The sequence below is a fragment of the Proteus sp. CA142267 genome, from assembly GCF_003336825.1.
Lineage (GTDB): Bacteria > Pseudomonadota > Gammaproteobacteria > Enterobacterales > Enterobacteriaceae > Proteus > Proteus terrae.
This window is the reverse complement of record NZ_QPMG01000001.1, coordinates 403,701-461,371: the sequence shown is the minus strand read 5'-3', so window position 1 is coordinate 461,371 and position 57,671 is coordinate 403,701. Positions and strand designations below refer to the sequence as shown.

Annotated in this window: 50 protein-coding genes and 6 tRNA genes (2 of these 56 cut by a window edge); 36 read left to right on the top strand and 20 right to left on the bottom strand. The window is 36.2% G+C overall.

Annotation, left to right across the window (positions count from 1 at the left end; all coding sequences use genetic code 11):
• Both C0T34_RS02160 and C0T34_RS02155 read right to left on the bottom strand, forming a co-directional pair.
• Window positions 1–482: the 5' portion of a helix-turn-helix transcriptional regulator gene (locus tag C0T34_RS02160; RefSeq protein ID WP_098942527.1), read on the bottom strand. It extends 211 nt beyond the left edge of the window; the window shows 482 of its 693 coding nt (coding positions 1–482); it begins with the start codon at window positions 480–482; its stop codon lies off the left edge, out of view.
• A gap of 110 nt (window positions 483–592) precedes the next feature.
• Complete coding sequence (locus C0T34_RS02155; protein ID WP_098942528.1) at window positions 593–850, bottom strand: hypothetical protein; 258 nt, start codon at window positions 848–850, stop codon at window positions 593–595.
• A gap of 565 nt (window positions 851–1,415) precedes the next feature.
• On the opposite strand from C0T34_RS02155, the gene C0T34_RS02150 reads away from it, so the two are divergent.
• From C0T34_RS02150 to C0T34_RS02140, 3 genes are all read left to right on the top strand, one after another.
• Window positions 1,416–1,724 (top strand): YiiX/YebB-like N1pC/P60 family cysteine hydrolase, encoded by a 309-nt coding sequence (locus C0T34_RS02150; RefSeq protein WP_109849638.1) that lies wholly within the window; start codon window positions 1,416–1,418, stop codon window positions 1,722–1,724.
• A 249-nt stretch (window positions 1,725–1,973) separates the two neighbouring features.
• Window positions 1,974–2,678, top strand: coding sequence for an RNA ligase family protein (locus C0T34_RS02145; protein WP_098942530.1), 705 nt, complete (start codon window positions 1,974–1,976; stop codon window positions 2,676–2,678).
• A complete protein-coding gene (locus C0T34_RS02140) occupies window positions 2,675–3,811 on the top strand; it encodes an AAA family ATPase (RefSeq protein WP_109849637.1) in 1,137 nt (378 codons plus the stop codon). Before C0T34_RS02145 ends, C0T34_RS02140 begins: the two co-directional genes overlap by 4 nt.
• Window positions 3,812–3,954: 143 nt before the next feature.
• Here C0T34_RS02140 and C0T34_RS02135 read toward each other — a convergent pair whose 3' ends face one another.
• Window positions 3,955–4,446 carry a DUF4822 domain-containing protein gene (locus C0T34_RS02135; RefSeq protein WP_109849636.1) on the bottom strand — a complete coding sequence of 164 codons (492 nt, stop codon included), beginning with the start codon at window positions 4,444–4,446 and terminating at the stop codon, window positions 3,955–3,957.
• A gap of 956 nt (window positions 4,447–5,402) precedes the next feature.
• Here C0T34_RS02135 and C0T34_RS02130 point away from each other — a divergent pair.
• The 4 genes from C0T34_RS02130 (at window position 5,403) to C0T34_RS02115 (ending at window position 9,517) form a co-directional block, all read left to right on the top strand.
• Window positions 5,403–6,623, top strand: coding sequence for a PfkB family carbohydrate kinase (locus tag C0T34_RS02130; RefSeq protein ID WP_098942533.1), 1,221 nt, complete (start codon window positions 5,403–5,405; stop codon window positions 6,621–6,623).
• Window positions 6,624–6,650: 27 nt separating this feature from the next.
• Window positions 6,651–7,388 (top strand): glutamine amidotransferase, encoded by a 738-nt coding sequence (locus tag C0T34_RS02125; RefSeq protein ID WP_098942534.1) that lies wholly within the window; start codon window positions 6,651–6,653, stop codon window positions 7,386–7,388.
• A gap of 130 nt (window positions 7,389–7,518) precedes the next feature.
• Window positions 7,519–8,475: a DMT family transporter gene (locus C0T34_RS02120; protein WP_098942535.1), complete on the top strand. Its 957-nt coding sequence runs from the start codon at window positions 7,519–7,521 to the stop codon at window positions 8,473–8,475.
• Window positions 8,476–8,485: 10 nt separating this feature from the next.
• Complete coding sequence (locus C0T34_RS02115) at window positions 8,486–9,517, top strand: methylphosphonate esterase (RefSeq protein ID WP_109849635.1); 1,032 nt, start codon at window positions 8,486–8,488, stop codon at window positions 9,515–9,517.
• 107 nt (window positions 9,518–9,624) lie between these two features.
• Here C0T34_RS02115 and glpX read toward each other — a convergent pair whose 3' ends face one another.
• Window positions 9,625–10,605: a class II fructose-bisphosphatase gene (gene glpX, locus C0T34_RS02110; RefSeq protein ID WP_109849634.1), complete on the bottom strand. Its 981-nt coding sequence runs from the start codon at window positions 10,603–10,605 to the stop codon at window positions 9,625–9,627.
• A 206-nt stretch (window positions 10,606–10,811) separates the two neighbouring features.
• Between glpX and C0T34_RS02105 the strand changes: the two genes are divergently transcribed.
• From C0T34_RS02105 to C0T34_RS02065, 9 genes are all read left to right on the top strand, one after another.
• On the top strand, window positions 10,812–13,886 hold the full coding sequence (locus C0T34_RS02105; protein WP_109849633.1) for a DUF2339 domain-containing protein: 3,075 nt from the start codon (window positions 10,812–10,814) through the stop codon (window positions 13,884–13,886).
• 354 nt (window positions 13,887–14,240) lie between these two features.
• Window positions 14,241–14,900, top strand: coding sequence for a LuxR C-terminal-related transcriptional regulator (locus C0T34_RS02100; RefSeq protein WP_098942539.1), 660 nt, complete (start codon window positions 14,241–14,243; stop codon window positions 14,898–14,900).
• Window positions 14,884–16,716, top strand: coding sequence for an excinuclease ABC subunit UvrC (gene uvrC / locus C0T34_RS02095; protein ID WP_109849632.1), 1,833 nt, complete (start codon window positions 14,884–14,886; stop codon window positions 16,714–16,716). Before C0T34_RS02100 ends, uvrC begins: the two co-directional genes overlap by 17 nt.
• A gap of 55 nt (window positions 16,717–16,771) precedes the next feature.
• The gene (pgsA, locus tag C0T34_RS02090) at window positions 16,772–17,320 is read left to right on the top strand and encodes a CDP-diacylglycerol--glycerol-3-phosphate 3-phosphatidyltransferase (RefSeq protein WP_075674025.1); all 549 of its coding nucleotides are present in this window, start codon (window positions 16,772–16,774) and stop codon (window positions 17,318–17,320) included.
• A gap of 141 nt (window positions 17,321–17,461) precedes the next feature.
• Window positions 17,462–17,537, top strand: a tRNA-Gly gene (locus tag C0T34_RS02085).
• Between the two features lie 25 nt (window positions 17,538–17,562).
• A tRNA-Cys gene (locus C0T34_RS02080) sits at window positions 17,563–17,636 on the top strand.
• A 5-nt stretch (window positions 17,637–17,641) separates the two neighbouring features.
• Window positions 17,642–17,728, top strand: a tRNA-Leu gene (locus C0T34_RS02075).
• 128 nt (window positions 17,729–17,856) lie between these two features.
• Window positions 17,857–17,943 (top strand) — tRNA-Leu (locus tag C0T34_RS02070).
• Between the two features lie 167 nt (window positions 17,944–18,110).
• Window positions 18,111–18,197 (top strand) — tRNA-Leu (locus C0T34_RS02065).
• Between the two features lie 48 nt (window positions 18,198–18,245).
• Here the strand turns inward: C0T34_RS02065 and C0T34_RS02060 are convergent.
• The 3 genes from C0T34_RS02060 to C0T34_RS02050 form a co-directional block, all read right to left on the bottom strand.
• On the bottom strand, window positions 18,246–19,415 hold the full coding sequence (locus C0T34_RS02060; RefSeq protein ID WP_109849631.1) for an iron-containing alcohol dehydrogenase: 1,170 nt from the start codon (window positions 19,413–19,415) through the stop codon (window positions 18,246–18,248).
• Between the two features lie 228 nt (window positions 19,416–19,643).
• On the bottom strand, window positions 19,644–20,555 hold the full coding sequence (locus tag C0T34_RS02055) for an AraC family transcriptional regulator (protein WP_109849630.1): 912 nt from the start codon (window positions 20,553–20,555) through the stop codon (window positions 19,644–19,646).
• A 166-nt stretch (window positions 20,556–20,721) separates the two neighbouring features.
• Window positions 20,722–21,093 (bottom strand): DUF305 domain-containing protein, encoded by a 372-nt coding sequence (locus C0T34_RS02050; RefSeq protein ID WP_098942543.1) that lies wholly within the window; start codon window positions 21,091–21,093, stop codon window positions 20,722–20,724.
• Between the two features lie 289 nt (window positions 21,094–21,382).
• Between C0T34_RS02050 and C0T34_RS02045 the strand changes: the two genes are divergently transcribed.
• The 5 genes from C0T34_RS02045 (at window position 21,383) to C0T34_RS02025 (ending at window position 25,298) form a co-directional block, all read left to right on the top strand.
• The gene (locus C0T34_RS02045) at window positions 21,383–22,168 is read left to right on the top strand and encodes a class I SAM-dependent methyltransferase (protein ID WP_226892287.1); all 786 of its coding nucleotides are present in this window, start codon (window positions 21,383–21,385) and stop codon (window positions 22,166–22,168) included.
• 211 nt (window positions 22,169–22,379) lie between these two features.
• Window positions 22,380–22,799: a hypothetical protein gene (locus tag C0T34_RS02040; protein WP_109849629.1), complete on the top strand. Its 420-nt coding sequence runs from the start codon at window positions 22,380–22,382 to the stop codon at window positions 22,797–22,799.
• 460 nt (window positions 22,800–23,259) lie between these two features.
• Window positions 23,260–24,489, top strand: a complete 1,230-nt coding sequence (locus C0T34_RS02035; RefSeq protein ID WP_098942545.1) for a sugar transporter — start codon at window positions 23,260–23,262, stop codon at window positions 24,487–24,489.
• 134 nt (window positions 24,490–24,623) lie between these two features.
• A complete protein-coding gene (locus C0T34_RS02030) occupies window positions 24,624–24,956 on the top strand; it encodes an SMR family transporter (protein ID WP_098942546.1) in 333 nt (110 codons plus the stop codon).
• Window positions 24,957–24,989: 33 nt separating this feature from the next.
• A complete protein-coding gene (locus C0T34_RS02025; RefSeq protein ID WP_098942547.1) occupies window positions 24,990–25,298 on the top strand; it encodes a DUF333 domain-containing protein in 309 nt (102 codons plus the stop codon).
• Window positions 25,299–25,383: 85 nt separating this feature from the next.
• Here the strand turns inward: C0T34_RS02025 and dsbB are convergent, their stop codons facing one another.
• Together dsbB and nhaB are read right to left on the bottom strand one after the other, a co-directional pair.
• Window positions 25,384–25,908: a disulfide bond formation protein DsbB gene (gene dsbB, locus C0T34_RS02020; RefSeq protein WP_088495347.1), complete on the bottom strand. Its 525-nt coding sequence runs from the start codon at window positions 25,906–25,908 to the stop codon at window positions 25,384–25,386.
• Between the two features lie 178 nt (window positions 25,909–26,086).
• Window positions 26,087–27,631, bottom strand: coding sequence for a sodium/proton antiporter NhaB (nhaB, locus tag C0T34_RS02015; RefSeq protein ID WP_098942548.1), 1,545 nt, complete (start codon window positions 27,629–27,631; stop codon window positions 26,087–26,089).
• Window positions 27,632–27,864: 233 nt separating this feature from the next.
• On the opposite strand from nhaB, the gene fadR reads away from it, so the two are divergent.
• The 5 genes from fadR to C0T34_RS01990 all read left to right on the top strand — a co-directional run bounded on the left by fadR (window position 27,865) and on the right by C0T34_RS01990 (window position 34,691).
• A complete protein-coding gene (gene fadR, locus C0T34_RS02010) occupies window positions 27,865–28,584 on the top strand; it encodes a fatty acid metabolism transcriptional regulator FadR (protein ID WP_098942549.1) in 720 nt (239 codons plus the stop codon).
• A 476-nt stretch (window positions 28,585–29,060) separates the two neighbouring features.
• Window positions 29,061–30,365 (top strand): D-amino acid dehydrogenase, encoded by a 1,305-nt coding sequence (locus tag C0T34_RS02005; RefSeq protein WP_098942550.1) that lies wholly within the window; start codon window positions 29,061–29,063, stop codon window positions 30,363–30,365.
• A gap of 13 nt (window positions 30,366–30,378) precedes the next feature.
• On the top strand, window positions 30,379–31,491 hold the full coding sequence (gene alr, locus C0T34_RS02000; RefSeq protein WP_109401755.1) for an alanine racemase: 1,113 nt from the start codon (window positions 30,379–30,381) through the stop codon (window positions 31,489–31,491).
• Window positions 31,492–31,540: 49 nt separating this feature from the next.
• Window positions 31,541–33,844 (top strand): carbamoyltransferase HypF, encoded by a 2,304-nt coding sequence (hypF, locus tag C0T34_RS01995; protein ID WP_109849628.1) that lies wholly within the window; start codon window positions 31,541–31,543, stop codon window positions 33,842–33,844.
• 94 nt (window positions 33,845–33,938) lie between these two features.
• Complete coding sequence (locus C0T34_RS01990) at window positions 33,939–34,691, top strand: MipA/OmpV family protein (RefSeq protein ID WP_109849627.1); 753 nt, start codon at window positions 33,939–33,941, stop codon at window positions 34,689–34,691.
• 99 nt (window positions 34,692–34,790) lie between these two features.
• On the opposite strand, the gene C0T34_RS01985 is transcribed toward C0T34_RS01990, so the two are convergent.
• Both C0T34_RS01985 and gapA read right to left on the bottom strand, forming a co-directional pair.
• Complete coding sequence (locus C0T34_RS01985; protein WP_098942554.1) at window positions 34,791–35,675, bottom strand: D-hexose-6-phosphate mutarotase; 885 nt, start codon at window positions 35,673–35,675, stop codon at window positions 34,791–34,793.
• A gap of 114 nt (window positions 35,676–35,789) precedes the next feature.
• Entirely contained in the window at window positions 35,790–36,785 is a 996-nt protein-coding gene (gene gapA, locus C0T34_RS01980) for a glyceraldehyde-3-phosphate dehydrogenase (RefSeq protein WP_023581959.1), read from the bottom strand.
• 343 nt (window positions 36,786–37,128) lie between these two features.
• Here gapA and msrB point away from each other — a divergent pair, with 343 nt between their 5' ends.
• Together msrB and C0T34_RS01965 are read left to right on the top strand one after the other, a co-directional pair.
• A complete protein-coding gene (gene msrB / locus C0T34_RS01970; RefSeq protein ID WP_109849626.1) occupies window positions 37,129–37,566 on the top strand; it encodes a peptide-methionine (R)-S-oxide reductase MsrB in 438 nt (145 codons plus the stop codon).
• An 81-nt stretch (window positions 37,567–37,647) separates the two neighbouring features.
• On the top strand, window positions 37,648–37,929 hold the full coding sequence (locus C0T34_RS01965; protein ID WP_036912841.1) for a DUF1315 family protein: 282 nt from the start codon (window positions 37,648–37,650) through the stop codon (window positions 37,927–37,929).
• Between the two features lie 105 nt (window positions 37,930–38,034).
• On the opposite strand, the gene pncA is transcribed toward C0T34_RS01965, so the two are convergent.
• From pncA to sppA, 3 genes are all read right to left on the bottom strand, one after another.
• Window positions 38,035–38,679 (bottom strand): bifunctional nicotinamidase/pyrazinamidase, encoded by a 645-nt coding sequence (gene pncA / locus C0T34_RS01960; protein WP_109849625.1) that lies wholly within the window; start codon window positions 38,677–38,679, stop codon window positions 38,035–38,037.
• Between the two features lie 22 nt (window positions 38,680–38,701).
• Window positions 38,702–39,724: an asparaginase gene (gene ansA, locus C0T34_RS01955; RefSeq protein WP_098942557.1), complete on the bottom strand. Its 1,023-nt coding sequence runs from the start codon at window positions 39,722–39,724 to the stop codon at window positions 38,702–38,704.
• Between the two features lie 244 nt (window positions 39,725–39,968).
• The gene (gene sppA / locus C0T34_RS01950; RefSeq protein ID WP_098942558.1) at window positions 39,969–41,825 is read right to left on the bottom strand and encodes a signal peptide peptidase SppA; all 1,857 of its coding nucleotides are present in this window, start codon (window positions 41,823–41,825) and stop codon (window positions 39,969–39,971) included.
• A gap of 544 nt (window positions 41,826–42,369) precedes the next feature.
• On the opposite strand from sppA, the gene C0T34_RS01945 reads away from it, so the two are divergent.
• The 3 genes from C0T34_RS01945 to C0T34_RS01935 are packed head-to-tail and all read left to right on the top strand — an operon-like array spanning window position 42,370 to window position 45,946.
• Window positions 42,370–42,921: an NAD(P)H nitroreductase gene (locus C0T34_RS01945; RefSeq protein WP_109849624.1), complete on the top strand. Its 552-nt coding sequence runs from the start codon at window positions 42,370–42,372 to the stop codon at window positions 42,919–42,921.
• Window positions 42,922–42,936: 15 nt separating this feature from the next.
• Window positions 42,937–43,980 (top strand): selenide, water dikinase SelD, encoded by a 1,044-nt coding sequence (gene selD / locus C0T34_RS01940; protein ID WP_088495360.1) that lies wholly within the window; start codon window positions 42,937–42,939, stop codon window positions 43,978–43,980.
• Window positions 43,981–43,984: 4 nt separating this feature from the next.
• Window positions 43,985–45,946: a DNA topoisomerase III gene (locus C0T34_RS01935; RefSeq protein WP_098942559.1), complete on the top strand. Its 1,962-nt coding sequence runs from the start codon at window positions 43,985–43,987 to the stop codon at window positions 45,944–45,946.
• A 63-nt stretch (window positions 45,947–46,009) separates the two neighbouring features.
• On the opposite strand, the gene xthA is transcribed toward C0T34_RS01935, so the two are convergent.
• Window positions 46,010–46,816 (bottom strand): exodeoxyribonuclease III, encoded by an 807-nt coding sequence (gene xthA, locus C0T34_RS01930; RefSeq protein WP_098942560.1) that lies wholly within the window; start codon window positions 46,814–46,816, stop codon window positions 46,010–46,012.
• 447 nt (window positions 46,817–47,263) lie between these two features.
• Here xthA and C0T34_RS01925 point away from each other — a divergent pair, with 447 nt between their 5' ends.
• Complete coding sequence (locus C0T34_RS01925; RefSeq protein WP_098942561.1) at window positions 47,264–48,127, top strand: LysR family transcriptional regulator; 864 nt, start codon at window positions 47,264–47,266, stop codon at window positions 48,125–48,127.
• Window positions 48,128–48,160: 33 nt separating this feature from the next.
• Here C0T34_RS01925 and C0T34_RS01920 read toward each other — a convergent pair.
• The 3 genes from C0T34_RS01920 to C0T34_RS01910 form a co-directional block, all read right to left on the bottom strand.
• A tRNA-Tyr gene (locus C0T34_RS01920) sits at window positions 48,161–48,245 on the bottom strand.
• Between the two features lie 256 nt (window positions 48,246–48,501).
• Window positions 48,502–49,350: a formyltetrahydrofolate deformylase gene (gene purU, locus C0T34_RS01915; RefSeq protein ID WP_069368973.1), complete on the bottom strand. Its 849-nt coding sequence runs from the start codon at window positions 49,348–49,350 to the stop codon at window positions 48,502–48,504.
• Between the two features lie 38 nt (window positions 49,351–49,388).
• Window positions 49,389–49,862 carry a YchJ family protein gene (locus C0T34_RS01910; RefSeq protein ID WP_098942562.1) on the bottom strand — a complete coding sequence of 158 codons (474 nt, stop codon included), beginning with the start codon at window positions 49,860–49,862 and terminating at the stop codon, window positions 49,389–49,391.
• A 149-nt stretch (window positions 49,863–50,011) separates the two neighbouring features.
• On the opposite strand from C0T34_RS01910, the gene rssB reads away from it, so the two are divergent.
• The 3 genes from rssB (at window position 50,012) to C0T34_RS01895 (ending at window position 53,384) form a co-directional block, all read left to right on the top strand.
• Window positions 50,012–51,031, top strand: coding sequence for a two-component system response regulator RssB (gene rssB / locus C0T34_RS01905; RefSeq protein WP_098942563.1), 1,020 nt, complete (start codon window positions 50,012–50,014; stop codon window positions 51,029–51,031).
• A gap of 180 nt (window positions 51,032–51,211) precedes the next feature.
• Window positions 51,212–52,120 carry a UTP--glucose-1-phosphate uridylyltransferase GalU gene (gene galU, locus C0T34_RS01900; protein WP_098942564.1) on the top strand — a complete coding sequence of 303 codons (909 nt, stop codon included), beginning with the start codon at window positions 51,212–51,214 and terminating at the stop codon, window positions 52,118–52,120.
• A 256-nt stretch (window positions 52,121–52,376) separates the two neighbouring features.
• Complete coding sequence (locus tag C0T34_RS01895; RefSeq protein WP_098944069.1) at window positions 52,377–53,384, top strand: NAD-dependent epimerase; 1,008 nt, start codon at window positions 52,377–52,379, stop codon at window positions 53,382–53,384.
• Window positions 53,385–53,614: 230 nt separating this feature from the next.
• Here C0T34_RS01895 and hns read toward each other — a convergent pair whose 3' ends face one another.
• Window positions 53,615–54,019: a histone-like nucleoid-structuring protein H-NS gene (gene hns, locus C0T34_RS01890; protein WP_088495367.1), complete on the bottom strand. Its 405-nt coding sequence runs from the start codon at window positions 54,017–54,019 to the stop codon at window positions 53,615–53,617.
• A gap of 509 nt (window positions 54,020–54,528) precedes the next feature.
• On the opposite strand from hns, the gene C0T34_RS01885 reads away from it, so the two are divergent.
• Window positions 54,529–55,125, top strand: coding sequence for a thymidine kinase (locus C0T34_RS01885; protein WP_023581977.1), 597 nt, complete (start codon window positions 54,529–54,531; stop codon window positions 55,123–55,125).
• Window positions 55,126–56,362: 1,237 nt separating this feature from the next.
• Here the strand turns inward: C0T34_RS01885 and adhE are convergent.
• A protein-coding gene (adhE, locus tag C0T34_RS01880; RefSeq protein ID WP_109849623.1) for a bifunctional acetaldehyde-CoA/alcohol dehydrogenase crosses the window boundary here: on the bottom strand, window positions 56,363–57,671 show its 3' end. 1,358 nt of this gene lie beyond the right edge of the window; the window shows 1,309 of its 2,667 coding nt (coding positions 1,359–2,667); its start codon lies beyond the right edge, outside the window; it ends in the stop codon at window positions 56,363–56,365.

Here is a 57,671-nt window from a genome sequence, read left to right as displayed (position 1 = left end):
GTGACTGTTGAGCCATTTGGAATAACAGGTGACATACTATCGCCATAAACAGAAAAGCAAATAACGTTTTGAGAAGATGCGCCATAACGGCGTAATGTGCTTTTTGAAAATCTCAATTTATATCCATTATGATCTTCGTTTGTACAACAACCGTCACCTGCTGCGAGTTCGATACTTTTAAAATAGGGAATTTCCACTTCATCGGCACCTAAAGGGGTATTACTATCCCATTCACTCACTGGTTGCCATTCATTCTCTGGTGGAATTTCAGAATTCACATTGGGTTGTTCTTCACCTTCAAGTAGCCAAGCTAAATCACAATTTAGTGCTTTTGCTAATTCAGGTAAAAAACGGGGACGTTTAGTTTTACCACTTTCTAGCTGTTCTATGGATTGCTGGGTTGTTCTTGCTAAAGTAGCAAGTTCTGATTGTGTTAAACCTAACGCAATGCGTTTATCTTTGGTACGTTTCGCAATAGACATTAGTGACTCCTAATACGTGTCCTTACATATTCAAGTACAAAGAGTATATCGTAAAAAGAAAACAAATTAAATTGTATTTTATCTTAATCATAAAATTAAGAATAAATTAATTACTTAATTTTGAAAACCTCGTCTGCACTATCTGGTGGGGTGAGATAAGGGTTTTCATCAGTAACTTCAGGATCTCTCAAGACTTCTCCACAGAAAATAATAAGGTCCGGTCTTTTTTGTTTTAAGTAGTTAAGTCGTGTTGTGCATTCATCTTTAGTATAAATTGTTTCTGTAACAGGAACTGCATCACAAGAATCATTTCCACAAGGACTTACCAACAACACATAACCGACCAGCATGAGCTGTGAAGTAAACATAAAATATCCTTTTAACTATTCATGTTTGGTCATCAAAATCAGACCGCTAGATTACCTATTTGTTGATAAAAAAGCAGTTTCTATTTGTCTTAAATAGCATTAATGATGCAAAAAGGTGTATGTGATCACAATTTTTCTAGTGTTTGTTTGTATTTCTTTGCAATGTGTTATAGGCAAAAGACCTAAATATTAGGCAATAGTACGCTATGACATATTATGAAAACAAATAGAATTGTTTTTTAATCTGTTTGGTTGTTGTAATATTGTTATTTGTAATATTAATTGATATTTTCTATGAAATATTAATTTAAATGATGTTTATTAATTAGATAAATTAAGGTGAAATACATTATATTTAGCAAAAATTAAAGTACTTACATCAATAAATAGAGAATAATTTTATTTTAAGATTGTTGCAAAATAATAAAATTTATTCTTATTAATACTTGCTCTTAATTATATTCATTAAAATGAAAATAAAAAGTCAAAGTAGAGATAAGTTTTTTCTTATTTATTGATTATAAAGGACAAAAAATAAATTAATTTCATTATGTAACTAGTTACTGTGGATAGTCTTGAATTTTTCATTAGTCGAGCAAAGCCTAATTCAGTTCGTTTTTACCAAGTGAAAGGAAGTGAAGAAGCAAGAGAGATTGCGGTACAAACTGCATTAGAACGAGTGGGTGAAAATTTTAGTATTCATTTTGGGCAAGGTGTTTATTGCACTGAGCTAGTTGCTACAGCATGGTTAAAAGCAGAGGTTTCTATTTCTACTGGTGCTCGAAAATTAGATATGCCATTTATTTCGGATAATCCACTTATTCTTCCTGAAAATCTGATTAATTCTGAAAATATTATCCAATATCCCCAGTAACACTTATTCTTGCTATCTCTTAATAACACTTAACCAAGAAAAATAAATAACATTAAATTTCTAGCTCTTTGGAAAACTTACAGGTAGTATCTGTCTAAATTTATTTTCCTCTCTCTTTTGATTATTTAGGTCGTTGTTATGTAATACGCATTAAGGCACTGAAGGATATAGTGCAAATACAGAAAAATAAACTTACCGAATTTTTCTCTTAATTTGGTAGACCTTCTGTTACTTAATGAGTATTAAATAATGAATAATCAATCACAAAAATATGATAGAACCTATCACTATCCTTTTTCACCAGGCACAACAAACGACGATCGTATAAATGCGCAATGGTGGCAGGATATTTGCCAAATAAAACAACTTATCCATACAGAAAAACTGGATGGAGAAAATAATTGCCTAAATAAAATGGGGGTTTTTGCTCGCTCGCATGCAACTCCGACTCAATCAGCGTGGACATCTCAATTGCGTCAACGTTGGCAAATGATGAAAAACGATTTAGGTGAGTTAGATATTTTCGGTGAAAATCTATATGCCATTCATTCTATTGAATATACACACTTAGAAGAATATTTTTATGTGTTTGCAGTTCGTTATAAAGATAAATGGCTAAGTTGGGAAGAAGTGCAGTTTTATGCTTCTCTTTTTGATCTGCCAACGGTGCCAGAAATTAAACTGCCTGAATGTCAGGATAAAACTGATTTTGAAAATATGATTGTTTCACAAGCCAAGCAGGCAAGTTTTTTTCAATCACAAGATGTTTTAACGCAAAAACCAAGCCCAATGGAAGGCATTGTTACACGAGATACCCAGTCGTTTTCTTTAGATGATTTTTCACATCGTGTTTTTAAATATGTTAGAAAAGACCATGTTAAAACAGATGTTCATTGGAAAAAAAATTGGCGACGAGCCTCTTTAATTTGGGAAAAAATACAGGAGTCTCAATGATGCTTCATAAGAAATTACACACTGAAATGTCATGGGAACACCTCTGTGAACTGTATGACGAAATTAGTGATATGGCAGGTGTTATGCAGGATCCTATTCATCATGCAGAAGGTGATGTGGCGATACATACACAAAGAGTAATTAATTCAGTTAAATCATTGCCAGAATATGAAACGTTAACTGAAAGAGAACAGCAAATTTTATGGATCTCGGCACTTCTTCATGATGTAGAAAAACGTTCTACAACACGAGAAGAAGAGGGGCGAATTGTTTCACCGGGTCATGCACGTAAAGGTGAATTGACAACGCGTCTTTTTCTATATGAAACAGTACCTTTAAATTTTGCAGATAGAGAGCAGATCGCAGCTTTAGTTCGTTTTCATGGATTACCGCTGTGGGTGATGGATAAACCTGATCCTAAAAAAGCACTGCTTGCCGCATCATTAAGAGTAGATTGTTATTTATTAGCATTATTGGCTAAAGCTGATGTTTTAGGGCGAGATTGTGAAGATAAGCAGGTCCTTTTTGATAAAATTGCGCTATTTACACTTTATTGCGAAGAGTTAAATTGTTGGCGTAGAGTCGCCCCATTTCCTTCAGATGATGCTCGTTTTCACTATTTTTATACAGAGAATAGTACGGATTGCAATTATGAGCCTTATCCTGAAAAAGGAAGTGAGGTCACGGTGTTATGTGGATTACCGGGTATGGGAAAAGATACCTTTATTCGCCAACATTGTGCAGATATTCCGATTGTGAGTTTAGATGATCTCCGTCGCCAGCATAATATTAAACCTGATAACAGAGATGCTAATGGTTGGATAGCACAGCAAGCAAAAGAACAAGCCCGTATTTATTTACGAGAGCATAAACCTTTTGTTTGGAATGCAACTAATATTACGCGAAAAATGCGAGATCAGCTTATCTCTTTATTTTATCGCTATAATGCCAAAGTCACCTTGGTTTATATTGAAGTTCCTTATGCGCAATGGCAGAGGCAAAATAATGCACGAAATGAAGCTGTGCCAGCTAAAGTAATGGAACGCATGTTGAGTAAATTGGAAGTACCCACACCAGAAGAAGCGCATAAAGTGATTTATTGGATTGAAGGGCAATCTCAGATCATACTTTAATAATTTGATTAATTTCAGTGAAATGACAAGTAGGTTATAAAAATAAAGTGAGGGTTACTTATAAAAATAAGTAACCCTTTTATTATTTATTAAGCTGGACTAATTTAGTAGGATTAATTTGCAGGTAAAACAACGCATTAAATTTATTTTTTAACGTGATGAATAATATCAAAATAGGTATTACGATCATCAGAATTTGGATAAATACGATAAGTATACTCGTCATTTTTAACCGTGATATTTTCTACATCTCGGGTGAAGAGCGTTTTACCTTCAGTATCTTTCGCAACCAAGGTACGTATTTTCCCATCATCTGAGATTGACCAGTCACCTTGCATTTTTTGTTTACCTTCAGGTGTAAACATAATAAACGTGCCATTAGGGTAGTATTCAGCAAGGCCAAAATAATTAGTTACTTGTGCATTATCTGCAGTTGTTTTATTACCTTTTTCATCGATAGCATCTGTCGTTACCCAAACTTTTTCTATCATGATTTTTTCATAATCATTAAGCTCTTTTTGAGCCTGAATAACACCTTGAGTTTGAATATTGGTAGATGATGTTGAACTCTCTGTAGCGAAAAGAGAAAAGCTAGCGCTTAATAATGAGATTGCGATAAGTGATTTTATTTTCATTGATATATCCTTATTTTATATTGTGCTTTTGTCAGGAATTTATGTTGTGTCTGACGGTATGAGTAAATTTAAGTATAAAATAGGCAAAGTGCGAGGAAAGAAGTATGTCTAAATGTTTCTGATAAAAAGACTTTTTGACAAAAATAAATGGTTTAAAATATCGATATATTTATTTTTATTGGCGTTATTGTCTGCATTTATTCTTATTCTAGATGTAATTACTGTGAATGAAGTGGTTAAAAAAACAAATCATATTTATAGATGGTATAGAAAATAGATAAAAACCATTCTTGATTTACAATATGAACTCAAAGATTGACTTATATGTGAACTAAATAGACAAAGGTGATGACTTTTTTATCTAATTAAATGTTACTTAGATCACAAAAATGAAAGATGAAAAATGAGTGTGTTTTAAGCATTGCTTTTGCATTACTTAAGTAATTTACGTCCTTTGTCAAAAGGGTATCGTTTTCTTTGGTATTTAATGATTAGAATTCCTTGATGGTAAATTCTGACTAAAAATCAGAGATGATAAAAATAATTAATGCATTGCTCGATTCAATTAGATTGTATTTTATTTAAGCATTATTACGGTTACTTTACAGAAATATAAAATGATTTTTTTGTAATGTCTTATTTATAAAAGTAAATTTTATTCTTGTATGTGGAATTTTAATATTATTTCCTGTGGATAGGTAAAAAGTAATATTAAATTTATTTATACTAAATAAGTTAAAGTTACGTTATTTAATAACTCTATTTTTTATAAAAAAAGATAAACCTCAAATTTATTTATTAAATAATCTTACGATTGTCATTATTTATTTCTGTTTCTTTTTGTTTTTTATTTTTGTATTTCTGCTTTTTTTTGCTTTTAATAAATAACATATGATTGTAATCACAATCCCATAACAACTAATAAACTAAAGTTGTTGCCATAGAGGTAACATTAAATGAAAGCAGAACGTCATAAGAAAATAATTAATCTGATCAAAGGTAATGGTGCAGTAAAAGTTTCTGTTTTGGCTAAAGAACTTGATGTTACCAAAGAAACAATACGATCAGATTTAAATACACTAGCAGAAAAAGGAATTATAAAAAGATGCCATGGTGGCGCTTTTATAGAATTTGAAACATTAGATAAAGTAGCTAAGAAAGAAATTATACAATTTCTAGAATGTAATGATCAAATTGATAAAAACGATTTAGCAAACAAGACGGCAATAAATAAGGTGTGCGTACTGGGTTCATTTAATGTTGATATGATTAGCTATCTTCCTAGATTGCCAGAAGCCGGGGAATCCTTATTATCGAATAAATTTATCTTCTCACCAGGAGGTAAAGGCTGTAACCAAGCACTGGCTGCGAGTTATGCTGATGCGCAGGTACATTTTATTACTAAGATAGGTACTGATCAATTTAGTGATTATGCAGTTAATTTTATATCGTCATCAAGAATAAAAACATCAACGATATATCAAACTGAAAATTATCAAACAGGAACAGCTTCTATTTTTGTTTCGGAAGAGAGTGGGGAGAATATTATTTCTATTTACTCTGGTTCTAATATGGATATTTCTACTGATGAAGTGAAAATACAGAAAGATAAAATTATTGATGCGGATATAATTTTACTACAATTAGAAACAAATATTGAAGCATTAAAAGAAATTATTGCTATTGGAAATGAGAATAATATTCCTATTATTCTTAATCCGGCACCTTATAACAAAATAGTTAATGAATTACTTCCAATGATAGATGTATTAACACCTAATGAAACGGAAGCGAGTTTATTATCTGGAATAGAAGTACTTGATTTAGAATCCGCAAAAAATGCTGCGGTTTCTATTTATCAGCAAGGCGTAAATAAGGTGGTTATTACGCTGGGTAGTAAAGGCTCGTTAGCTTATGACGGATATAAGTATATTTACTCGCCTGCATATCCGGCAGTTGTAAAAAATACAGCAGGGGCAGGTGATGCTTTTAATGGTGCGCTCGCTGCCTCGTTGGCAAAAGGAAAGCAGTTTTCTTATGCGTTACGCTATGCATCAGCTTTTTCATCATTAGCTGTTGAGACGAGTAATGCTTCAGAAATGCCTGAAGATATTAATGTCATGCATCGCATCAATCAAACAACATATTCACAGATTGTCACCCAATCCCCTGAATAAATAATCTTTTTTGAAAGAGGAATAAAAATGAAAATCTTATTTATTGGTGAGTCATGGCATATTCATATGATCCACTCCAAAGGCTACGACAGTTTCACTTCCAGCAAATATGAAGAAGGTTCAACGTTCTTATTAAGTTGCTTAAGAGAAAAGGGTGTTGAAGTTGATTATATGCCTGCTCATACCGTTCAGGTTGCATTTCCACAAACGGCTGAAGCATTAGCTAAATACGATGTCATTGTCATTAGTGACATTGGTGCAAATACGTTCCTTCTGCAAAACGATACTTTCTATAACATGAAAGTTATTCCTAATGCATTAGGGTTAATTAAAGAGTTTGTAGTTAATGGCGGTGGTTTATTAATGATTGGTGGTTACCTGTCATTTATGGGCATTGAAGCTAAAGCAAACTACAAAAACACATTACTTGCAGAAGTTCTGCCTGTCGAAATGCTGAATGGTGACGATCGTGTTGAAGCGCCTGAAGGTGTATTTGCAAGTGCTGTGAATGCTCAGCATGCATCAGTAAAAGGTTTTGGTGAATGGCCTATGTTCCTCGGCTATAACAAAGTTTCAGCTAAAGAAAATACAGAGACTGTATTGAATATTGGCGAAGATCCATTGTTGGTATTTGGTCAATTTGAAAAAGGGAAAACGGGCTGCTTTATGAGTGACTGTTCTCCTCACTGGGGTAGTAAAGAATTCTTAGCATGGCCTCATTATGCAGATATGTGGGTCAACATTCTTAAACAAATTGCCCGTTAATTTGCATTAAGAATAACTGTCATAAAAAGTAAAAAAGCGCAGAGTTGCCGCTCTGCGCTAATAAAAAACCGATTACTTGAAAAATAAAAGAAGAAATCACTCATAGCCAATAATCCAAAAGGAACATCTTATGAGTACAAAAAATTTATCAACACCATTGCTGATGTTAGCAACTGTGTTAGCAGGTATGCTATCACCAATGCAGTCTGCGGTGAATGGGCAGTTAGGGCATGTTTTAAAAGATGGTAACGCGAGCGCAGTTATCTCTTTTGCCAGTGGTTTAGTGGTGATGTTTTTTATCATCATGTCGAAAAAACAGTATCGCCAGCAATTTGCTTCAATTCCAAGTTTAATTAAAACGCGCAAAATTCCATTATGGAACTGGTTTGCGGGTCTTTGTGGTGCAATGGTTGTTTTCTCTGAAGGGGCTTCTGCAAGCGCATTAGGGATTGCAACATTCCAAACAGCATTAATCTCAGCACTCTTATTATCAGGCTTATTGTGTGACCGCTTTGGTGTTGGTGTTGATGAGAAAAAATATTTCACGCCATATCGTGTATTAGGTGCAGTATTAGCCGTTGTTGCAACTTTATTTGTGGTTTCTCCACAATGGCATTCAACCTCATTTATCTATTTAGCAATCTTACCTTTCCTTGCAGGTTTATTAGCCGGTTGGCAGCCAGCAGGTAACTCTAAAGTTGCAGAAGCAACCGGTTCTATGATGGTGTCTATCACTTGGAACTTTATTGTTGGCTTCACTGTTTTAACCATTGCTCTTATTGTTCGTATGGCATTAGGTCATATCACTCTTGAATTACCAGGTACTTGGTGGATGTATTTAGGCGGTCCTTTAGGACTCATGTCTATCGCATTAATGGCTATTTTAGTTCGTGGTTTAGGCTTACTGATGTTAGGTGTTGCTTCAACAGCGGGTCAATTATTAGGTTCTGTATTAATTGACTTATTATTACCTTCATTAGGCAATACCGTTTATTTAGTGACAATCATCGGTACATTATTTGCGCTAGTAGGTGCGATTGTAACCACAATCCCTGAATTCAGAGCCACTAAGTCAGTAAAAGCGTAGGAGTATCGTAATGAAAGGTTATATTCAAACCGTAACTGGCCCCGTGAAAAAAGAAGATATGGGGCTAACATTGCCCCATGAACACCTCTTTAATGATCTCTCAGGTGTTGTTGATGAACCTTTTTATGAATTCTCGCATGTGTTAGTTGATAAAAAAGTGAGTGCAGATATTCAGTGGGGCCTTAAATACGATCCATATTGCTGCTGCGATAATATGGATAAGAAACCAATCGAAGATGTTATTTTTGAATTAAATAACTTCAAAGAGTTAGGTGGAAGAACAATTGTTGATGCAACTGGCTCTTCATCTATTGGACGTGATATTAGAAAACTAAAACAAGTTGCAGAGATAACAGGCATTAACGTAGTGGCTTCTTCCGGGCTTTATATTGAGAAATTTGAAGGAGAACGACTGGCTGATGATATTGATGCAATGGCAAAAATCATTGATGATGAATTGAATATAGGTATCGATGGTACTGATATTCGTGCAGGTATGATTGGTGAAATTGGTGTTTCTCCCTTCTTTACTGATGGTGAGAAAAATAGCCTAAGAGCAGCAGCTATTGCACAAAATAGTAATCCTCATGCATCGATGAATATTCATATGCCGGGTTGGCAGCGCCGTGGTGATGAAGTTTTAGATATTCTATTAACTGAAATGGGATGTAATCCCGCTAAGATTTCATTGGCACACTCTGATCCATCAGGCAAAGATATTGATTATCAATGTAAAATGTTAGATCGTGGTGTTTGGCTTGAGTTCGATATGATTGGCCTCGATATCTCTTTCCCTAAAGAAGGGGCTGCACCAAGTGTTATGGATACTGTAGAAGCTGTCGCAACCTTAATTGAAAGAGGTTATGGTAGCCAAATCGTATTAAGCCATGATGTGTTCTTAAAACAGATGTGGGCAAAAAATGGAGGGAATGGTTGGGGCTTTGTTCCTAATGTATTTCTTTCATTATTGGCTCAACGTGGTATTGATAAATCTATTATCAAAAAATTATGTGTTGAGAATCCAGCCAATTTATTGGCTTAAATCTGAAGTGAATAAATAATAAATATACCCCTTGAAATAAATTTAGCGACACTTTAATCGAGTGTCGCTTTTTTTATGTCTCAAGGAAAGAAAGACAAATTGAGGTATTAACGTAAATGGTAATTCTCAATATAACGTAATGAATGTGTTGAACCATTAATCACTAAAGAGTGTGTTTGTAGGTATTGAGTTTGTTGATTAACACCCGATAAGAAATCACCAGCAGTAATTGCGGTTGCTGCAAACATAACATCTTGGTTACGTACTAATGTATCTAATGACAATTTGATATTTACATCAGTCCCCATTTTATGACAACGAGCAACTTCAGAGACGGCATATTCTCTATTTTCTGCGCTATTTCCTTTTGCAATATCACGAGTAATTAAACGAGCTTGCATATCACCGCCTAATGCCTTAGCAATCGCAGCACTAATAACGCCTTCAGGTGCTCCACCAATGCCGTACATAACATCAATACTGTTATTAGGCATTGTGGCATATAAAGAGGCTAAAACATCACCATCAGGAAGTGTAATAACATTAATGCCTTTAGCGCGTAGATCTTTAATAATATCGTGGTGACGTGGTTTATCTAAAATAGCGAGAGTTAATTGCTCAATAGATTTATTTAATGTTTGTGCAATAGCATCAAGGTTATATTCAAGACAATGGTTAAGATCAATTACGCCGGCAGCTTGCTTACCAACAATTAATTTTTCCATATACATGTCGGGAGCTTGTAAAAAACCGCCTTCAAAGCCAGCAGCTAAAATTGCTAGGGAATTATTTTCACCTGTTGCCACCATACGAGTACCGTCAATTGGGTCAACAGCAATTTCTATTTTATCACCTTTCCCATTACCGACTTTTTCGCCAATATAAAGCATAGGTGCTTCATCTATTTCACCTTCACCAATGACAATTTCACCATTGATATTTAGGCTATTTAAACGTTCACGCATGGCACTGACTGCCGCATCGTCTGCTGCGTTTTTATTTTGTTTTCCAATCCAAGGCATTGCTGCAATAGCTGCTGCTTCTGTTACAGAAGCGATAGCATTAGTTAATTCGTCATTTAATTTCATATTATGAGTGTGTTTTGCGATATAAATGGAAGATTAAGATAGGTTACCGATCATACCTTTTTTTCGAAATTATGTGCTAGGTTTAAATCAAGAGTTCTCGAAATAGATTATTTAGGAATAAACTAAGATAAATCTGTGAAAATTAAAGTATAACTAAGGTTAAGAGATTAAAACCATGTGATGCTTAACGCAAAAGGATTAGGTTTATGGACGACTTTTTGGCGCTCATCGTTACAATATTTGTCGTGGTATCTTTGTATTGGCAATACCACTCTTATACAAATAGCAATTCATTGCTGTATCGAATTAAACAGCTTGAAGAAAAACTTACTGAGCAACAAGAGAAATTATTTAAGTTATTAAATAAAGACAAAACTGTGGATATTCGCACCGAGCTTGACGCTCAGAAAAGCGAAGTTAAGGATTTATCTCATGATATAAAAAGAGAACCTCAACCAACAGTTTCAACCGCTTCAACTTATCAACCCAAAACCGTTGACCCTAAAACAGTTGAGTCTATTAACACAAGAGAGCATGTGCAAAATAAGGCGGAAAATAAAGAAGCGCTTGTATATCAACATGCCCAAACACCACAAGAAACAACATTTAATAAAGTTTCTCCTAAAGAAGAAAATTCAGTTGTTCAGTCTTCTATAGTTAATGATATTAACCTTGAAAACAAACACTTGAATAAACCTGAAATACCAACAGTTCCTACACCTAAAGAGTCGGCGTCTTATCAACCTAAGATAGCAACAAGCCGTTTTGCTCATCATTATCAAAAAGAAGCGAAACAAACATCTATTGAACCTGTATCAGAACCGCGTGCGGAAAATAGGGCAAATGCGGAAAATGCTAGCCTTGCGGGATCTGAAACAGGTCATTTAGGAAATGCTACACCTCAAGTAAATAGACCTGCATCGCAATATAGACCTAATTTAAATCCTCACCCAAAACGTCAACAAAAATCGATTTTGGGACTTATTTGGAATTGGGTAGTAACAGGAAATCCGCTGGCTAAAATAGGAATGCTATTGCTCTTTTTTGGTCTGTCTTATTTACTTAAATACAGTATTGAGAACGAGCTTATCTCAGCATCAACACGTTTAATGATGGCTGGAACAGGATGCTTGACCTTATTAGGTATTGGCTGGTGGCTTAGAAAGAAAAACTTGATATATGCATTAATTTTGCAAGGTGGTGGCATTGGTGGGCTTTACATTACTATTTTTGCCGCAACTAAAATTTATGAATTTATTCCTATTGGTATTGCTCTCGCGATTATGGTGTTTATCTGCTTGGTCAGTGTAAGTTTGGCAGTTATTCATCGAGCCATTAGTTTAGCCATATTAGCCTCGCTTGGCGGTTATTTAGCCCCTATTTTATTATCTACTGGTGATAACAATTACGTTGGATTGTTTAGCTATTATCTTATCCTTTCAATTGGCATTCTTATTATCAGTCATTGGCAAGTTTGGCGTTTATTAAATCTTATTGGTTTTGCTTTTACTTTTGGTATTGGTTTTATATGGGCAATACCCAATTACACTCATGCCGATTATTTACCTTGCCAGCTGTTTTTAATTGCAAACTGGTTGATTTTTGGTGTCGCAACGGAACTTTCAACATTAAAAAATAAACTGAAACTTAATATTTCTTTTGATGCCACATTATTATTTGGCACACCATTAATTGGTTTTATCTTCCAACATCGATTAGCCTCAGAGTGGGAATATGGTGTTGCTATTGCTTCATCACTTTATGGATTAGCATATTTCGCACTAAGTTGGCTTGTGCTTAAGCGTTATCGTGAAGAGGGTAAATTACTGGCGATTGCTTTCTTTATGCTCTCGGCTACTTTTGCCACTTTAGCTGTACCATTTGCATTCTCTGCTGAATGGACATCGATTGTATGGGCAATTGAAGGGGTGATGATCCTTGCATTTTCTGTTTTACAGCAGCAAAAGAAACCCGCTATTGCAGGGACTCTTTTAGCTGCAGTTTCCTTTGTTTTATTGTTCAACTTGCCTGTTACCTTGTTAGGTGATTGGCTAATGATCGTAATACAAGTAATCGCTGTATTTGCTGTTGCAGTACTGTGGTATCGAGCTAAATTTACTAATATTGATAATCAAACTATTGGATATGTAGCACTATTTATCTCTGTTGTAAGTTGGGGATATAGCGTTTTACTTTTACAAGAGTATGGTGAATATTGGCTCTACCCGGAGGTAAAATCTATTACCTTTGCATTTATTCTTATTAGTTGTTGGGGCATGTTCTTTGCGGGTAAGAAAACCCAATTTTCTGAGTTGGCAAGTTGCTCTATTTTATTATGGCCGATGTCAGCACTTATTATGTTGGTGTACACCTATCTTGCAGGTTCGCTAATTGATAATTGGTTAAGTGCGATTATCTGGGTTGCAATTTTTGCAAGTGGCTTCTACTTGCTTAAAGTAAATACGTTATTGCCGAAACAGAGGATCAATAAAGCGTTTATCCATAGCATGCATCTTGTCTTTATTGGTATTTTCTTATTTACTGAAATTATTTGGTTGCTGGATGTTACGTACCTTTATGTGAGCTTACATTTTGCAAGCGTTATTCTTGCTATAAGTTTATTTATTGCAATAAGCTATATGTTAGCAGTGAGAGTTAATTGGATAAAAGAGTATCAGAATACCTATTGGTTAGTTACTTTACCGGTTTTAGGATTACTGGCACTTTCTTTAATCTTTGCGAACTTTAATAACGGTACTGAAAGTGGGATTAAATTTATTCCATTATTTAACTTGATGGATCTAATGGGTATTGTTGGAATATGGGTTGGCTATAAATTTATTTCAGTAATAAAACAGTCACCTAAGTATCAAGCATTATTGCAAAATAACTTACCAGTATTTAATTACATTATTCCTGCTATGATTTTCTGGTGGGCAAACGGTATTTTATTAAGAGGATTAGTCTTTGCAACAAATATTGATTGGTCGAGTTATGCAATCATTAATTCCAAAGTGATCCAAACAGTATTAGCCATTATTTGGGCGATTACGGCATTAGTGACTATGGTAATGGCGACACGTAAGAAGTCACGCTCACAATGGTTTATTGGTGGTGTACTATTGGCTGTGGTTATCGCTAAACTCTTCCTAATTGATACATCATTAAGTAGTGGATTGCTGAGAGCATTGGCTTTTATTGGTGTTGCAATATTGATTTTATTAATCGGGTATTTCTCACCATTACCGCCGAAAAAACAAACTAACAATACAAGTGTGTAAGTCATGTTTTAGCTTGTGTTTATTTTATTAATTAAATCATGCATATAATCTTAAATGGTTAGTGCATGATTTAACGAAAAGGAGAGTTATAATGCATCAACATCAATGCTAACAGAGCAAGATATTATGAGTATATTTAATAAATAATATTTTAATTTATTAGTTTTTTATAATTTTCATTCTTTGAAAATTATTTTCTATATGAGTCTTTTTTATGATTTTATTAAATTAATATTAATTAAGGCTAAGAAAAAGATAGGTTACTATTTTTTATTATAGTATGATATTTTCTTTAAGATTTATAACAAGTTGATCTGATTTTTTTGTTACGTTTGATTTAAAAGGAGCATATTATTGATAAATACATTGATAATAAGTCGAGTTGAAATATTTAGCTTGGGAATAAAAACACTTCTTAGTCAGATTAAAAAAATCAATATCCGAAAGGTGATGAATGATGAAAGTGATGCATTTCGTTATTGTCGACAATTTTCGGTTAATCTTATTATTATTTATTCAGCACCTTCAGTATCATTAATTGATTCTATAAAAAGAATAAAGCGATCATCTTTATCAATTAAAATTATTGTTATTTCACCAAAAACAGACTCTATATTATCAATAACGCTTCTTCAATTAGGTATTGAAGGCTTTATTGTCGTTGATACTTCTTGTGAAAATATTCTGCAAGCTATCCGACAAGTTTGTATCGGTCAACGATATATAAGCCAAGAGTTAGCTATGGAAATCGCACTCACAAAATTACAGCAAGAATTAAATCCGTTACATCATCTATCTGAACGAGAATTGCAAATTATGTCGATGATCATCAGAGGAAAAAAAATCGCACAAATTGCAAGAGAGCTGAATATTAATACAAAAACAGTAAATAGCTATCGTTATCGAATGTTTAGTAAACTTAAAATCTCAGGTGATGTAGAATTAACACATATAGCAATACGTTATGGGTTAATTGAGATAGAGAGTCATTTACAAAGTGGAAGACAAATTTGACGCCAAAGCATTCTTAAGCCGAGTCACAAATAAACCGGGTGTTTATCGGATGTATGATGCGACAGACACAGTAATTTATGTTGGCAAAGCTAAAGATCTGAAAAAAAGGCTTTCGAGCTATTTCCGCACACAAGTAAATAGCCGTAAGACCGAAGCTTTAGTGAAGTGCATCACCAATATTGATGTCACGATCACCCATACAGAAACAGAAGCTTTATTGCTTGAACATAGCTACATCCAGCGTTATCAACCTCGCTATAATGTGTTGTTACGCGATGATAAATCCTATCCTTATATCTATTTAAGTGGTGATAAACACCCTAGACTTGCTAGTTACCGCGGTGCAAAACATGCTAAAGGGGAATATTTTGGACCTTTTCCTAACTCCTTTGCAGTGAGAGAAACATTGGCATTAATGCAAAAATTGTTTCCTATTCGTCAATGCGAAGACAGTGTGTATCGCAATCGTTCAAGACCTTGTTTGCAATATCAAATTGGGCGCTGTCTTGCACCTTGTGTAAAAGGCTATGTTTCTGATGAAGAATATGCCCAACAAGTTAATTATGTGCGGCTTTTTCTTTCAGGTGATGATTCGCAAGTTATTGACGGATTGGTTAAACGTATGGAAGAAGCAAGCCAAGATCTACGTTTTGAAGAGGCGGCTCGCATTCGTGATCAAATCCAAGCGGTAAGGCAAGTGACTGAAAAACAATTTGTCACCAATATTGGTGATGATCTTGATGTGATCAGTGTCGCTTTTAATGGTGCGATTGCTTGTGTTTATGTTCTCTTTTTCCGTCAAGGTAAAGTGTTGGGAAGTCGGAGTTATTTTCCTAAAGTCCCTGCAAATACCTCAATTGATGAAGTTGTTCAGACTTTTATTGGCCAATTTTATTTACAAGGTAGTGCAATTCGAACTTTACCAACTGAAATCTTGCTTGATTTTAATTTAGAAGACAAAGCCATTCTTTCTGAGTCTATCTCTTCAATAGCGGGGCGAAAAATTCAAATTCAAACAAAACCGCGTGGTGATAGAGCTCGTTATTTAAAATTAGCCAGAACAAACGCAGCAACAGCATTGGCTTCAAAACAAGTCGAGCAATCGACAATTTCACAACGTTATACCGCGTTGATGTCTCTTCTTGATATGAAAGAGATAAAACGAATGGAATGTTTTGATATTAGTCACACTATGGGAGAGCAAACTGTGGCTTCATGTGTAGTATTTGACATGAATGGCCCATTAAAATCTGAATATAGGCGCTATAATATCAGTGGTATTACTCCTGGTGATGATTATGCGGCGATGAATCAGGTGCTCACTCGACGTTATGGTAAATCATTAGAAGAGACTAAGGTTCCAGATATTATCTTTATCGATGGTGGTAAAGGGCAATTAGCACAAGCAATAGAGGTATTTGATTCTCTTAATGTTGATTGGGACAAATCACACCCGAAATTAATAGGTGTTGCAAAGGGGAGTGATCGCAAAGCAGGGCTTGAAACCTTGTTTTTTGTGCCAGAAGGTGAAGGAATGGCATTACCTTCTGATTCACCTGCGTTGCATTTGATCCAACATATTCGTGATGAATCGCATCGTCATGCAATAACAGGACACCGTCAACGTAGAGCAAAAGTGAAAAATACCAGTTCGTTAGAATCTATTGAAGGTGTAGGGCCTAAACGTCGTCAAATGTTGTTGAAATATATGGGAGGGCTACAAGCTTTGCGAGACGCAAGTGTTGAAGAAATTGCGAAAGTCCCCACAATTTCGACTGCATTAGCAGAAAAAATTTTTAATGCGTTGAAACACTAAGTGTATTGATGCACCATATTAATAACTCTCACTTTTCTAGGTCGTGTAGAACGCTATGCAACTAAATATCCCAACTTGGCTAACTCTATTTCGTGTCGCACTAATCCCATTCTTTGTTTTGGTGTTTTATTTACCATTCAAAGATGCCCCATTAGTCTGCGCTATTATTTTTATGGTAGCAGCTGCAACTGACTGGTTTGATGGTTTTTTAGCACGTAGATGGAAACAAACTACTCGTTTCGGGGCTTTTCTTGACCCAGTAGCGGATAAAGTAATGGTTGCAACAGCACTTGTTTTAATTACTGAATATTATCATGAGTGGTGGATAACCTTACCCGCAGCAACCATGATTGCTCGTGAAATTATCATCTCTTCACTAAGAGAATGGATGGCTGAATTAGGAAAACGTAATAGTGTTGCAGTTTCTTGGATAGGAAAAGTGAAGACGACCGCACAAATGGGATCGCTGGTTGTGTTATTATGGCGTCCTACTGTTGAAGCAGAGTGGTTTGGATTCGCTTTATTATATATTGCAACAGTGTTGACTTTCTGGTCAATGTTTCAATATTTGAGCGCTGCATGGTCAGATTTGCGCGAAGGTTGATCGAAATGACTGAAAATTCACCGAACAGTCAAAAAGATGCAAATATAGTGTTGACTAGATTCAGGAAATCAGTAGAATGCAACGCATCGAAAGGCACAACGGTTTACGGAAATAAACAAGTAAATCAGCAGGTTCGGTAAAGCGGGAATAGCTCAGTTGGTAGAGCACAACCTTGCCAAGGTTGGGGTCGCGAGTTCGAGTCTCGTTTCCCGCTCCAATCTCCAATGAGATTGAGTAGTTGAGGCGCGTTGGCAGAGTGGTCATGCAGCGGATTGCAAATCCGTGTACCTCGGTTCGATTCCGGGACGCGCCTCCATTAATGCCCAGGTGGTGAAATCGGTAGACACAAGGGATTTAAAATCCCTCGGCTGTAAGGCTGTGCGGGTTCAAGTCCCGCCCTGGGCACCATCTCTTTTAGATAAAGAGTTTGGTGCAAAAAAAAGTCCATTATGAATGGCATTGGGAAGTAAGTAATAAGTCGTCCATACCAGTATCTATCTTAATAATAAGAAGTTACGGGCGCACCACAGAATTTAGCCCAGGTGGTGAAATCGGTAGACACAAGGGATTTAAAATCCCTCGGCTGTAAGGCTGTGCGGGTTCAAGTCCCGCCCTGGGCACCATACAAATAGCGGACCTTAATTTAGGTCCGTTTTTTCTTCCACTAGTACTAAATTGGTGAGAGAAGAGTAAAAAACTAAAGTTAGTTTAAAAGTAAATGCTTTAAATTTATTTGTTATCTATGTTGTTTGATAAACGGGTATTAAGGGTAACAAGTAGATACAATTTAGCCCAGGTGGTGAAATCGGTAGACACAAGGGATTTAAAATCCCTCGGCTGTAAGGCTGTGCGGGTTCAAGTCCCGCCCTGGGCACCATATAAAAAAGCGGACCTCATTGAGGTCCGTTTTTTTATCTACTTAATACTAGAAACACGCTTCTAAAATATCAAATACATCTTTAGTGGTTAGCTTTTTATAGCCTCTACCAATAATTGTGGTTGATTGTGCAATCTCAGGAAGCATCTCTCTTGTTGCACCTAAGTCTTCTAATGAAGTCACAATACCGCACTCTTTTGTGAAATGTTCTAGAGCATCAATACCTTCAAGTGCAATTTGATCTTGTGTTTTTCCCTCTGCAGAAATGTCCCATACTTGAGTTGCAAATCGTACAAATTTCTCAATGCCAAATTTATAGATAAAACGATAATAAGGTAGAGAAATTGCAGCAAGCCCCATTCCATGTGCGCAATCTGTATAAGCCCCTAATTGATGCTCAATCATATGAACTTGCCAATCTTGTGTTTTTGATAATCCTGTGAGGGTATTTAGTGCAAGTGTTGCATTCCACATAAGATTACTTCTTGCTTCGTAATCACTTGGATTTTTAAGTGCAATACGTAAATTATCAATCGAAGATTTTAATAAACTTTCAATTAAATAGTCGGTTGTATTTGCACCTTGATCAGAAAAATATTGCTCCATCAAATGCGACATCGTGTCAAAAACACCACTTACCATCTGATATTGAGAAACAGAAAACGTATATTCTGGATTTAAAATCGAAAATTTAGGGAATACATTTGCAGGAAATGCACGTCCAATTTTATATTTAGTCTCTTCATGAGTAATGACTGAGCCACCATTCATTTCAGAGCCTGTGCCTACCATGGTAAGAATTGATGCGACAGGGACAATTTTATTTGTCACATCTTGATATTCAACCCAGTATTTTTGAAAAGGATCTTCATCTTCACAATAGGCTGAAATGGAAATGCCTTTTGCACAATCAATAACAGAGCCACCACCGACGGCTAATATTAAACTGACATTATGTTCGCGAACTAATTGAACACCTTCCATCATTTTTTTATAAGTCGGGTTTGGCATAACGCCTGATAATTCAACAATATTTTTACCTGCATGACGAAGTATTGCTATCACCTCATCATAGAGCCCATTCGATTTAATCGCGTTACGGCCATACATCAGCATAACTGTTTCGCCATAATGTGATAATTCATCATTTAATTTAGCAAGAGAGTTCTTACCAAAATGAATGGTGGTTGGATTATAGTAAGAGAAATCGAGTTGCATTTTGCGATCCTATTGCCAGATTAAAGATTATCTAATTGAAGTTTATTGTGTTCTCTAACTTCAAATAAGATAGGGGTGGATTATTTGTTGAGGAGAATGCTATCGCTTTCGCATTTAGAAATGAATGTCTGATCTTCTTAGTCTCTTGCCTATTTTTCCAAAAAACTAAAATGATGATTGTGAATAATATAAATTAGGTGATAGAGAGAATAAGAAACTTTATAGTGGTTAAATACGATCTGTTTCTTTAAGCATCTTAATATCGGTTGCTGGTGGAGCTCCGAATAACCGGCTATATTCACGACTAAATTGAGAAGGGCTTTCATAACCAACTCGGAAAGTGGTTGTCATTGCTCCTAAATTTTCAGTTAACATCAATCGGCGGGCTTCACTGAGTCGTAATTTTTTTTGGAATTGAAGCGGAGTCATTGATGTCATTGTTTTAAAATGAGTATAAAAAGCAGATTTACTCATTCCTGAACATGAAGCCAATTCATTGATGTTTAATGGTTTTATATAATTACTTTTTAGCCAATCAATCGCTTTAGCTATTTGATGACTATGGCTACCTGCGGTGACGATTTGATTCAATCGTTCACCTTGCTCCGTAACCAGTAGACGATAGAAAATTTCACGTTTTATACCAGAAGCAAGAATTTTAATACTATCAGGCTCATCAAGAAGAGTGAGTAAGCGAATAAACGCATTGACTAAAGGTTCTGATAATTCACCAACAGCAATACCTTTTTGGGCATTAGAATCTGAGTTAAATGTTAATTCACTATCAACGATAAGTTGTGATATTTCTTGCAGATCTAACTCCATAACTAGCCCTAAAAACGGTTTCTCGTTGCTGGCTTTCATAATATTTGCCATAACAGGGAGTTCTATTGAAGAAATTAAAAAATGGTTGGCATCGTAAATAAAGTTTTCTTCTCCTAAGATCACTCTCTTTTCGCCTTGGGCAATTAAACAGATCCCTGATTTATGAGTATGGCTGGTAATTGGTGTAGGAGAAGTCCAGTGTGTTAGTGTTAATCCCGGAATTTGAGTTTCAAATTGATTAGTATCGTGAGTCCATTTTTCAATTTGCATGGCTAGATTTTGAGTTAATAATGCCATGTTTTCTAATTTATTCATATGGACTCCATACGGGATAAAGCGATTAATGTTGCGGTAGTTATAAAATTATAATGTATGAGATGAATATTAGAAAATTATTTGATTTATCTTTAATAAGAAATCTGGAGGGTAAACATTGAAAAAAGACAGGCTGTGCCTAACAAATCACAGCCTTATAAATTTATTATTTATTGGTTCTATTTTTTTCTAACCATTTTTGCATTTGTTCTATTTCAGGGCCTTGCGCATCAATAATAGCTTGAGCTAGTTTACGCATTTCAGGATCAGTACCATATTTTAACTCAATTTTAGCCATATCAATAGCGCCTAAATGGTGAGCTATCATGCCATCAGCAAAAGCAACATCTGCATTATCAGTATTCATTCCTTTTGCCATATCAGCATGCATTTTATTCATGGAATCATTGAGTTCCTTTTGCATTGGTGAGCTGTTATGAGGTGTATTCATATTCATGGTCATATGTGCATTATTTGCCATTGCACCAAAAGAGATAGCACTCATTAAAATAATCGCAGCAGGTAAAATCTTTTTCATAACAGTTTCCTTTAATTTATCGTGAAATTGTTATCACTCTAAAGATTCCCCCTAGGGGAAGGTCAATGCTGTTATTCAAAGTTTAATATTCTTTACTTTTAATGACGTAATTACAAAGATAGACTTTTTAACCTATTTTATTTCAAGTTGTTATATACCAATATCTAATTATATACCTCTTTACATACTCGGAATTTCTTTATGAAAAAGAAAATTAATGATAACTATTCCCATTAAATCTATTTTGCTATAAAGTTGTATTGATAATGCAACTTTAAGGTGCCTATATATGGATAATCAAACTACAACGCAATCTATGTCTCAAGAACCGTCAAAAGCAGGGCATACCTTTTTAGCGAGTTTAGGAAAAACACGTTTAAGGCCAGGCGGTGTAGAGGCGTCTGATTGGCTAATTAATAATGCACATTTTACATCATCAAGCCATGTTCTTGAGATTGCTTGTAATATGGCGACAACTTCAATCGAGATTGGCAAGAAATACGGTTGTCATATTATTGCTATCGACATGGATGATAATGCGTTGTCTCATGCGCAAAAGAATGTCGATAGCGCTCAATTATCACATTTGATCCAATTAACAAAAGCCAATGCGTTATCTTTACCTTTTCCTGATAATACGTTTGATATTGTGATAAATGAAGCAATGTTGACAATGTATGCAGATAAAGCCAAAGCAAAGCTAGTAAAAGAATATTATCGTGTTTTAAAACCCGGTGGTTTGTTATTAACACACGATATAATGAAGAAAAATGATGATGTTAATAGAGACAAATTAATCGATGTAGTGAAATCAAATGTAGCACCAATGTTTAAGCAAGAGTGGTATGACTTATTTATTAATATTGGTTTTTCAGAAGTAAAAATAAAATCGGGCAACATGAGTTTAATGTCACCTGTTGGTTTGATTCGTGATGAAGGCTTATTTAGGACAGCAAAGATAATTAAGAATGGATTGGTAAATAAGCAAAATAGACCACGATTCTTATCAATGTTCCGTTTTTTTAGAGAGAATCGACACGTTTTAAATTATATTGCATGTTGCTCTAAAAAATAATTTCATCAAGAAAAATTTATGTATTATTTAATGGCACCTAAGTAAAAATAGGTGCTTATTTTTTATAAATAAGAATAAATAGAACTGTATACCACCGTAATAAAATGTAAAAAATAAAAAGAATCGTAATCCAGATTGAACCTGATTTATTTTAACTATATATCTTAAAAAGAAATATTAAAATGGGTATGGTTTATATGTGGGGTTTAATATGAAACAGATACTTATTATTGCAGGAGGAATATTATCGCTAACTATTATGCTGGCCATTCTTGTCGCTATTTTAATTGTGTCTGTCATTAAAGAAAATACTGCTGAGTTTTGGAATGAAAGCCGCGAAGTGATTGAAAGTTCGTCATCTACCGTACGTGAAACCCTTTCTAGCGTAGATGCAAAACGCGATACGCTTATAGCTATTTATCAATCTAAAAATAACAATGGAAGTTGTCAGCAGTTAGCTGAAAAGCTAAATGATGTTGAAAAAGCACTTTCTAATGGAAATTTAACGTTACCACGACCCGCAAAAGAACAAATTTCGACTATCAAAAATGCTTTCGATGGTTCAACATCACCTACGAAAAACATTGCTTGCGAACAGGCACTTCAAGTTATTAATGACTTGAGTCAGTAATCTCAATATCCTTTCTATTTTTATTTATCTTTTGTCCAGTAGTAAGATTATTTCTGACTATTAAATTAATACCTCTTAACTTAATTTAATGAATATGCGATATATTTTTCTTGAAAAGAGCATGTTTTTACTCTTCAACATAAAATAGTGACAGGTCATTTATATCTACAATCTCTCTATTAGAAGATTATGTTAACGTTAAAAAGAAGTTGCAGAGGGGATTTAAAATCATGATATGAGATGCTAAAATTGATAGCTGATTCGCTTTAGCAACGAGATTTAGTGATAATTTGGTTTATTTTTTGTTTCTAACAAAATGCATTTTTATCTTTATGTTGTTTTTTTATTTTCAATATAATAAATCCATTTTAGCTCAAGTAAGAAAAGTAAATCAGACAAAAGCTTCTGTAAAAAAACATGGCATATATATCAATATAATTTAAGAAAGCATCAATTAATTATGAATATCGTAGCATCAAACGTAAATGAAGTTAGCCGTCAAACAGCGTGGATCAGAGTAATAATATTATCATTTGCGGCTTTCGTTTTTAATACAACAGAATTTGTTCCGGTTGCACTGTTAAGTGATATTTCTGAAAGCTTCGGCATGGTTCCGGCTCAAACAGGTTTAATGATCACAATATATGCTTGGGTTGTTGCTTTAATGTCTTTGCCTTTAATGATAATGACAAGCAAAGTTGAGCGACGTAAGCTACTTATTATTTTATTTATTCTCTTTATTTTTAGTCATATTTTATCTGGTGTAGCATGGGATTTTAAATCGTTGATAGTAGGGCGTATTGGTGTTGCGTTTTCTCATGCCGTATTCTGGTCGATTACTGCATCACTGGCTATTAGAGTGGCGCCTGCGGGTAAACGAGCTCAAGCATTAGGTTTATTAGCGACAGGAACTGCATTAGCAACTGTACTTGGTTTGCCTTTAGGCCGTGTTGTTGGGCAGTGGCTAGGATGGCGTGCAACATTTATGGGAATTGGCGTTTTAGCTTTAATTACCATGTTTGCATTAATGCGCTATTTACCTTTATTACCAAGTGAGCATTCGGGATCATTAAAAAGTGTACCCGTGCTATTAAAACGCGGCCCATTAATGGGTATTTTTCTGTTAACTGTAATCGCGGTTACTGCACACTTTACCGCTTATAGCTATATAGAACCTTTTGTTGTTGATATTGCCAATTTAGATCAAAACTTTGCCACCTTGGTTTTACTTATTTTTGGTGGCGCAGGCATTGTGGGAAGTATTTTATTTAGTCGTTATAGTACTAAAATGCCAACATCGTTCTTGTTCTTTGCCTTAATTTTGCTGACATTCTGCTTAAGCTTATTAATGATGAGTAGCCAAAGTTTAACGTCATTTATTGCACTGATTATATTTTGGGGCATCGGCTTTATGTGCATTTGTCTTGGAATGCAAGTCAAAGTGATTGATTTAGCCCCTGATGCAACCGATATTGCCATGTCCATTTACTCGGGTATTTTTAATATCGGTATCGGTGCTGGAGCACTAATTGGTAATCAAGTTATCTTACATGCAGGCATGACAAATCTTGGTTATGCGGGAACAATATTAAGTGTTATCGCAGTCGTTTGGTGTGGTTTTATCTTTAATCGCTATCGTGTTTCCATGGGCGGAGAGCCTCGCCAAAAAAATCAGCTTCATCAACACTAAATAAGTATTTCCACGATATAAAGGCATCTATTCAATATGAAAGATGCCTTTTTTATTTGTTGTAGATGAATATCCTTAATCTCGCTTGTGATAGAATTCACAAAATTGACTTTGTATAGGATTAAGGCGAAAAAATGAATGGATTAACTTACCTAATGTTGGCAATTATATCGGAAGTGATAGCGACAACAATGCTAAAAGCTTCTGATGGTTTTAGTCGATTATATCCATCTATTGTGGTCGTCATTGGTTACTGTCTTTCTTTTTGGGCACTTTCTCAAGTGGTAAGAGTTATGCCATTAGGTATTGCTTATGCAATATGGAGTGGGTTAGGGATAGTTTTAGTTTCTGTTGCGGCTGTGTTTCTCTATCAACAAAAACTTGATTTACCTGCTATTGTTGGTATGGCTTTAATTATTGCTGGTGTTTTAGTTATAAATCTACTCTCAAAAAGTGCTTCACACTAATAGGAATAACTGGAAGAAATTAGGGTGTCTTTGATGCAAAAGAAATTTAAAACAGCTTGTTATCTGTTTATGTTAACTAGCTTTGCTTTTATTGCAGGATGCAGTAATTCAGCGCAGACACAATATTCATCTACACAAGTGGTTAGTAAAAGCCGAACAATACCGACAACCAGCCTTGATATTCCCTTAGATGAATCAGCCAAGGCAACTTGTGTTTTTTCAGGTGGTGTACCTTCTTTAAACTATGAATTACATGGTGGTCAGACACCTGTGTGTCAATTTGCTAATGGTAAGCGTTGTAGTGAACAAGCTTTAATTGAAGGGGCTTGTATTCCAGGTTAAAGCTTATTTTTGGTTGAATGTTTAATCACCAATTTTCTATTATAAAAATAGCCCTTAGTTTATCGCTAAGGGCTATTTTCTTTTTTTATTCTTTTGTTTTAAAAGAACTTGTTATTTGGCTCATTAATACTAATAAACCTACAACAAAATAAGCTGAGAAAATAATAAGCATCCATTGTGGCATTTCTAAAGTTAAGAATTGCCATTGGCTGACAGAGCAATCACCAGTTGCTTGGAATACAGCAGGGAACCAATCTTGCAGAGCAAACCAAGAGGGTAAAGTGACAAAAAAGTCACAGGTTGCAAAAGGTGATGGATTCAGAATAAGTTGTGTATGCTCCCAAGAAAGTTCAATTCCTCGGTATGCAGAATAAATCCATAAGAAACCACCAGCCATACGCATAAGTGCCATTTTAGGTGCGGTCGCCCCAATCAATGCGGCAACTAATATTCCCAATACCGCGATGCGTTGATAGACGCACATTACACAAGGCATTAATTCCATTCCGTACTGAAAATACAATGCAGCACCTTCAAGACCAATTGCTGTTAATGCAAGCAACAGCCATGAAAAACGGCTTTGTGACCAGTGACGAAGAGAAGTCAGCATAATAATATCCATTTAAATATTAAATAAAATAAGTGTATATTCTGCCCAAAAATCAAGCGCAAAAAAAGTTAAAACCTGTTATTTCACAAATATTTACATTCAAGCTTCTTTTAAAGAAGAAAATAGGACTTTCATCAAATAAAAGTCCTATTAATGTGGTGTAACTGTGGATCTATTGTTATGGAATAGCAACTAAACCAATTTCATAGAACCAATGTGTTGCAGGAACAAGCCAAAATTCAACAGCCAGTAAACCAAGTAATGTCATTACAATCGTGTATGGCAGTGCCATTATAACCATTCGGCCATATGATAAACGGATGAGCGGTGATAGTGCCGATGTTAATAAAAACAGGAATGCGGCTTGACCATTTGGAGTTGCAACAGAAGGTAAATTTGTACCTGTATTAATAGCAACACCAATATGCTCATATTGTGATTGGCTAATTAATCCATCTTGCAATGCGGTTAACGCTTCACTGATATAAACCGTACCTACAAACACGTTATCTGAAATAGCAGATAGTAGACCATTAAAGAGGTAAAAAAGAGATAGTTGTGAGGATTCTGAAGCTTGAAGAACAAACTGAATAATAGGGCCAAATAGTTGTTGGTCAATAATAACGGCAACGATAGAGAAGAATACAGTCAATAATGCAGTGAAAGGTAAAGCTTCTTCAAATGCTTTACCAAGAGCATGTTCTTCTGTGATCCCACAAAATGCAGTGGCAAGAATAATAACAGATAAACCGATAATACCGACTTCTGCTAAATGGAGCGCTAAAGCAACAATCAACCAAATACCAATTAATGCTTGGATCATTAGTTGAGCTTTTTCTTGAGAAGTACGTTTTTCACTGTTTTTCCTGTCGTATTCAGTTAGAACTTTACGAACTAAATCAGGTAATTCAGCACCATAACCAAAGAGCTTAAAGCGTTCTACTAAGTAGCATACTGCAAGGCCAGCAAAGAAAACAGGAATAGTGACAGGTGACATTCTGATAAAGAAGGTCACAAAATCCCATTCTAAATGTTTTGCAATAATCAGGTTTTGTGGTTCACCTACCATGGTCATTACGCCACCTAACGCAGTACCGACACCGGCATGCATCATTAAGCTACGTAAAAAGGCACGGAATTGTTCTAAAGTTTGTTTTTTTTCTGCGGTATCAATAAATCCATCATTACTTAATTCTGCACCTGATTGATTAGAGGCAAAATTATGATAAATAGAGTAGAAACCGAGAGAGACACTGATTACAACCGCGATTACGGTTAAAGCATCTAAAAAGGCAGATAAAAATGCACTTGCGAAGCAAAAGGCAATAGATAACATTCGTTTAGAACGAATGGATAACAGCAGTTTAGTAAAAGCAAACAGCAATAATTGCTTCATAAAATAGATACCTGCAACCATAAAGACAAGAAGCAAAATCACTTCAAGGTTGTTGGCAATTTCATGACCAATCTGTTTTGGGCTAGTCATACCAATGATGACAGCCTCAATGGCAAGTAATCCTCCTGGTTGTAACGGGTAACACTTTAGCGCCATAGCTAGTGTAAAAATAAATTCTACAACTAATAGCCAACCGGCGACAAAAGGGTCAACAAAGAAAAAAATCAGTGGGTTGATAATTAAAAAAGTAAGAATAGCAAGCTTATACCAATCTGGGGAATTCCCCATAAAGTTCTTTAGTAATGCTTGTCTTATACTCATGTCCATTAGGTTTCTCATCCTCCAAATAGAGATTTTAAGCGCAATGATGCGCAATTTAACCATAGTACGCGCTAATCGCTGTGAAATTAAGCGCATTAGTAATAATAAATTGATAAAACTACATCAAGTTTTATGATGCCATTCACTATTTAATGATGGTTGAGCTATATCAAAATTACGCATTCTGATATTATCTTTTCCATTATTAGCAGAAAAATCGCTTCGGAAGAAATAAAAATATGGTTATTAAGGCTCAAAGCCCCGCAGGTTTTGCGGAAGAGTATATTGTTGAAAGCATCTGGAATAATCGTTTTCCTCCTGGATCTATTCTTCCAGCGGAACGTGAGCTCTCTGAATTAATCGGTGTTACAAGAACCACATTAAGAGAAGTGTTACAACGCCTTGCTCGTGATGGCTGGTTAACTATTCAACACGGAAAGCCAACGAAGGTAAACAATTTCTGGGAAACATCTGGCCTTAATATCCTTGAAACAGTTGCTCGTCTTGATCATGATCGAGTACCACAGTTAATAGACAATTTATTGGCTGTCAGAACTAATATCTCAGCTATTTTTATACGTACAGCATTTAGAAATAGCCCTGAAAAATGTATTGAAGTTTTAAACCATGAGCTTACTACTGAAAATAGCGCTGATGAGTTTAGTGAACTGGATTACAACATTTTCCGTGGATTAGCGTTTGCGTCAGGTAATCCAATTTATGGCCTTATCTTAAATGGCTTAAAAGGGCTTTATACGCGCGTAGGCCGTTATTATTTCTCAAATATTCAAGCCAAAGAACTCGCGTTAGCATTCTATAAAAAACTGGCTGCATTATGTGAGCAAAAAGATGTTGAGCATGTCATGGAATGCGTACGCCAATATGGTAAAGACAGTGGTATTATCTGGCAAAGTTTACAGTCACCACTACCTAGTGATCTAGAAGAAGTAAAACGCTAATTACGTTTGCTGCTTTATCACAATAGAAAAAACCAGTATTCATATAATTTGTGATACTGGTTTTTTTATGCTTTTAAAAAGCGAAAAAGTGTCATTTTTTAGGCAATGCTTTAAATAGGTTATTTTTAGTAAAAAGAGTAACCAAAGTGAGTTAATTAAAGATTTATCATCTTAAATTACTTATATTTTTGGATTTTAATAAAATCCCAATTTTATCTTCTTACACCCTAAACTCTCTTCAATTTTAAATAATTTACTAATCAATATTATTATAATTTATGGTTATAGTTATATCTTGTTGATTTCATGTGTTAATTCAATAATTCTTTTTGAAAATCACTTGTCGAATAACAATCAAATGTGACTCAACTCTAAAATTTGCTTTTTTATTAGTCTAGATGATTATTCTATATTGGCTTTTTGTGTATGGAATATTATTCTTATGTTATATCAATGTAAATTATTGGAGTCTTGCCATGAAAGTGATCATCTTAGGTGGCGGCGTTATTGGTGTAACGAGTGCGTGGTATCTTGTGCAACAAGGCCATGAAGTCATTGTTGTTGATAGACAAAACAGTGCAGCAGAAGAGACTAGCGCAGGTAATGCAGGTCAGATATCTCCAGGGTATGCAACGCCTTGGGGAGCACCGGGTATTCCATTAAAAGCAGTTAAATGGATGTTCCAAAAGCACGCACCATTAGCGATTAAACCTGATGGTTCACTTTTCCAGTTACGTTGGATGTGGCAAATGTTACGTAATTGTGATGCGTCACATTATACCATGAATAAAAGTCGTATGGTGCGTATTGCTGAATATAGCCGTGATTGCATTCGTCAGTTACGCCAAGATACTGGTATTGAATATGAAGGGCGCCAAGGTGGCACTCTGCAACTTTTTCGCGATCAAAAGCAATTTGATAATGCCGCTAATGATATTGCTGTATTAAAGCAAGAGGGCGTTGCTTATGAATTGTTAACTGCGGATCAATTAAAACTAGCAGAGCCAGCGCTTGAGCATGTTAGTCACAAATTGACAGGTGGTTTACGTTTACCGAATGATGAAACGGGTGATTGCCAAACTTTTACGAAAAAACTCGCTAAGATGGCAGAAGATGCCGGTGTTACGTTCCTATTTAACAAAGAAATCAAACATTTGTTATTTGATGGTGATAAAGTAACAGGTGTTCAATGCCATGATGGATTATTAACAGCCGATCACTATGTTGTTGCCATGGGCTCTTACTCAACAGAGTTTTTGAAAAACAAAGTCGCCATTCCAGTTTATCCTCTTAAAGGTTATTCACTTACGATGCCGATTATTGATGCTTCAAGAGCACCAACATCCACTATTTTAGATGAAACCTATAAAATTGCGGTAACGCGTTTTGATGAACGAATTCGTGTCGGTGGAATGGCGGAGGTCGTTGGTTTTAATCTGGATATTTTAAAATCGCGCTGTGAAACATTAAAAATGGTTGTACAAGATCTCTATCAAGGTGGTGGTGATATTGAAAAAGCCACATTTTGGACGGGTTTAAGACCTATGACGCCTGATGGTACGCCTATTGTAGGGCCTACGGCTTATCGCAATTTATCATTAAATACAGGGCATGGCACATTAGGTTGGACAATGGCATGTGGCTCAGGCCAATTATTGGCTGATTTAATTTCAGGAAATAAACCTGCTATTGCTGCTGATGATTTATCTGTATTTCGGTATATCGATGGCTTTAATACTAAATTGCTCTTACCGGGGCAAAAACTTGATGCAGCTTATTAATTGAGGAAAAACCATGTCCAGACCCACAAAAGTAACCATTAACCTCGATGCATTAAGCCATAATCTGTCTGTTATTAAAGAGAGAGTCAAGGGCAGCAAAGTGTGGTCTGTTGTGAAAGCAGATGCTTATGGACATGGATTATCCTGTGTTTGGCCTGCATTAAGTCATACCGATGGCTTTGCATTAATTGAGCTAGACAAAGCTGTCATGTTAAGAGAGCAGGGATGGGTAGGGCCTATCCTTTTGCTGGAAGGTTTTTTTAAGCCAGAAGATGTTTATTTATTAGAACGTTATTCCTTAACGACAACAATTCATTCTGATTGGCAATTTGATGCTATAGAAAATGCGCAATTAGAAAGGCCCATTAATATCTATCTTAAGCTTAACAGTGGAATGAATCGGCTAGGCTACCGACCAGACACTTATAAGCAAGCAATTGCTCGTGCAAAAAGTATCAAAAATATTGGTTCTATTATTCAAATGTCGCATTTTGCTAATGCAGATACAGGATTGAATATGGATGTACAAAAGGCCGCTATTAATCAGGCAATGGTAAATGAATTACCTCGGTGTTTGGCAAATTCAGCCGCAACACTGTTTGATCCTGAAACTTATCAAGATTGGGTGCGCCCGGGCATTATTTTATATGGTGTTTCGCCTTCAGGTGTTTGGCAAGATATTGCTGATTTCGATTTACAACCCGTAATGACATTTAATAGTGAGATATTAGCTATTCAACAAGTCAAAAAAGGTGAGCAGATAGGCTATGGTAGCCGATATACCGCTGAGCGTGATATGCGGATCGCTGTTGTTGCCTGTGGTTATGCTGATGGTTATCCAAGACATGCGCCAGACGGTACACCCGTTATTGTTAATGGGCATAAAACACAATTGGTAGGGCGTATTTCTATGGATATGCTAACGGTTGATGTAACGGATTTTCCTGATGTGAGTTACGGTAGTCCGGTTGAATTATGGGGAGAGCAATTGCCTGTTGATGATGTCGCAACGGCATGTGGCACTATTGGTTACGAATTATTGTGTGCAATTGCACCAAGAGTGACTGTTGAAGTGATGATAAATCTACCTAATTCCACTTTTTCTGATCTAAATGAAAGTTGTTGATAATCACTAAACTAGAATAAGCTTAAATTTATTTTGATTTGGTGATCCTATGAGTAACGGCATTGCATTGCGTGTGAAAGGAAAGGTTCAAGGCGTTGGATTTCGCCCATTTGTTTGGCAACTAGCCCATCGTTTTGGTTTATTAGGGCAAGTAAGTAATGATAGTTTAGGTGTATTGGTGCATTTAACCCCTTCACCTAAAAATGCGCTCTTTATCGAAGCATTAAAAGCAGAATGCCCACCACTAGCACGCATTGAACGAATAGAAGAATCACCCTATCAATGGGAACAGCTACCCACAGACTTTATTATTGTAAAAAGTGGTGGTGGCGAAATGGATACACAAGTTGTTCCTGATGCAACAACTTGCCAAGCTTGTATTGATGAATTATTTGATCCTCAAAATCGTCGTTATCATTATCCTTTTATCAACTGCACACATTGTGGTCCTCGTTTTACTATCATAAAAAAAATGCCTTACGATAGGCCTTTTACTTCAATGTCTGAGTTTCCATTCTGTCCTGAATGTAAACATGAATATGAAGATCCCGCAGATAGACGGTTTCATGCTCAGCCTAATGCATGTCCTGCCTGTGGACCTCATATCTGGCTTGCAGATAATCAAAATAAAGAGCTAGCGATAAAAGAGCTTGCATTAACTCAAGCTTGTGAAGCGTTACTTGCTGGAAAGATTGTGGCAGTTAAAGGTATTGGTGGTTTTCATTTAGTATGTGATGCACGCAATAATGAGAGTGTTGCATTATTACGAGAGCGCAAATATCGACCTGCGAAGCCACTTGCTGTGATGATCACTGGAATTGATCAAATTAAAGCAGATAAGCAAGATCCAGATTTTCTTCCAACTGCTATCCAAGTGTTGCAAAGCACTGCTGCTCCAATTGTATTAGTTCCCAAAACAGTTGCCCCTAAACTTGCGGAGCTTATTGCGCCAGGATTAACTGAAATTGGTGTTATGTTACCAGCCAATCCATTGCAACATCTATTAGCGCGTGGCACAAATATTCCACTTGTTATGACATCAGGCAATGCATCAGGTCATACGCCGGCATTAAGTAACGAAGATGCCTTAATGCAATTGAAAGATATTGCAGATTTATTCTTAATGCACAATAGAGAGATCATACAAAGAGCTGATGACTCACTTGTTCGCATTGAGGGTAAACAAAGCGTGATGATCAGACGCTCTCGAGGTTATGTCCCAGATGCGATTTCATTACCTGAAGATTTTGGAGAGCAACCCTCAGTACTCGCGATGGGAGGCGATCTCAAAAATGTATTTTGCCTATTACGCCAACATCAAGCCATTATGGGGCCTCATTTAGGGGATCTTGATGATTTAAGTGTGCGACAGCAGTTGATAAAATCGTTGGCTCTCTTTCAGCAAATTTATCGTTTTACACCTAAAGCGATTGCAATAGATGCACATCCTAACTATATCAGTCATCAGTTAGGTAAACAGTTTGCTCTAGAGCAAAATATTCCTGTTATTGAAGTCTCTCATCACCATGCACATATTGTTTCTTGTCTCGCCGAACATGGTCATACACATCAACAAGGTGCTGTCATTGGTATTGCGCTTGATGGATTAGGCTTTGGACAAGATGGCACGCTATGGGGAGGGGAGTGTCTGCGGGTGGACTATCAAAAATCAGAGCGGATTGGGGGGCTTCCTGCTGTTGCGATGCCCGGAGGTAATCTTGCCTCGATTCAACCTTGGCGAAACTGGTTCGCACATTTAGCTACTTTTTCTGAAGATTGGCAAGGTAGTGTAATCGCCCAAATGGTGCCTAGCAATGATTTGCAGATATTAAGTAAGGCCGTAGAGCGTGGCTTAAATTCACCTAAAGCCTCTTCTTGTGGACGTTTTTTTGATGCGGTTTCAGCATCATTAGGATTAGCGCCTAAAGAGATAAGTTGGGAAGGTGAAGCGGCTTGCTATCTACAAACAGCAGCATTAGCGTGTCATCAAGAAAAACAGGCAGAAATAATTAAGCATTATGGGCATTTAATGCCTGTGAAAAATAATTTACTTGATTTGTCTGCTTTTTGGTCGCAATGGGAAAGTGTAGCGCTGAATGTCAGTGAAAAAGCATGGTTATTTCATTATCTATTAGCTGAAGGTTTAGGTGATATTGCATTGCAATATGCAGATAAATACCAGATTGACACCATTGTACTTACGGGGGGGGTGTTAAATAATACATTACTCAAACATCTGTTTAAGAAAAAATTAAATAATAAAAAAGTACTTACCCCTATGATGTTACCAGTCGGAGACGGTGGTATTGCATTAGGGCAGGCACTGATTGCTACACATTTAATGCAAAATTAAAATGATTATAGGTAAAATAATACCAGTTTTAGTTATTTGTGACTGAAATAGGTTTTTAGTTGCTACTTTATTAATGACAATATGGAAAATCATCGTGAGTAATAAGAAGATTATCATTTCTTTAGCCGTTATCGCAGGGCTTAGCACACCAGCAGTATTTGCTGGCGAATGGTCAATAGGTGGTTCAGTCTTAGCGCAAGTCACTCCTTATAAAGGGGCTAAATCAAAAGATTATTTATTACCAGTACCACAAGTTAACTACCAGTCAGAAAACTTCTATTTCGCAACGCTAGCTGCGGGATATTACCTGTGGAATACACCTAAAGATCAACTTTCTGTCGATTTGCACTATTATCCTCAGGCTTATAAACCAAGCGATAGTGACGATGAGCAAATGAAAAAACTGAATCGTCGACGTGACACCATGATGGGGGGCTTTACTTATAAACACCACGAATCATGGGGTAGTTTAAGAGCAATCGTATCGGGTGATATGTTAGGCAAAAGTAACGGTATTATTGCTGACGCGGCTTATTTATATCCTTTCGAATTCGGCAACTGGTCTTTACAGCCGGGTGCAGGTGTTGTTTGGGAAAACAAAAAGCAAAACCGTTATGCTTATGGAATTAGTCATGCAGAATCACAACGCAGTGGTTTAGCAGAATATACGCCAAATGATAGCTGGAGACCTTATGTTGAAATCTCCGCTAATTATAAATTTGCTGAAAAATGGAATTTCTTTGCGATGGGACGAGTTGACCATTTACCAAGTGAAGTGAAAGACAGCCCAATGGTGAATAAATCTGTTACTGCGATTGTGTGGACAGGTGTGACTTACACATTCTAATTAGCAGGGATCTGACTAGAATTTAGTGAGATCAGTGATGATAAAAAAGCTTCGATTCAAACTCGAAGCTTTTTTATTGTGTAAGATACCAGCAATACTTTATTTTTCAGCAATATTCTTACGAACTCGGACTACCAAAGATAAACGGCCGGGATGAACGTTATCTGGTTTTAATGGCTGGTGGATACGTGCGGTTTCTACACAAGCCATTTTACGATAACCGCCAGAACTCATATCTTTCATTGAGCTTGCAAGCTCTGCGCCGGGGTTCCAACACACGACATCACTATGATGATAATGATGAACTTCAATTGTGCGATCCCAACCATCATCATGAATGAGATTAAAATCATCAGGCTCCGTATAAAGCCTGTCAGTGCGTCCATTAAAGCGTAATGAGGTTTCATCAGTGTAAACCTCTTTATCTGCCACTGTGTCAATGTAGTGGCCTCCTAGGCCGGTTACAAAGACATTATCGATATCACTCACATTAAAGTAAGAGTGAAGAGCAGCTGTCGCTTCATAATCACCATAAGATTCTAATTCAATCTCACAGGTTGCTCCTAATTTAAAACGAGCAATAACAGTAAAGGGATGAGGCCAATATTTTTGTGTTTGTTGACTCTCTTTTAATGTCATGGTGACGAGGACACCATCATCTTGTTCTGTATGAGCACTAAATTCCCAAGGAAGAATACGTGCAAATCCATGACTTGGTGTACCAGCTGAAGCAAACCAAGGCCAGCAAATAGGAATACCGCCACGAATGGCAACACCAGGAGTGAAGAGAGAGGCTTCACTTACCCAAAATACAGGATGCTCTTGTGCGGGCTGCCAAGCGATTAAATGTGCACCTTGAAGGCTGATAGCTGCGCGTACTTTAGGATGTGAAATAACAAGGATAGGAAGCTCGCCTAATTGCCGACGACTTAAGTAAGGTGATATTTGTTCAATAATCGGCAAAGAAAAAATTTTCTCATTCATTATCTTATGACCTTATGTCACTGACTATTTCAATACAATAAACTGACTGGCTAGAAAATAAAAGAGCCACCGAAAAGGTGGCTCTAAAAGAAATCGTGACTTTCTAAACTCTAATTATTTAGAGATATGAGAAATCAGATCCAGAACTTTGTTTGAATAACCAACTTCGTTATCGTACCAAGCAACTAATTTAACAAAGTTGTCATTCAGCGCGATACCTGCTTTAGCATCAAATACTGAAGTCAGAACTTCGCCGTTGAAGTCAGTTGAAACAACTGCATCTTCAGTGTAACCCAGAACGCCTTTCAGTTCGCCTTCAGCTGCTGCTTTGATAGCGTCACAGATTTGAGCGTAAGTTGCTGGTTTTTCCAGACGTGCAGTCAGGTCAACAACAGAAACGTTAGGAGTAGGAACACGGAAAGACATACCAGTCAGTTTGCCATTCAGTTCAGGGATAACTTTACCTACAGCTTTAGCAGCACCAGTTGATGAAGGGATGATGTTCTGAGAAGCACCACGACCACCACGCCAGTCTTTTGCAGATGGACCATCAACAGTACGTTGAGTTGCAGTTGTTGCGTGAACAGTCGTCATCAGACCTTCAACGATACCGAAGTTGTCGTTGATAACTTTAGCTAAAGGCGCTAAGCAGTTAGTAGTACAAGATGCGTTAGAAACGATATCTTGGCCTGCGTATGATTTATGGTTTACGCCCATTACGAACATTGGAGTGCTGTCTTTTGAAGGACCAGTCAGAACAACTTTTTTCGCGCCAGCTTGGATGTGTTTACGAGCAGTTTCGTCAGTTAAGAACAGACCAGTTGCTTCTGCAACAACGTCAGCACCGACTTCGTTCCATTTCAGATTTGCTGGATCTCTTTCTGAAGTTACGCGGATGGTTTTACCATTAACAACGAGGTGGCCATCTTTTACTTCAACAGTACCGTTGAAACGGCCATGAGTTGAATCGTATTTCAGCATGTATGCCATGTAGTCTGCGTCTAACAGATCGTTAATACCTACGATTTCGATATCTGAACGTTCTTGAGCAGCACGGAAAACGATGCGGCCGATACGACCAAAACCATTAATACCTACTTTGATAGTCATATGTATTCCACCAGCTTTAATTTAGTGAATTAAAAAGTTGCTTCTAAAGTTACCAAAACCGCGCCAATCGTCAAGCGGAATCGTGTCAATAATTGCAAAAAATCAATTAAAAAAACACTTTTCGCTTAAAGATTGGTCGTTTTAGCCAAATGTTACGCTGTGTATTATCGGGATCAGCGCCGATAAATGAAGTTACCTTTGCTCTGTTATGTGAAATTCATCACATTTCAAAAACTAAAGATTACTCTTGATGATTTTAGACTATATTTTTCAGATTTGTTGTTAAATCTTTGTTATTATTCACTGTTGTTTTAAAAAGCATTTTTCTGGGCAAGAGGTCGATATGGCAGATAATGAAAAGAAAGTGAATATTTCAAGTAATAACAATCACCTTGATTTATCAACACTCAACGAAATGCAACGTTATGTGACGCAACAGCAAGGCACAGAACCTCCGTTTAGTGGTAAATTATTACACAATCGTCAAACAGGGATTTATCACTGCTTATGTTGTTCGGCTCCTTTGTTTTATTCAGAGACGAAATTTGATGCAGGATGTGGTTGGCCTAGCTTTTATCAACCAGTTAGTGATAATGCAATTCTCTATGTTGATGATTTTTCTCATAATATGAAAAGAACTGAAATACGTTGCCAGCAATGTGATGCACATTTAGGCCATGTTTTTAATGATGGCCCAGCCCCTACAGGGGAGCGTTATTGTGTTAATTCAGCATCTCTTTCATTTACGAATAGTGAAACAGGCGAAAAACAAGTCGGTTAATCCAGTTAAATTAACAAAATAATAACAATAGAAAAAACGATTCAGCCATTTCAATAGATTATTTAGTTTATGGAGCAATCAATGGAAGTTAATGAACTTATTTCGATGGTAACCCCTGAAATTTACCAACGTATTTCAACCGCAGTTGAACTAGGTAAATGGCCTGATGGCGTTGCATTGACTGATGAGCAAAAAGAACATTGCATGCAGATTGTTTTATTATGGCAGGCGAAAAATAACCACACGCCTGAGCATATGACAGTGGGAACCAATGGGCAAATTACCATGAAGAGCAAACAGGAATTAAAAGCTCAGTTCCAATCTGAACGTTTAGCAACACTAACACCAATGGATGATGACTAAAACGTGTATTGAATGGATAGAATAGAGATAAAAAGGGGAAATTATTAATCAAATTGGTTAAAATTAACCCCTTTTTGTTTTATGAAGATGAAGAAAATAACGAACCTATTGATTGTTACGATTAAGCCAATGTACTGAATCAATTAATACCGCACCTTTTGCCTGCATCTCTTCTAGCGCTTTTTCGCTATCATCATTTTGAATATTTACACCGCGACAACCGTCTGTAATGACTGAAACTTGATACCCTAATAACAACGCATCTAGCACTGTAAATTTGACACAGTAATCCGTAGCAATTCCTAAAATATAAAGATGTTTTATATTCAGTGTCTGCAAAAGAGTGTGTAAACCTGTCTGATATTCATGGTCGTTATCAAAAAAGGCACTATAACTATCAATAAGACGATTTTGCCCTTTGTAAATAATATGATTAATCAGTGCTTGGTTTAATTCAGGGTGAAATGCAGCGCCATAAGAATTTTGTACACAATGCACAGGCCACCACACTTGTGGTAATCCATTAAGCGTTCCAATTTCCCCTACAACAGTGCCTGAATTTTCAGCAAAGCTAAGATGATCGGCTGGATGCCAATCTAAACTAGCAATAATGGGATTTTTAGATTGCTTAAAATCATAAATAAGTTGGTTGGCTGTTTGTATTACTATATCGCTTTCATTAACAGCTAATGCACCACCAGTACAAAAATCGTTTTGTATATCAACCAATAACAGTGCGGAATTTTTCACCAATTTTACCTTTAGATTAAACTTAGTCGTTATCGTCTAATGTCATTTCACCGCGAAGGTTTTGTTGCATTAGTCGGCAGATCTCAGTGTAATTATATTGTTGGCTAAGAAGATAATGCAGTTTAGTTAATGTTGCTTCAAATGTCATATCAAAGCCACTGATCACACCCACTTCCGCTAATGCTTGACCTGTTGCATAACCTTCCATATTCACTCGACCAGAAATACATTGTGTAAGGTTGATAACAACAATGCCACGCTCTGTTGCTTCACGTAGGGTTGAAAGTAGAGCAGGATGCGATGGCGCATTACCGACACCATAAGAGCGCAATATTAAGGCTTTTACAGGTTGCATCAGGATATTTTTAACAACTTCATCTGAAAGACCTGGATAAATGGTGACAACACCAATCGGCTGAGGCGTAATATTATGTGCAGTAAATTTCCCTTTTCCTTTTGGAAATGAATTAATTTTAAATTGTTTAATATTAATACCCGCTTCTAACAGTGGGGCGCTATTTGGTGATGCAAAGGCGTTAAAACCATCTGCATGGGCTTTTACTGTGCGATTTCCACGATACAGCGTGTTATTAAAAAATAGCGCTACTTCATTAATTGGGTGATGTGCTGCAAGGTAAAGCGCATTTAATAGGTTTGTTTGCCCGTCAGAGCGTAAGGCTTCTAAAGGAATTTGAGAGCCAGTAACGATAATCGGTTTGCTAAGATTCTCGAACATAAAAGAGAGCGCTGATGCGGTAAAGGCCATGGTATCTGTACCATGAAGAATAACGAACCCGTCATAGTTGTGATAATTTTCATTAATATCATCAGCAATGGATTGCCAATCTTCTGGTGTGATATTTGAAGAATCAATTAAAGGAAGGTGCTCTTTGATTGTGAAATCAGGCATCTCCTCACGGTGGAATTCTGGCATTTTAGCTAATTGGCGTTGTAAATGTCCTGATACAGGAATATAGCCATGTTCAGAATGTTGCATACCAATAGTACCGCCAGTATAAACAACGTAGATTGATTTCTTTTGCATCAGACAAAGTACTCTTATTAAGCTGTGAGAAATACCTGATTATAGGGAGTTTGCAGAATAAAAAAAGGAAAGGATGCTAAAAAAAGAAAATAGAGACTGACTAATATTTACTTTAAATCATTGTATTAAAAATAGTTTGAATATAGACGAACAAAAATCATTCATCAGAATATCATTCTATCAAAAGCCAGAAAAAAGAGAGAAATACACCTGCTCAGTGTGAACAGGTGTATCAGTAGAAAGACTATTGAATATCACCACAAGATAAACAATATGCATAGCGATTTAGCGGATCGTTCATATTGCGATAAAACTCTGTCTGTGTTTTAACTTCTTTTAAAACAGGCGCAGGAATATAAGCTTGTAACGGATCAGGAAGAAGTGCTTTTGCGTTAGACGACAAGCTCATTATAATCTGCTCAGACAGGCTTAGTTCTGGTTTCATCCAATCAATAACAGGTTGGTCAATTTTTGCCATTTTAGCAACAGCATCAATAGCATCATCAAAATCACCAAACTCATCGACTAAACCCACATTCTTTGCATCTATTCCTACCCACACTCGGCCTTGAGCTATACGATCAATTTGAGCGGGTGTTTTTTTACGAGATTCTGCTACTAAATTAAGAAATGTTTTATAACCACTTTCGATATTGAGCTGTAAAAGCTCTGCAAATTCTTCAGGTAGTTTATTTGTGACAGATAATCCGGCTAATGGTGAAGTTGTGACGCCATCAGTATAAACACCAATAGACTCTAAGCTGTTTTCGAAAGTATTAATAACGCCAAAAATACCAATCGAGCCAGTTAATGTTGATGGGCTAGCAATAATCTTACTTGCAGGGGTTGAGATCCAATACCCACCTGATGCCGCTAAACCACCCATTGAAACAACCACATATTTTTTCTGTTGCTTAAAGGCAGCAACTTCACTACGTATTTGCTCTGATGCAGAAACACTACCACCAGGGCTATTTACACGTAATACAAGCGCCTTAATATTTGGATCTAAACGTGCTTGACGAATTTGATTAGCAATAGTTGACCCTCCCGCAGAGCCCGGGATACTTTCACCATCAATAATGGCACCTTGAACAACGACTACGGCAATATTCCCTTCATCATTTGCAGGTAATGATGAGGTTAGCGTATCGGCATAATCATAAATGCTGATATTGTTAAATTGTTGGTTCTCTTTATCCCACTGAAAGGTTTCTGTCATATCTGCTTCAAATTGAGCGTATGAGCTTACAGAATCCACTAATTTACGATTTAGCGCATAAGTTGCGTTATCCCCATCCGCATTACGTAGCTGTGCAATCATCTCTTTTGCACCAGGGAAAACATCTTCTGTGGTAATGCTACGGTTTTCTGCAACTTGGGTTAAATATGTAGACCATAGTGCATTAACTAAACGTAATGACGCTTCTCGAGATTCTGTAGACATGTCATTACGCATTAATGGCTCAACCGCAGATTTATACGTTCCGACGCGGAAAATATGAGTGCTGACTTTTAAGTTTTCTAACAGTGTTTTGTAATAGAGATTTTGAAAGCCATAACCATAAACACCCACAGCCCCCTGAGGTGTGAGATAAATTTTATCTGCATAAGAGGCGAGATAATATTGTGGCTGACTGTAATAGCCACTCACTGCAAAAATCGGTTTACCTGTCTTTTTAAATTCATTAAGTGCTTTACCAATATAATTTAGCGAGGGCTGATCTGCGCCTGCAAATTCATCAAGTTTAAGCACCATACCTTTAATTTTTGGATCTTGAGAGGCTAGGCGTAGCGTATCGACAACTTCAAATAATGAATTCTCTTGAAGTTGGCTACTAGAAACACCTAAAAGCTCACGACCAACTTCACCTAAAGGATTTTGGGTTGCAGTTTGGTCAACAATCACACCTTTAAGATCAACAAGAAGGGCACCTTCATAATCCACTGGTTTTTGTGCTTCTTTGCTAATTAAGAAAATACCAATGACCATAAAGAGAAGGAAAAAGAAAATAACGTTTAAGATTAATTTCCTGATAAAGTTAATGGCTTGCCAACTAAATTTTAATATTGCGCCGATTAACTCCATAATTTTATTCATATTATCTCCACATCATGTAAAGCTAAATTTTAATCCTAAACAGTCATGCTAGAATTATTGGTAAGCAGGCTACATCCACATAATCTCATACTATTAAAACAAAAAATGTTGTTAGCAATAGAGAGAATAGCAATAACAATGAAGGAATATTCTAATATAGCTCTTATTGAATGTCTGTCATTGATTTTTAGGAAACCACTAATGATAACTTTTGCTTAAGATGTTATTAAGTAAACATTTATCTTACGTAAAAATAGCTAAATAATTTCACACAAAAAGGCATCAAAGTAATATAGGAATTCATCGAATTAAAAAGAAAAGTAGGATCAAAATAAGTTTAAATTAACTTAGTAAGCCAAGATTAATCATTTTATGAACAATAAATTACAATTAAATAACCACACAGTTGATTTTTAGAAAAATTCCCGCCTAAATCTGTGGATGGTGGTAATATAACAGTTTGTTATACTGCGAATTGATAAGAACTGTCCATCCCCATAAGAATGGGATCTTGCTAAAATAAAATGCTGACAGGAGAATAAAAATGGATGCATTAACACTGCTTTTGAACCGCCGTTCAGCTTCTCGACTGACTACTCCAGCCCCTGATAGTGAAGCCCTCAATACTATTTTACAAGCCGGTATGCGCGCGCCTGATCATGGTGCACTTAAGCCTTGGCATTTTGTTGTGATGCAAAATGAAGGTATAGAGCGTTTTAGCCAGTTACTGCATAAAGCTGCGGTTGTGGGTAATTTAGGGCCAGAAGTTGAAGAAAAAGCAAAAAATGCACCTTTTCGTGCCCCATTGATCATCACTGTTATTGCGAAAGTGAAAGATCATCCAAAGGTTCCTAAATGGGAGCAGGTTGTCGCTGCTGGTTGTAGTGTTCAAGCAATGCAAATGGCGGCGGTTGCTCAAGGATTTGGGGGGATTTGGCGTTCGGGTTCTTGGACTCATGATGCAGTGGTAAGAGAAGGACTTGGCTGTGGTGAACACGACCAGATTATTGGTTTTCTTTATTTAGGCACGCCAGCCCTGAAAGCGCCAATGACGGTTTCTCCTGCTGACTTAACTGATTTTGTGACTTATTTTTAAAAAGGATGGCATGTTATGTCTGAAGCAATTCGTTTAACACAGTATAGTCATGGTGCAGGTTGTGGTTGTAAGATCTCACCAAAAGTTTTAGAAACCATTTTACATAGCGAACAAGCTAAATTTCATGATCCTCATTTACTCGTAGGTAATGAAACCAAAGATGATGCTGCTGTTTATGATTTAGGAAATGGTACAGGTATTATCAGCACTACTGATTTCTTTATGCCAATCGTTGATAACCCTTATGATTTTGGGCGTATCGCTGCAACAAATGCAATCAGTGATATCTTCGCGATGGGTGGTAAACCTATTATGGCGATTGCTATTTTAGGTTGGCCTATTAATAAACTAGCACCTGAAATCGCGCGCGAAGTGATTGAGGGCGGCCGAGCCGCTTGCCAAGAAGCAGGTATTTCACTGGCTGGTGGTCACTCAATTGATGCACCAGAACCCATTTTTGGCCTTGCAGTAACAGGTGTTGTGCCTGTGAGTAAAGTGAAGAAAAATAGTGAAGCTAAAGCTGGGTGTCAGCTCTTTTTAACAAAACCTTTGGGTATTGGTGTATTAACAACTGCTGAGAAGAAAGGTCTGTTAAAACCAGAGCACCAAGGTTTGGCGACAGAAATTATGTGCCGTATGAATAAAGCCGGTTCTGATTTTTCTGATATCGAAGGCGTCACTGCAATGACTGATGTGACAGGATTCGGTTTATTAGGGCATTTAAGTGAGATTTGTGACGGCTCTGGTGTACAAGCCACTATCCATTTCTCACAAGTACCAAGATTACCAGAAGTAGAGTCTTATATTGAACAAGGCTGTGTTCCGGGTGGTACAGGGCGTAACTTTGAAAGTTATGGTCATTTAATAGGTGAGATCACTGAAATGCAACGTAAATTACTCTGTGATCCGCAAACATCAGGTGGCTTATTATTAGCAGTATTGCCTGAAGCGGTTGAACAAGTGAAAGAGGTTGCCTCACGTTTTGATATCGAATTAACTTCTATTGGTGAGCTAACCGCGCCAGTAGCTGGAAAAGCGTTGATTGAAGTGACTAACTAACGTAATGAGATTATTTATTGCAGAAAAACCCAGCCTTGCTCGCGCCATTGCTGATGTATTGCCAAAGCCTCATAAAAGGGGTGATGGCTTTATTCTTTGTGGTGATAACCAGTATGTGACGTGGTGTGTTGGTCACTTACTTGAACAAGCTGAGCCGGATGCATACGACCCGCGGTATGCCCGCTGGTCGTTAGATGATTTGCCTATTATTCCTGAAAAATGGCAACTCAAGCCCCGGGCTGATGTTAAAAAACAGCTAGAAACTATCAAAACACTACTTAAGCAAGCAAAAGAAGTGATCCACGCGGGAGACCCCGATCGTGAAGGTCAGCTTTTAGTCGATGAAGTGCTTAACTATTTAAATATCAGCGAAGACCAAAGAAAACAGGCGCGTCGTTGCTTAATTAATGACTTAAACCCAGCAGCAGTGACGCGTGCTATTGATAAGCTACGTTATAACCATGAGTTTGTACCATTGTGTGTATCTGCTTTGGCACGAGCTAGAGCAGATTGGCTTTATGGTATTAATATGACTCGAGCCTATACGCTTTTAGGTCAACGCAATGGTTATCAAGGTGTATTGTCCGTGGGGCGAGTACAAACACCAGTATTAGGCTTAGTGGTTCGTCGTGATGAAGAAATTGAAAATTTTGTGCCTAAAGATTTCTTTGAAGTTAAAGCACATGTTGTAACACCTGCCGATGAACGCTTTACCGCGATTTGGCAGCCAAGCGAGCACTGTGAACCTTGGCAAGATGAAGAAGGGCGATTATTAAATCGTAAGCTTGCAGAGCATGTTGTTGAACGAATTAAAGATAAACCTGCCAATGTAACGGATTATCAAGATAAGCAAGAATCTGAAATAGCACCTCTCCCTTTTTCGCTTTCCGCATTACAAATTGAAGCCGCAAAACGCTTTGGTTTAAGCGCACAGCAAGTCTTAGATACGTGCCAAAGACTATATGAAACGCATAAATTAATCACTTATCCGCGTTCTGACAGTCGTTATTTGCCTGATGAGCATTTTGCTGGTCGCCATGCCGTTATTAATGCGATTAGCACACATGATGCAAGCCTATTACCGCAAGATACCTTAGATATTGATAAAAAGAATCGTTGCTGGGATGACAAAAAAGTTGATGCCCACCATGCAATTATTCCAACGGCAAAAACGGGTAATATCTCATTAAGTGAAAATGAGAAGAATATTTATTACCTCGTGGCTCGCCAATATCTAATGCAATTTATGCCTGATGCTGTTTATCGTAAATGTGTTATTGAACTTGATATTGAGAATGGCAAATTTATCGCTAAAGCACGTTTTTTAGCGCAAGCAGGATGGCGAATATTATTAGGTGCGAAAGAGCAAGATGCCGAAAATGATGGTTCTGCATTGCCAGTGGTGGCTAAAGGTGATGAGTTGCTGTGTGAAAAGGGAGAGATTGTTGAAAAGCAAACGCAGCCTCCAAGACCTTTTACTGATGCGACATTGCTTTCTGCTATGACAGGAATTGCGCGCTTTGTTCAAGATAAAGAACTTAAGAAAATCCTAAGAGCGACGGATGGATTAGGTACTGAAGCGACAAGGGCGGGAATTATTGAGTTGTTATTTAAGCGAGGCTTTTTGCAAAAGAAAGGACGAGCCATTAACTCAACTCCAGCAGGTAGAGCATTAATTCATGTATTGCCAGATATGGCAACTTTACCGGATATGACGGCACATTGGGAATCGATACTCACGCAAATTAGTGAGAAGCAATTTAAATATCAAGATTTTATGATGCCATTAAATAACACCTTGATAGAGTTGATTACTCAAGCGAAACGTCGCCCGAATATTCAAGCTTTCAGAAATCTTCCCGCACCGACGCATAATAAAAAGCGTAAGGCAGCAACTAAAGGAAGTAACAAAGCAAGCGTGACAAAAAATAAAGTGCAGAGTAAAGAAGCAACAACGGATAATTAAGCACAAATAAAAAGCACTTCCTTCGTAATCTCAGGGAAGTGCTTTTATTGAATTAAAATTTAATTAGATTTTAAATTCAGCCCAAACTGGTGCGTGATCAGAGGGTTTTTCCATTCCTCGGATCTCGTAATCAATTCCTGTTGAAATACAATTATCCGCTAAGCAGCGACTTGCTAGAAGTAAGTCAATACGTAAGCCTCGGTTATCATCGAATCCTTTAGAACGATAATCAAACCACGAGAATTTATCATCAGCTTCAGGATGTTGTTGGCGGAAAGTATCTGTTAATCCCCAGCCCGTTAATGTTGCCAGCCATTCCCGCTCTTCTGGTAGGAAAGAACATTTACCTGTTTTTAACCAGCGCTTCATATTATTTTCGCCAATACCAATGTCTTTATCTGTTGGGCTAATATTTAAATCACCCATAATAAGCACTGGAGAAGTCGGTTTTAAGCTGGTGGTTAGGTAATTTTGCAAATCAGCATAGAACTTTTCTTTTGCTGGGAATTTAGTCTCATGATCACGGCTTTCACCTTGAGGAAAATAGCCGTTCATGACTGTTAATAAACCTGCTGGTGTTTCTATATCAGCCATGATCATTCGACGCTGAGCATCGTCATCATCACCCGGAAAGCCTTTACGCACTGCAATTGGCTTCTCTTTTGTGAGTAAAGCAACGCCATAATGCCCTTTTTGACCATGATAGAAAACGTGATACCCCAAAGTACCCACTGTATCTAATGGAAACATATCATCATGAACTTTCGTTTCTTGAAGTCCAATAACATCCGGCTGATGTTTTTCTATGATAGCTTCAAGCTGGTGAGGACGAGCACGTAAACCATTAATATTGAAAGAGACAAATTTCATGTGACTGTAACCATTTATATATTGAATAATAGGATGTCTTATACTAGCAGGATCATAAAATGAATGTAAGTAAATCACTGAAATGATGGCACGGCTTATCAAGAAAAAGATAAAATTAGATAAAAATAAAAGCCATTAAATAGAGTGTGCAAATTTAATAAAAATAATTAATTGCATAACAAAAAATATTAATTAAACAAACTAGAAACATAAACTAATCTTTGATAGAAGAATATAAGTATTATTATTCTTTATATGTGAAGAATGATGACATAATAAAAATAATATTGTAGTTATAAATTGTATTCATTAAAAGGAGGTAAAGGAATATTTATATAAAACTGCTTTTATATAAATTTAAATTTTAAATTAATTAATCATTATTTTATTTACATTAAATGAATTGATGAAATTATTTTATTCTACACAGCAAAGGAATGGTGAATTATGTTTTTTTCTCGTAAGTTAGAAGCCTTTATGGCTGTAGTCGAAAATGGCTCGTTAAGTAAAGCTGCACGCGTGATGAATCGCACGACACCTCCCGTCGCTAAATCTATCAAAGACTTTGAAGCCGTGTTAGGAAAGCGTTTATTCAAGCGAGAGAAGTTCGGTATGAGTTTAACCCAAGAAGGACTTGAGCTTTATAATGATTTAAAATCGCTTTATCTTCAGGAGAAAGAGATAACTAAAAAACATATCTCGGGGATCATAAACAATAGCATTCATGTTTATTATGATTGGGGGAAAAGTCAGTATTTAACTCAGTTTTATCAGGCGGCAAATAAAAATTATTCCCATATAAATATCATGCGATTTTCAAAAGAAAACTTTGAAGAAATACCCGACTATGATGGTAATACATTAATATTAAGCTCTGAGAAAATTATTAGTGAAAAATTTAGCCTTCTTCATAAAATAGAAAATAAACACTTAGGTATTTGTTGTCAAAAAATACTTGTGAATAGTGTGAATAATAATATTGATAGGCTTTTAAGTGAAAATATTTGGTTATGTGATCCGGCATTATACAAGACAGCTAAGATAAAAAAATTAGAGAACGAAATCGGGAATAGAGGAAAAACCGTGTGTGTCAGAATAATGGATGATCTTAATTGCTGTTTACGTTTTATTCAAACGCATTATTCTCTTTTATTAACTGACGAAAACCCATTGAAAAATGAGTACGAAGTAGATTTATGTTTTATACCATTAACGCAACCTGAAATACGGTATAGCTGTTATATCTATAAATCTAAGTATCATTCAAGTGTATTGAATCGATTTTTGGATTTAATTGATAAAATGGAATAAAAAGAATTTTTAGAGAGTAAAGCTAAGAGGAGATGGTGGTGGGAGAAGGATTCGAACCTTCGAAGTCTGTGACGGCAGATTTACAGTCTGCTCCCTTTGGCCGCTTGGGTATCCCACCAACATTAAATTGTTTTGCTGTCCGTGACAGCGGGCGCAATAATACCAAATACCTGAGATCTGTAAAGCGCTATTTTGCTAAAAATCGACTGACTGCTGTAAAAATGCGCGTATCGTTCAAGCTTTATGCGCTATCGTATTGATTTTAAGCAATATGATCCATATTAGTAAGGGATAAAAAAATAAACCGCGATATGCTTTATATCGCGGTTTACATTTAGATAGCCATAATGTGTACGTTATTAGTGACAGAAAACTTATAAAATGATGGTTCTGTTACCGTAAACGAAAACTCGTTGCGAAAGTACCCAATATAAAGCATGGCTAAGAACATTCTTTTCAACATCTCGACCTGCTCTCATCATATCTTCAGCAGAAAACGTATGGTCAACATTAATCACGTTTTGAGTGATGATTGGGCCTTCATCTAAATTATCATTTACGTAGTGTGCTGTTGCACCAATGATTTTAACACCGCGCTCATAAGCCTGATGGTAAGGACGTGCACCAATAAAAGCAGGTAAGAAAGAGTGGTGAATATTGATAATTTGATTTGGGAAATTTTGTACAAATGCAGGTGTTAATACACGCATATATTTTGCGAGTACAACATAATCAGGTTTGTATTGATTAATTTGTGCAATTAATTTTTCATCATGTTGATCACGAGTTAAGCCTTCATGGCTAACAAGATGGAAAGGAATACCAAATTGTTCTACTAAATGTTTTAACGTGTCGTGGTTACCAATGACGGCGGCAATTTCAACATCCAAATCACCAAATGCACTTTTCATTAATAAGTCACCCAAGCAGTGTGCTTCTTTTGTCACCATAATGACAATGCGACGACGGCCTGCGGTATTTAATTCGCGTTTTGAGCCTTGTGGTAAAGCATCATCTAAATCCGCAAGAAAGGTTTCATCATTAAAGATACCTTCCAGCTCGGTGCGCATAAAAAAGCGACCTGTACGATGATCAACAAATTCACTATTTTGAACAATATTTAATTGATGTTTGTAGCAAATATTCGTGATTTTAGCGATAAGTCCTTTTGCATCAGGGCAAATAGTACGCAGTATTTTTTTTTGAGTATTTTGGTGTTGCATGTATGGATAAATCCTTTCTTTTACTTCTGTGTTTGCAGTTATTTGATGTTATTTTCACAACATTTTTTGTATTTACGTCCTGAGCCACAAGGGCAGGGATCGTTTCGTCCCACTTTCGGTTTCACACCGTCAATATAAAACCAACAGTCATCTATTTTTAGAAAACGAGAGCGTTCATGTAAGTACTGTTTATCATCGGCATTTCTTTCAATAAAGCAAGCCGAGAATTCAACATATGCCTCATTTTTATTTGTGCTCGCTTGCGATGAGATAACATTGAGTCCAAGCCATTGTGTATTTGGAAAGCCTGAAACTAATTCATCATGCAGGGGTGCAACACGACAAGAAGGATGCCACGTTTTTATTAAGTAATTAGCATTATGTTTAACGAACGCGCTATAACGCGAACGCATCAATGCTTCTGCTGTAGGGGCGTTTTTTTGACCTAAGTGGTAAGGCTCACAGCAATCAGAGTAGAATAATTGGCTATTGCAGGGGCATAAACTCGACAAAATAATGTCCTAACTCACGTTATCAGTATGACGATTTCCCATAGATTGAAAAAAGTAACTATTGGGAATAATTAACGTCAATGTTGAACTAAACTAATAATGTAGCGCTAATTAATCAGCATGTGAAACGATAGTTACCGGAGTCACCAATGAACAAAGCCTTAGTGGGTAAAAAAATCTTAATAATTGATGATGAGGTCGTTTTTCGCACAATGTTGACGGAATATTTCTCACATGAGAAGGCTTGTGTCTATACAACAGATAATGGTAGCCAAGCATTATCTTTATTAGAAGGGGGGTTGCTCCCTGATCTTATTTTATGTGATATCCGTATGCCGGTAATGAATGGACCCACTTTTTTGTGTCATCTTGAACAACGAAAACTGGCTATTCCTGTTATTGCTATTTCATGTACAGATAATATGGCTGAAATAGATGATATGTTGCGTTTAGGGGCACAAGAGATTTTTCTTAAGCCAATAACACATCTTGATAAATTAAAACAAAAAGTCATTGAAGTATTATGCCCTGGCTTTTTTGAATCAGTATTAATAGAAGGTATACATTTAGAGCCACTTTGGAATAGCTTACGAAAAGATACCCATTATATTCAGTCGTTCATAAAACAGATGCAACCTCAGGTTAAGCAAGTTGTTGCGGGATATTGTGTTAATTATCGACAATTAAATGATATCGCTAAAATGGGGTTATTATTTGATATTGCGGCTTTATCAGAAGATCAAATTATTTTCTATTGTGTCGATATATCGAGAGATGATGAAAATGGACTTTTGGTCGCTTTACTCTTACGGGTTGTTTTTAATGATGTATTAAAATCATCAGAAAAAGTGCAATCTTTGCCGAGTATGTATAATATGTTGAATAAGCTAAATAAAATGCTTAATGAGATTGGGGTAAAAGGACAATTTCCTATTACACTCGGTTATTATCATACTCAGAAAAAAAATATACTATTAGCATCAGCAGGTTTAAAAGCTGAAATAAAAACAGAAAGTAAAAAATTTGAATTAAATAGTGGTGTCCCCTTAGGCACATTGCAACTTTTATATATTAATCAAGTAAAATGCGAGGGAACAAATTGGCAATGCAAAATTTGGGATAACACAAATCAGATAAAATTAATGTTTTCTCCTATCTATAAAAGTTAAATTTAGATTAAATAAAAACAGAATATCGTGCATATATTAAACATAAATGAAGAACTATCTCAATTAACGGATAGGCCTCTGTTTATCCTTAGATATTAGCTGGTATACTCTGGCGATTATTTTTTAATTGTACCCATTCATATTTGAAAGTAGAACGGTACGAATTGCAGGAGAAGTATAATGTCATCAGCAGTGCGTAAAGTTAGAAAAGCGGTGATCCCTGTTGCTGGATTAGGAACAAGAATGCTACCTGCAACCAAGGCAATTCCAAAAGAGATGTTGCCAGTGGTTGATAAGCCTCTTATTCAATATGTAGTGAATGAATGTATTGCAGCAGGTATTAATGAAATTGTGCTTGTTACACATTCATCTAAAAATTCAATTGAAAACCATTTTGATACAAGTTTTGAATTAGAAGCGATTTTAGAAAAACGAGTTAAACGTCAGTTATTAGAAGAAGTACAAGGCATTTGTCCAAGCCATGTTACTATTATGCAAACTCGTCAGGGAATAGCAAAAGGATTAGGCCATGCCATTTTATGTGCTAAGCCACTAATTGGTGATGAACCTTTCGCTGTTATCCTGCCTGATGTTATTTTAGATAGATACAGTGCGGATTTAACAAAAGTTAACTTAAAAGAGATGCTTTCTCACTTTGAACGTTCAGGTGCAAGTCAAATCCTTGTTGAGCCTGTTCCTGAAGATGAAGTTTCTAATTATGGTATTGTTGATTGCATGGGCGAAAATTTATGTCCAGGTGATAGCAAACCGATTACTCGTGTTGTTGAAAAGCCTAAGAAAGAAGAAGCACCTTCGAATTTATCTATCGTTGGGCGTTATGTGTTATCTGAAAGTATTTGGCCACTATTAGCGAAAACCGCACCGGGTGCCGGAGATGAAATTCAGTTAACTGATGCGATCGCAATGCTGATTGAAAAAGAAGCTGTTGAAGCTTATCACCTACAAGGGAAAAGCCACGATTGTGGTAATAAACTAGGATATATGAAAGCCTTCGTAGAGTACGGAATACAGCACGAAGAGTTTGGCGAAGATTTTGCACAATGGCTAAAATCATTAAAGATACAGTGATATAAAGCCTATTAATAATCATTTATATGGTTAATTTCATTGTATAATTTCCGTAAATGCATGTTGCGTATTTTATGGAAAAAGCTAGATAAAGCGGTTGTAAGAGATTAAGGTATGGCTCAATACATTTAGTATTGAGCCATGTTGATTTCTGTAATGTATAACGATGTTAAGCGTTATGATGTTTAATCAAGGTGATATTAAGCATGATAACGTTGACATAAAAAATAAATTATTGGGTTATTTGAGTGATAATATGAAAATATTGGTAACAGGTGCTGCGGGTTTTATTGGCTATCATATGAGTCAGCGTTTAATCGAAATGGGTTATCATGTTGTTGGAATAGATAACTTGAATGACTATTATGATGTGCGCTTAAAAGAAGCTCGACTAGCTAAATTACAACAGCTAGAAAATTTCCATTTTGAGAAACTTGATATCGTTGACTCAGCAAAAGTGGCTCAATTATTTGCATCACACCAATTTGACCGAGTTATTCATTTAGCAGCTCAACCGGGTGTTCGCTACTCGATTGAAAATCCAATGGCATATATTGATGCGAATATCGTTGGTCATATTAATATATTAGAAGGTTGTCGCCATAATAAAGTTGGACATCTTATCTACTCATCTTCAAGCTCTGTTTACGGTTTAAATCAGAAACAGCCTTTCTCTACAGAAGATAGTGTTGATCACCCGGTTTCATTATATGCAGCAACAAAGAAAGCCAATGAGTTAATGTCTCATAGCTATTCACATCTATATCAATTACCAACAACTGGATTACGTTTCTTCACAGTATATGGCCCTTGGGGACGCCCTGACATGGCATTATTTAAGTTCACTAAAGCAATGTTGGCGGGTGAACCTATTGATGTTTATAACGGTGGAAATATGACGCGTGATTTCACTTATGTTGATGATATTGTGGGGTCAGTTGTTCGATTAGTTAATGTTGTACCAAAAGCAGATGAAAACTGGACAGTAGAGAGAGGTGAAACATCTTCAAGTTCTGCACCTTATAAAATCTATAATGTGGGTAATGGACAACCTACTAAATTGATGGCATTTATTGAAGCGATAGAAAAATCACTCAATATTAAAGCTAAATTGAATTTAATGCCGATGCAAGACGGTGATGTTCTTTCTACTTGTGCTGATTGCCAAGATTTGTCTGAGACAATCGGTTTTTCGCCGAATACAGCAGTAGAATATGGCGTAAAACAGTTTGTTGATTGGTATTTAAGTTATTATAAAAATTAATAATATTGATTTAATTAAATCAAAGAAAAAAGGAGCTATAAAAGCTCCTTTTTCATTATAAATAAAAATAAATAACGTAGTTATTACATTTTTTATTTTGCTTACCTACACCTAATACAAACAACATCAGCACATATTAAAATTAAACGCTTGTTTAATTAAATGAGGTAAACTAGAAAATACCCTTTTAAATAATTAAAAGGGTATTTCAAATAGAGTATTGACTTAAATTACAGCAGGAAATCGTCTAATGATTTGCCTTCTTCATCAATAGCACGTTTGATTACAGCTGGTGTACGACCTTGGCCTGTCCAAGTTTTAGTTTCACCATTTTCATCAACGTAAGAATATTTAGCTGGGCGAGCTGCACGTTTAGCACGGCCAGTTTTATTAACAGCACTTGCTTCAAGTAAGTCTGTTGGATCAATACCGGCTTCTTCTAACATTTCACGGTATTTTTGTAATTTTTGAACACGCTCTTCTTCAGCTGCTTTTTCTAATGAGAATTCTTCACGACGCTCATTAACGACAACTTCGAGTTTCTCCAGCATTTCTTCTAAAGTTTCTAAAGAAGTTTCTCTTGCTTGTGCGCGGAGAGTACGGATGTTATTTAATATTTTTAAAGATTCGCTCATTTTCCTGGTCTCAAATAAATGTTGTTGGCTGATGTAATACTAATAATAGATTGCTATTTAAATTTCTGCAATACCTAAATACAAACCTTACGTAAAATTTCTTTTTTTTAAACTAATATCTCAACGAAAAAAATAATAAAAGTAGAGGTATCTTTAGTCAATAAAGGAAATATTAGTAAGGAAATGCATCTTTTAACTGATGATAGCGCTAATGCTAAAGAATAGAAAGCTTTGTTCATTTTTTTATAATAACGGACTTTTTTCTAAAAATGGAATCGGACTAACTTTCATACTTTAATAAAGGTATATCAAGGTGTGTTTTAATATGTTAAGTACTTATTAAAGCTATTTATTTTTTAAGCAAAAATTAGCATTAACAACGAACTTCATCTTTCGATGGTATATCTAGAATAGAAATAAAGGTAATAAATACTTGTTATGGATAACTTGTAGATTGTTTATGTTAGACTGTCGCTCGTGAAAATAAACACTATTTAAGGAGAGAGCTGATGGCTCAGCTTTACTTTTATTATTCAGCCATGAATGCTGGAAAATCAACATCTTTATTGCAATCCTCTTATAACTATAATGAACGAGGAATGCGCACATTGATTTTCACTGCGGCTATTGATACACGCTTTGCAAAGGGAAAGATTAGCTCAAGAATAGGATTAAGTGCGGATGCATTACTCTTTAGTGATGATATGAATATTCGTGACGTTATTGTTGCTGAGCATAACAAACAGCCTATTCATTGTGTATTGATTGATGAGTGCCAATTTTTAAGTAAGGCACATGTCGAACAACTTTGCGAAATAACGGATACCTATGATATTCCCGTTCTTACTTATGGGCTAAGAACGGATTTTAGAGGTGAGTTATTTACAGGTAGTGCTTATTTATTAGCATGGGCTGATAAGCTAGTAGAACTTAAAACAGTATGTTACTGCGGTAGAAAGGCGAATAAAGTATTACGCTTAGATGATAAAGGAAATGTACTAAGTGATGGTGCTCAAGTTGAAATTGGTGGAAATGAAAAATATGTTTCAGTCTGCCGTAAGCATTATACGCAGGCAACGCTAAAAGGGTGTATTGAACAAGAGTAACCTTTTCATTTTCCCTCTTTTACTAATTTGCTAGGGTGAAAGAGGGGATGAAATAAGAATTCAAATAAAATGTTATATTACGTAATACTAAAAAATGTTTATATATTTTTAAATTTTAGCCAATTCATTGGCTTTTTTTATATCAAATTGCGGTGAGTTTGATTTTCTTCTATGAAGATATGTTATTTTTTTATGGGAAAATTTATTTATTTCATCGATTTCATTATCATTAATCAAAAAAGACATAATCAAATATACGTAAGGTGTTTGTTTTGTGATGTCGATATTGTTTTTTACAAATGATAAGAGAGAGAGACATTTGATGCATTTATATTATTCATAGTTTAATAAAATTGAATAAAAATAGTCATAAAATACTAAGAAATATTTCTTTTATCTATGGTTGGTATAATGAAACATTTATATCGGGTTTTATAGATGCCGATTATGGGATGCTTAAGTTGTTATTGAATAAATAAAACACTTCACTTTATGCCTGTTAATACGGATAAACCGGCTCCTTTCATACTCCCAAAGGAGTAATTTCTAAGTGGAATGCACAAATATCGACCTTTATTACGTTATTACTTTAGCAGACTCAAACTAACAAACCTCATTTTGATAATATTTTATTGAAACTATGTTTCTTATAAAACCAAGATAGCTAGAGATATAAAATATTTATATTTCTATATTTTGAGCACTAATTAATAATCAACGTGATTAAGTCTATTTATTTTTTATCAGATAAGAATAAAAGTACGATTGCAAATCGTAACGTGAACACGATGGTTTCAAATAACATTTCGTTATAGTCATTTTATGAGGGAAATAAGGTAAGAGTGAAATAATTATACCAACTGATGAAAGAGGAGGAGAGTTTGACGCACTCTGTAATCACTTGTAAGGCATTTTCTATAATGTGGTAATGCAATGATGCTACTTAAGAGATAAGTTGCTCAGCGCCTTTTTTAGAGCCAATTATAAACATACAAAGAAAGGCACTGTTTTTATAGTAAAAATAAAACCCACTAACTAAGTGTAAGTACTTATAGTTTATGACTAAATAATGACTTATTGCGACTAACTTCTCAATCTTAAAAATCAGTAGCAAAGTGTATATAGAATAATATAGATAAGTAAGAAACCATAAAAAACACCCAGCCATAAGACTGGGTGTTTATTTAAGAACAAATAACCGAAATATTGAGGATCATACTAACACAGCGTGTTTCGATTATTTTTTACTGCTTTTTTTAGCAGGTTTTGTCTCTTCTTTCACTTCAACAACGGGGTGTTCATTAAATTCACGACCGTAGTAAGAATCTAATAACAGTTGTTTTAATTCAGAGATCAGTGGGTAACGTGGGTTAGCACCAGTACACTGATCGTCAAACGCATCTTCAGATAATTTATCAACTCTTGCTAAGAAATCACTTTCTTGAACACCAGCTTCACGAATAGAAGATGGAATTCCTAAGGAAGATTTCATTTCTTCTAACCAAGCTAATAATTTCTCAATTTTAGCAGCAGTACGGTCACCCGGTGCTGAAAGTTCTAAGTGGTCAGCAATTTCAGCATAACGACGACGTGCTTGAGGACGGTCGTATTGGCTAAATGCAGTTTGTTTAGTTGGGTTGTCATTAGCGTTATAACGAATAACGTTTGAAATTAATAACGCATTAGCTAAACCGTGAGGAATATGGAATTCAGAGCCTAATTTATGCGCCATTGAGTGACAAACACCCAAGAATGCGTTAGCAAAAGCGATACCTGCAATAGTTGCTGCGTTATGAACACGCTCACGAGCAACAGGGTTTTTAGCACCTTCATGATAACTTGCAGGTAGATATTCTTTCAGTAATTTTAATGCTTGTAGTGCTTGTCCATCAGAATATTCGTTCGCTAATACAGAAACGTAAGCTTCTAATGCGTGAGTTACAGCGTCTAAACCACCAAATGCACACAGAGATTTAGGCATATTCATAACAAGGTTTGCATCAACGATAGCCATATCTGGTGTTAATGCATAGTCTGCTAATGGGTATTTCTGACCTGTTTCATCATCAGTTACTACTGCAAATGGTGTTACTTCCGAGCCTGTACCTGATGTTGTTGTGATAGCAACCATTTGTGCTTTCACACCCATTTTTGGGAATTTGTAAATACGTTTACGGATATCCATAAAGCGTAATGCTAATTCTTCGAAGTGAGTTTCTGGGTGCTCATACATAACCCACATGATTTTTGCAGCATCCATTGGTGAACCACCACCTAATGCGATGATCACGTCAGGTTTAAAGTTGTTCATCTGTTCTGCGCCTTTACGCACAACGCTTAATGTTGGATCTGCTTCAACCTCAAAGAAGACTTCTGTTTCAACACCAAATTTTTTCAGTACACGAGTGACTTCATCAACATAACCATTGTTGAATAAGAAACCATCGGTCACGATAAAGGCACGTTTTTTACCATCAGTCGCAATCTCTTCCAGTGCGATAGGTAAACAACCACGGCGGAAGTAAATAGATTTAGGAAGTTTATGC

Bases quoted from the DNA above. Each gene is read 5' to 3' on its own strand.
- C0T34_RS02155 (WP_098942528.1), bottom strand. From the start codon at position 850: ATGTTTACTTCACAGCTCATGCTGGTCGGTTATGTGTTGTTGGTAAGT.
- C0T34_RS02145 (WP_098942530.1), top strand. From the start codon at position 1,974: ATGAATAATCAATCACAAAAATATGATAGAACCTATCACTATCCTTTT.
- C0T34_RS02140 (WP_109849637.1), top strand. From the start codon at position 2,675: ATGATGCTTCATAAGAAATTACACACTGAAATGTCATGGGAACACCTC.
- C0T34_RS02135 (WP_109849636.1), bottom strand. From the start codon at position 4,446: ATGAAAATAAAATCACTTATCGCAATCTCATTATTAAGCGCTAGCTTT.
- C0T34_RS02130 (WP_098942533.1), top strand. From the start codon at position 5,403: ATGAAAGCAGAACGTCATAAGAAAATAATTAATCTGATCAAAGGTAAT.
- C0T34_RS02125 (WP_098942534.1), top strand. From the start codon at position 6,651: ATGAAAATCTTATTTATTGGTGAGTCATGGCATATTCATATGATCCAC.
- C0T34_RS02120 (WP_098942535.1), top strand. From the start codon at position 7,519: ATGAGTACAAAAAATTTATCAACACCATTGCTGATGTTAGCAACTGTG.
- C0T34_RS02115 (WP_109849635.1), top strand. From the start codon at position 8,486: ATGAAAGGTTATATTCAAACCGTAACTGGCCCCGTGAAAAAAGAAGAT.
- glpX (WP_109849634.1), bottom strand. From the start codon at position 10,605: ATGAAATTAAATGACGAATTAACTAATGCTATCGCTTCTGTAACAGAA.
- C0T34_RS02105 (WP_109849633.1), top strand. From the start codon at position 10,812: ATGGACGACTTTTTGGCGCTCATCGTTACAATATTTGTCGTGGTATCT.
- pgsA (WP_075674025.1), top strand. From the start codon at position 16,772: ATGCAACTAAATATCCCAACTTGGCTAACTCTATTTCGTGTCGCACTA.
- C0T34_RS02060 (WP_109849631.1), bottom strand. From the start codon at position 19,415: ATGCAACTCGATTTCTCTTACTATAATCCAACCACCATTCATTTTGGT.
- C0T34_RS02055 (WP_109849630.1), bottom strand. From the start codon at position 20,555: ATGAATAAATTAGAAAACATGGCATTATTAACTCAAAATCTAGCCATG.
- C0T34_RS02050 (WP_098942543.1), bottom strand. From the start codon at position 21,093: ATGAAAAAGATTTTACCTGCTGCGATTATTTTAATGAGTGCTATCTCT.
- C0T34_RS02045 (WP_226892287.1), top strand. From the start codon at position 21,383: ATGGATAATCAAACTACAACGCAATCTATGTCTCAAGAACCGTCAAAA.
- C0T34_RS02040 (WP_109849629.1), top strand. From the start codon at position 22,380: ATGAAACAGATACTTATTATTGCAGGAGGAATATTATCGCTAACTATT.
- C0T34_RS02035 (WP_098942545.1), top strand. From the start codon at position 23,260: ATGAATATCGTAGCATCAAACGTAAATGAAGTTAGCCGTCAAACAGCG.
- C0T34_RS02030 (WP_098942546.1), top strand. From the start codon at position 24,624: ATGAATGGATTAACTTACCTAATGTTGGCAATTATATCGGAAGTGATA.
- C0T34_RS02025 (WP_098942547.1), top strand. From the start codon at position 24,990: ATGCAAAAGAAATTTAAAACAGCTTGTTATCTGTTTATGTTAACTAGC.
- dsbB (WP_088495347.1), bottom strand. From the start codon at position 25,908: ATGCTGACTTCTCTTCGTCACTGGTCACAAAGCCGTTTTTCATGGCTG.
- nhaB (WP_098942548.1), bottom strand. From the start codon at position 27,631: ATGGACATGAGTATAAGACAAGCATTACTAAAGAACTTTATGGGGAAT.
- fadR (WP_098942549.1), top strand. From the start codon at position 27,865: ATGGTTATTAAGGCTCAAAGCCCCGCAGGTTTTGCGGAAGAGTATATT.
- C0T34_RS02005 (WP_098942550.1), top strand. From the start codon at position 29,061: ATGAAAGTGATCATCTTAGGTGGCGGCGTTATTGGTGTAACGAGTGCG.
- alr (WP_109401755.1), top strand. From the start codon at position 30,379: ATGTCCAGACCCACAAAAGTAACCATTAACCTCGATGCATTAAGCCAT.
- hypF (WP_109849628.1), top strand. From the start codon at position 31,541: ATGAGTAACGGCATTGCATTGCGTGTGAAAGGAAAGGTTCAAGGCGTT.
- C0T34_RS01985 (WP_098942554.1), bottom strand. From the start codon at position 35,675: ATGAATGAGAAAATTTTTTCTTTGCCGATTATTGAACAAATATCACCT.
- gapA (WP_023581959.1), bottom strand. From the start codon at position 36,785: ATGACTATCAAAGTAGGTATTAATGGTTTTGGTCGTATCGGCCGCATC.
- msrB (WP_109849626.1), top strand. From the start codon at position 37,129: ATGGCAGATAATGAAAAGAAAGTGAATATTTCAAGTAATAACAATCAC.
- C0T34_RS01965 (WP_036912841.1), top strand. From the start codon at position 37,648: ATGGAAGTTAATGAACTTATTTCGATGGTAACCCCTGAAATTTACCAA.
- ansA (WP_098942557.1), bottom strand. From the start codon at position 39,724: ATGCAAAAGAAATCAATCTACGTTGTTTATACTGGCGGTACTATTGGT.
- sppA (WP_098942558.1), bottom strand. From the start codon at position 41,825: ATGAATAAAATTATGGAGTTAATCGGCGCAATATTAAAATTTAGTTGG.
- C0T34_RS01945 (WP_109849624.1), top strand. From the start codon at position 42,370: ATGGATGCATTAACACTGCTTTTGAACCGCCGTTCAGCTTCTCGACTG.
- selD (WP_088495360.1), top strand. From the start codon at position 42,937: ATGTCTGAAGCAATTCGTTTAACACAGTATAGTCATGGTGCAGGTTGT.
- C0T34_RS01935 (WP_098942559.1), top strand. From the start codon at position 43,985: ATGAGATTATTTATTGCAGAAAAACCCAGCCTTGCTCGCGCCATTGCT.
- xthA (WP_098942560.1), bottom strand. From the start codon at position 46,816: ATGAAATTTGTCTCTTTCAATATTAATGGTTTACGTGCTCGTCCTCAC.
- C0T34_RS01925 (WP_098942561.1), top strand. From the start codon at position 47,264: ATGTTTTTTTCTCGTAAGTTAGAAGCCTTTATGGCTGTAGTCGAAAAT.
- purU (WP_069368973.1), bottom strand. From the start codon at position 49,350: ATGCAACACCAAAATACTCAAAAAAAAATACTGCGTACTATTTGCCCT.
- rssB (WP_098942563.1), top strand. From the start codon at position 50,012: ATGAACAAAGCCTTAGTGGGTAAAAAAATCTTAATAATTGATGATGAG.
- galU (WP_098942564.1), top strand. From the start codon at position 51,212: ATGTCATCAGCAGTGCGTAAAGTTAGAAAAGCGGTGATCCCTGTTGCT.
- C0T34_RS01895 (WP_098944069.1), top strand. From the start codon at position 52,377: ATGAAAATATTGGTAACAGGTGCTGCGGGTTTTATTGGCTATCATATG.
- hns (WP_088495367.1), bottom strand. From the start codon at position 54,019: ATGAGCGAATCTTTAAAAATATTAAATAACATCCGTACTCTCCGCGCA.
- C0T34_RS01885 (WP_023581977.1), top strand. From the start codon at position 54,529: ATGGCTCAGCTTTACTTTTATTATTCAGCCATGAATGCTGGAAAATCA.